Raw genomic sequence first — 57671 nt, 5'->3', positions numbered from 1 at the left:
CCACCTCAATGCGGGTGTTCATCTGGATCGGGTTGTCCGCCGCGCAGGTCTCGCTTAACTGGGCCTGATACCCAACCCCTTTGTGTCCGTCGTAGCTGGCCTCGGGATCGAACGGGCTTTGCAGGTTGTCCGAAGCGATCTCCTTGCCCTCTTTCAGAAGGACGACTTCCTCTTCGATCCGGCACTGCTGGACAGCAACCGTTCCAGCAGGGTGAACTCGGGCAACGCCGCCACCTTGGACTACTCCCGGAACCGCTGCACCAGAAACATCATGTCCTCTGCCGCCGTCTCCAAACGCCGTCTTCCCTCGCTGGATTTGGCGTCGGCAAATCGTCCGGATCGCTCCCCGTAACGTTTGCGGATTTCCTCCGGCAGCGCCGCAAACCGCGCCGGAAACACCTTGGCAACCCGCCCAAAAAGTGCTCCAGCGTCCGGACGAACAGCCCCAGTCGCGTCAGGTTCGTCATGTTGAAACGAAAATGGGTCGAATCATGCCTCTGCTGCCCCGTGTTCAATCCGAGGGCTTCGATGATCCGATCCGTTACCTCTTGGAAGGTCGCCCCCACCGCCTCTGATTTCATTGCCCGCGCCCGGAAATTCTCCAACGTCCGCAACGTGACGCCTGTCTCCTCCATGCTCAGACCAAGTGCGTAGTGAAAACGCAGATCAAACCGGAACGAACCCATCAATGCCTCGTCGGTCAAATCGAACATCTCCTTGAGCACCGACAACGACACAAGAATGGCGACAGGCGTGTTCGGACACCCCACGCTGGCGTGGTACAGCCCGGCAAACGGTTCTCCGGGAGCATTTTCAGCACCTTCGTGCGGAAAATGTGCGGCCAACTCCGCTCCAACTCCTCACGATGCCCATCCGGCATCCAAAAATGCGCTTCAAACAGGCTGAGTTGACCATCCGTCAGGCAAAACATGCACATTCATTCTTATGGTTTCATTGAATAATCCCATAAAGATCATACCATAACCGTCCCTTCCTGGGAGGGGATTATAAACCGCCGCCGCGACTTTTTTCGGGGTCTGCAGCAATGAACCTCCCGAAAAGAGTCCCTTTATCCGGTATTTATGGGAGATGTGATTTGGCAAAATCAACAGGTTGCGAAGTCCGTTTTTTGTTAAAAATGGCTTTTTGCGGAGGACTCATGTATGGGCGGTTTATGAGTGGATTTTATTTCAAAATGATTAATTATATTAATAGATAAGTAAAAGTCAAATATTATAAATCCAACAGGTAATCCTACGGCTTTGCCGGGCAACTCATAAAGCGTTGGAAGTCTCTCTTGAATAGTAAATTTCTATACCCTCAAACCATGCGCGGATATGGCCAGTCAGAACGGCGAGACTGGAATTGAGTGATGGTTTTGATTTTTCACGATTGCGAAAAGGCATCTTTGAGGGGCCAAGCAATCGAAAGCCCCCGGCTCTGCCGGGGGTGTTACTTAAGATAATTGATTAAGGTGTCATTTTTTTAATAACATTAAAGATCAGAGGATGGTTAGCTTAACGTAAGATACCACCAACCAGCACAACAGACGGGTAGAAGTCATGGCAGGGGATTTTTTGACCGTGGCCCTTGCAAAGAAGAGGTTCACGGTCGGGAGGGTGAGGGGAGTTTTTTCCCATCATGATGTCGTTTGATGCAGGAGGTGCTGCGGAGGATGGTGGGCCTAAGTGGAGTTGAACCACTGACCTCACGCTTATCAGGCGTGCGCTCTAACCATCTGAGCTATAGGCCCTCAGCCGGGAAACACTCCCCTTTATAGCGGAGCTTTCAAAGAAGGTCAAGGGGAAAGTGATTTTTTTTTATTTTTTCGCGTAGGGGTGGGTGACGACGCCATTTGCATGGAGGTTGCGACATCCGGGGGGGGCATGAACGGGCACGCTGGCTTTGATTCTGTGCTGGCGGAGCCGGCAGTTTCTGGCGTGCAAGCCGCGCGGGAGCAAGGATTTACGCAACCCGTCGCAAGTTCCCTTCCGTTTTGTTAATCAATCAAGGTATCATGGGATATTCATGCTTCACCATCCCTTCCGGAAAAGGCAAGCCCATGAAATCCTCCTCATCGCTCTCCGTCGTTTCGGCCTACATTGGCCGATTGAGCCTGCCCAAACGGATCGCCACCATCCTGGTCTTGGCGATTCTGAGCCTCGTGGTGACCAGCATGCTGCTTTTGCATGCCAAAAAGGACGGGATGCTGGAAGATCGCCAAACCAGAACCCGCCAGTTGGTGGACACTGCCCACGATGTCCTGAAATTCTTTCATGCCAAGCAGCTCGCCGGCGAGATGAACCAGACCCAGGCCCAAGAGGCCGCCAAGGCGATGATTCGCACCTTCAGCTATGGTGACATCGCGCACGACTACTTCTGGATCAACGACATGACCCCGAGAATGGTCATGCATCCGAACAAAACGGATCTGGAGGGCAAGGATGTTTCGGGTCTCAGGGATCACTACGGCAAAGCCCATTACCTGGAATTCGTGGAGGTGGTCAAGAAACAGGAGTCCGGCTTTGTCTCCTACGATTGGACCGATCCCAAGGATCCTGCCAAGGCGATTCCCAAGATCTCTTATGTGATGGGCTTCAAGCCCTGGGGCTGGATCGTGGGCACCGGCATCTACATCGACGACGTGGATCGGGCGTTTCGTGCCGACCTGATGCTGTTGCTCGAAGAGATCCTCGTCGTGCTGATCGTGCTGGTTGCCTTGTCGCTCGTCATCGCCAAGACCATTCTGTTCCAGGTGGGCGGCGACATCCATCTGGTGGAGGATACGGTTCGGCGTCTGGCGGATGGTGACATGACCATTCGCATCCGCAGCAAGGGTGCCGATCCCACCGGCATTGCACATGCGGTGAACCGGCTGGCCGACCGGTTGGAAAAGATCATGCGCATCATCAACATGCACTCCGGCGGCATCACCGCCTGCGTCGCGGAACTGATCAAGATCCGCGATCAGATCGGTGACGACGCCAGCAGCTCGCAACGGATCGTCGAAGGGGTCTCCGAGAAGAACGACACCCTCTCCCAGGAGGTCAACACCATCACCCTGGCGATCGGACAATCCACCGAGAGCGTCAACGGCATCGCCACCGCCGCCGAGGAGGTGACCCACAACATCGTCACCATCGCCGCCGGGGCCGAGGAGGCGAGCGCCAACATCGCCACCATGGCCGCCGCCGCCGAGGAGATCACCGCCAACATCGACGGCGTGAACAACAACCTCACGCGGGTCGATGAGTCGGTCAAGAATGTCGCCTCCTCCATCGAGAACATCACCTCGGCCCTCGAGGAGATCAACCGTCGTTGCCAGAGCGCCAGCGCCGAATCCGAAACCGCCCACTCCAACGCCCTCGGCGTGCGCGAGGTGATGGATCGCCTCTCCTCCTCGGCCCAGGAGATCGGCGACGTGGTGGACATCATCAACAACATCGCCGAACAGACCAACATGCTCGCCCTGAACGCCTCGATCGAGGCCGCCGGCGCGGGCGACGCGGGCAAGGGGTTCGCGGTGGTGGCCAACGAGGTGAAGGAGCTGGCCCGTCAGACCGGGGATGCCACCCGGATGATCTCCGAGAAGATCAACCGCATCCAGGGCAACACCCGCGAGGCCACCGAGGCCAATTCGAGCGTGGCGGGGAGCATCGACCGCATCAACGAGGCCAACCGCGAGATCACCGAATCGGTGGAGATGCAATCCATGGCCATGGTGACCATTTCGAACGCCATGGATGACGTGGCCAAGGCCGCCGGCGAGGTGACCCGCAGCGCCCTGGAGTTGGGCACCGCCGCCCAGGAGGTGGCGCGCGCCGCCCAGGAGGCCGCCGCCGGCACCGGCGAGGTGGCCAAGTCGGCTTCGACCGTGGCCATGGCCGCCGAGTCGATGGCCGACATGACCCGTCACGCCCAGGTGCTCTCCAACGACATCATGGCCTCCACCCAAACCACGCTGGAGGCCTCCAACGTGGTGCAGCAGAACATGGGCGAGGCCTCCTCCGTGGTGGCGATGACCCGAGGCTCTTCGACCCAGTTCGCCCGCATGGGCGAGGTGTTGCAGGATATGTGCGGCGCGCTCTATGCCGCCCAGGCCGAGGCCGATCTGGGCACGCCGATCTTCGACATGCGCGCCTCCAAGGCCTTCTTCCTTGTCTGGCACAGCCGCATGGAGCAGGCGATCTCCGGACGCATCCACCTCCCGCGCGAACAGTGGCTCAAGCCCGAGGATTCGCCGCTGCACGCCTGGATTCAGGCCACCGCCGGGAGCGATTATGGCAACAGCCTTCGATTCCAGGAGATGAGTCGCCAGCACGGCCAGATCTTCGCCAAGGCGGTCGAGACCCTGGAGCGGATTCTCAAGGTCTCCGAAGAGGGGACGGAACTGGCGGACAAAAGGTTGCTTGAATATCTGGCAATGGTTCGCAAACTTTTCTCGCTGTTGGATATCCTCTATCTGGAGAACGGCAAGGATATCGAGGACGATTCGGTTTTCTTCCCGTGGACCGGCAATCTGGATACCGGTATGGTGGACATCGACAACGACCACAAGAAGCTGGTGGACATGGTGAATCAGATCCACAAGTTGCTCAAGCAGAGCGCGGGCAGGGATCAGGTCATGAAGATCATTGCCGAGCTGGCTGATTACACCCATTTCCATTTCGGGCGCGAGGAGAAGCTGTTCGAGAAGTACCAGTATCCGGAGACTCCCGCCCACAAGGAGAAGCACGTCAAGCTGTTGAACGAGGTCAGTGACCTGATGAAGAAATTCCAGGAAGGCGACTTCGCCGCGCCGATGGATCTGCTGACTCTGGCCAAATCCTGGCTGGTGCAGCACATCCTGCGCACCGACATGCGGTATGTGCAGTATTTCAAGGAGAAGGGCGTGATCTGAGCCCTCTTCGTCGATACGGCAGGGGTCTCTGGTGGGGGGTGGGGCTCTTTCTGTGGCGGGGGGCGGGGAATGGCCCCTGGTGGAGTTCGTGGCGAGGCGCTGAGGTTTTGACCTTGGCGTTGTTTGTTGGTTTGTGACGATTCAGGCCCCCTACTTTGGGCGGGGTCCAGGGGCCATTCATTGGCCCCTGGTGGGATTCAAGGGCAAAGCCCTTGGGACGTATACTGTTCTTGTGCCTTTTTGCGCGTGTAATGATTCAGGTCCCCCTCTATTACGGGGGGCCGGGGGCGATTATCGCCCCCGGTGGGGTTCGGGGCGAAGCCCTGAGGTTTGGTTTTTATGACGTTGACTTGGCCTTTCGCGCGCTTTTACGATAAGCGGTTTTTGCGAAAAATGCGCAAGCGCGCGCCGTCCTTTGTACATTCTCCTGTTGACCGCAGGGAAACGGGGGAATGTGAATTTGCATGAGGGGGTGGTGAATCAGTTACTTGCGCGTTTTGGCTCTGCCTCCGCACGGAGTCCGGGAACCTTGCGGTCTCCGGACTCCTGGCCAAATACGACGACCTTGCCGCCAATACGACGACCTTGCCGCCAATACGACGACCTTGCCGCCAATACGACGACCTTGCCGCCAATACGACGACCTTACCGTTTCTCCGGGATCGGGGCGATGAAATAGAACTTCGAACCGTTCTGTTTCATCACGCCAGCCTGATACTCGATGTTCTCCTCGAATCCAAAGAACAGATCCACCCGACCAGGACCGCGAATCGCCCCCCCGGTGTCCTGATTGACGATGAAACGGGTCTCCGGACGCCAGCCGGTCACGCTTTTGCCGTCCGCGCCCATGATCGGCAGCGTGGTGTACAAAATTCCCGGCGCGCCCTTGGGAAAGAGTCGGTGATCCGTGGCAATGGAACGGTCTTTGGTCAAGGGGACGTTGATGTTGCCCACCGCGTCCACGGCCATCTCCCGGAAAAAGACATACGAGGCATTGGCAAAGAAAATCCGTTGCTGCTCCTTGGGATGGTCCATCAACCACTGACGCAGACGCGGCATGGTCATCTCCTCGTGGGGAATCTTCCCTTCGTCGATCAGAATCTGCCCGATCGCCTTGTAGGAACGGCCATTCGTGCCCGCATACCCCACACGGATCAAGCGTCCATCGTCCATCTGCACCCGACCCGATCCCTGGATGTGCAGAAAGAAGGCGTCGATCACGTTATCCACCCACACCAGTTCCAACCCGCGATTGGCCAGAGGGCCGGCAGGTTTTGACCTGGCCGTTTTTTTCGTCGTCTTGCTCTCCTTCTTGACGTTCTTGGCGTTTTTGGCGTTCTTGGCCGGAGGAGGTGGTGGTGTTTTCTGGGGTTCCGGTTTGGTCAGATAGGGGGCGTCGATCTGTGCGCGGGCTAAATAGGGCGCCGGTTTGCCACGCTCCATCCGACACCCCTTCTTGCGATCCGCGCAGTTGACCAGATCCGGCGGCAGTCGGTAGAGCGGGTAGTGATAGCGCGCCGAGGGCTTGGTGGAGCCGTGCAGCAACGGCTCGTAGTAGCCGGTCACCAGCACATTGCCCTTCGAGTTGCCCCCGATCGATCGGTAGAGCCGATATCGGCTTTTCAACACCTGTTCCAATCCGACCAGATCCCCGGACCTGGCCAGTTCGGCAAGCTCCTGGGTCGCCTGATGCATGCGCGCGGCACTCACCTTGTAGGAGCCGAATTCGAACGTCTGTTCCGGCGGCAGGCGTCGGTAATACTGGGCGCTCTGGGCCAAAGCCTCGCCCCAGGTCTGGATGGCCCCATCCTTGAACAGTTCGTCCGGAATTTCCGACCAGGCGACCGAACGCAGACTGCCTCCATCGGTGGGAGCGTCGGCTTCATCGACCGCCTGTTTTCGAATTCCCTCCACCACCTCTTCCACCGGCTGTCGCTGACATCCGGTCATGAACAATCCCATTGCCAGGACAATCGAAAACAACGGCCATAAACGCTTCACGGCAACACCTGTGATCACGAGAAGAGAACATGCCTGGCGAAAACCGGTCCGTTCGACCCGAATGCCAGATCACGTTTTTGCCATCCGTTGGAGATTGTCGCAAGGTTTGATGTTGCGAATCGTATCTGCCCTGGCGACGAAAACAGGCTTGAGGTCTGGCGTGGAATCAAAAAAGTTCCGACAGGGGAACGAGTTGCGGCTTGGGTGTGTTTTTGAGGTATTCCAACAGCCGTTCCACGCCGCGCGCTTCGTTGCCGTTGCCGTGAATCAACACGATGCCTCCTGGACGGATGCGATCGCCATCGGCCAGGATGGTGTCGCAACCGATGGCGATCAATCCCAGACGGCTCACCGTTTCGAGCAACGCCGGGGAGGAGACCAGTCCCGGAAAGCGGAAATAGGGCGGAGGGGTCACCCCTTGCCGGATCAGCAGCCATTCGAGGGCCAGCACCTCGCAGAGCGGATCGCTGCCCCTGGCCAGGAGAAAATTGTCCGGGTAGGGTCGTCCCGGCGCGTAAAAGTGGGTGTGGGAGTGGTTGATCCAGGTGATGGATAACGCCCCTTCGGCGTGGCGGGCGCCCAGCCAGTGGAACGCTTTTTCGTGTCGGCGGATCCAGCCCCCGGAGACGGCGATGGCCACCGGAACCGGACGGGGCAGGTCGTGGGCGAGGAGTGCCTCGAACAGTCGTTGCTCCATGGGTTTGGGCGCGGGACAGAGATCGATGGTGAGACAAAAACCCGCGACCGGGTGCGTCGCGCGCCGCATGCCGGCGTTGACCAGCGGATGGGGCGGAGCCAGTTGACGCGCCAGGGCGCGGGCGTGGCGGCTGTGGGTTTGATTGTCCGGTGGCGCATCGAGCAACGTCACCGCCTCGCGCGGATGGATGGCGGTGGTGAGGGAGTCCGGATCCAGGGTCAGCACCAGGTGTTCGTCCTTCAAGGTGAACGCCCGCAACAACCGCACCGGATCCGGGGTGCCGGCGAGCTGGCCGAACTGCTCCAGGGGTTGATAATCGGCCTGGAGATGGCAGGCAGGAAGCCGTTCGTCGGCGTGGGTCGGAAAGGCGGACAGCAACGCCCCCAGTGCCCCGGTCCGAGCGGCGCGCAGGAGTTGGCGGCGGGTGAGCGGTCGGGAGGTGAACGGGTGGTGGGGATGATCGTTCATGGCGCGCTGGTCAGGGATTCGGGACGCGTCGGATCCCCGTGGGGCGTTGCCTGTCCGTGCCGGCGGAGATCGTGCGGAGGTCGATGACCGGCTCCGACGGGAGGGGGATTACGGCATGCGCCACTGTTCGTGCCGGCGGAGATCGTGCGGAGGTTGATGACCGGCTCCGACGGGAGGGGGATCATGGCATGCGCCACTGGGGGTTGGCCAGGGTGCCGGAGAGGAGCAGACGCACCGGCTGGCCTCGGGCGAGGAGTTGACCGGCCAGACCGGGCAGATTGGTCTTGACCGGCTGGATCTGGATTTCGCCGTGGAGCGGACCGGCACGGGGATCGGCGGGCAGGAAGCGCGCCGTGATCTTGCCGGAGACGGCCACATCCCCCTTGCCGGCCAGGGCGATCTCCACGAGGTTCGGTTCCTTGACCTTGGTCGAGAGGTTCAGCGGCTCGATTTTGGCCCCGAAGGCCACCACCCCTTGCAACTGGATCTCCCCTTCGCCGCTCTCCAGGGTGTGCGGTTCGTCGGTGGAGGCGTTCATCCAACCCGATCCCAACCCTTTGCCGTGCAGTTCGGCGCCCAGGGGGCCGAGCCACAGACCGGCCAGCTTGCCCAACTCCTCCAGGTGCAACCGCCACTCCAGACGCCCCTGATGACCGTTCCAGCTTCCTTCGCCCTCCAGACGTCCGAACGCCATGCCGATCTCGTAGCCTGCGCCCAGCCGTCCGGAGAAGAGCGGGAGAAACGATGGATGGAAGCGCATCGAATCGATGTCGCGATCCGGGTTGAAGAGCGGCGGGGTGAAACGGACCTTGGAAAAGCGGATGCCATCCCAGCCGAGGGAGAGCTTCTGCCAGCTCATGCGTTCGCCGATCAGGGCCCGTGACCAGCCGGTGAGCCGTTCCGGCGGCATGAAGAGCGCCAGACCCGCCCCGTAGGAGAGGATCAGCACCAGCATCACACCGAGGATCGCCCGTTTGCTCATGCCCGCCCGCCTTGTGATGCCAGCCTTACGTTCATGGGTCCGTTCATGCGCGCCTGCCTCACAAAAGCCCGACTTCCAAGGAGAGCGACACCCCCGGCGCATCCTTTTCGGCGCGTTTGAGATCCCCGCGCACCACCCTCAGGCGCGAATGGGACTCCAGGCGGGTCAAAAGACGAATCGCGGTCTCCATGGAGATCCCTTTGAGCGTCAGATCGGCCTTTTCGCGCAGGGAGGGGGTTTCGTTGGTCTTCACCGGGATCGGCGCGATCTGCTGCATCTTGTCGCCAAGCTGCATGGCGGCGGTCTCTTTTTCCAGCCAGGGAAGCAGGGAGTTGATCGCCTCTTCGTCGGGTTTGGACGGGGCAGGGGTTTTCTCCCGGGGGCCGGAACCGCGTCGCGCCTTGATCTGTCCGGCCAGATTCGCCACCTCGCGTCGCACCGACTCCTGGGCCTTGGCCTTGGCCTCCCAGGTTTGCACGCTCTCGTCGATCCAGCTCATTCCCTGCACGATCATGAGCAGCGTGGAGGCGATCAGGGCCAGGGCCAGCACCAGGCGTTTGTCGGATTCGTTCATGGCAGCACCAGGCGGAAACGGACCGTTTTGCTCTCCGGGACGATGCGCGCTTCGTCCATGCGGGTCTCCTTGCCCTTGGCCAGAGGCTGCAAGGCGGCGCGCAACTTGTCCAGATGGTTGTAGGAAGGGACCTCGCCGTTGAGTTGCACCTCGCCGGGCTCATACCGCAACCGCAGCCACTTGACCTTGGTATCCGCCGGGACCGAGGTTTGGATCAGGCCGATCCAGGCGCCCAGGGTCGGGAAATCCCCCTCCCTGCCTCCTCCGGACATCAGTCCCAACGCCTGTTTCATCTGGGAGAGAGGCTCGACGATCACCGGAATGTTCGGCAGGGCCTCGCGAAAGATCGCCTCGGTTTCGGCCTTGAGCCGGTCGTGACGGCTTTTGGCCTGGTGATGGCGCCACCCCTCCTCGCCGCCCCACGCCATCAGGAACATCAGCGCCAGAATCCCGGCTCCCCGCCAGGGACGCAACCAGCCGTGCCATTGTCGTTCGCCGGCCCCATGCAGAAAATCGAGCAGCCGTTCGTGTTGCCCCCGCGCTGCAGCCAGGGCCAGTCCGGCGGGGCGCAGGAACTCCCACTGTTTCAACCCTTGCCCGAGGGCGTCCAGGGTGGGGATCTCCACCGCGCCCAGGCCGTGGTTCTCCCACAACGGACGCCAGAAGTCGCGGGTGCGACCCAGAAAAATCGCGCGACAGCCGGCGGGATCGTTCAAACGGGTGGTGGTCTCCTCGATGAGCCAGGTCAGCTCCTCCAGGAGCGCCTCCTCGCCGAGGTTTTCGGTGGCCGGGGCCACGAGACGCAGCGCCCGAATCCGGCCATCCTCGACCAGGTAGAGGGCGCACGGCGTGGCCGAGCCGTCCACCACCAGCGTCGGACCGGTGGTGCCGGTCAGATGGGCGACCTCCAGCAGCGGCCAGGCCCCCAGCTCGGCGATCACCACCCCCACCGGCTTGATGGATGATTCACGCAGGCGGTCGAGCAGCCCATCCATCGCGGTCCGCTCGCATACGGCGTGAAACACCCAGGCCCCGGATTCGACCGGTTCCCACTGCATGGCGTGACAGGGCGTCTCGAACCGTCGCACCAGGGAGTCGGCGGACTCCTGGGGGAGCACGGCCCAGATCTGATCCCGGCGCGCAAAGGGGAGTGTGCAGGTGCGCACCGCCATGTCGAGTGCCGAAATCCCGGCCAGAACCCCGCGTTCTCCGCCGGAGATCACCGGCAGGCCGCACTCGAAGCGCGGCGCATCCCGATCGACCAGGCGTGCCCAGAGCGGTTTTTCGGAAGAGGCGGCAGCGACCGCGCCCCATGTGGCGCGCGATTTCATCCGTCCCAACCCATGCGGCTGACGGTGACTTTCGGGCCGGTGCGGATCAGTTGCGCGTTCAGGAGCGCCGCCGAGCCACCCACGCGGGAACGGATGCGCGCGGAAAAGCAGCTCGCGCCGGTGGTCACCAGATTGAGCATCTCCGTCGGAATGGTCACGCCCATGGCGGCCAGGTCATTGACCTGGCTGATCGGGGTTTTCATGCGCTGTTCCACCACACCTTGCCAATTCATCTCCGGAGCCAGCGGTTCGAGCACCTTCAAGCCCGCGGTATTGAGATTCAAGCGGCTATTCTTGCATGTATCGTCCACGCTGACAAAGGGCGCGAGTTTTCCCAACGCTTCCCGGTTCCAATCCGGCAGCAGCAGAAGCTCTTCCAGGTCGTGCAGGGGTTCCGGGGTCAGGCCCGGCGCGGCCCCGCCCGAGGGGGCGGCATCGAACGGCACCAGCCGTTCCACCAGCCGTTCGATCAGATGGGTCGGGATCCCCTCGCGGGAGGCCAGTCGGGTCAGGACCACCCGCAATTCCAGGTTCAGATGACCATCCTCCTTGCGCAGCGCGTTGAGATTCCAGCGTCGCCCCCCATCCTCGACCATGGCTTCGGCCTCGCCGTCCGGGTTGTCCGGCAAGGTGACCGGCATGGCCCACGGTTCGCGCGGGTGATCGATCATGCCGCCCTGCATGCCGTCGAGGGTCAGGATCGCCACCACCCAGGTCAACAGCGACTGGGCGTGGCGATGGGCCGTTTCCAGCTCCAGCTCCCGTTGCACCTGACGCATCTGAAACCGTTGCGAATCCATGCCGGCGTAGACCAGCGGCACCAGAAAGGCGATGGCCGCCAGAGTGACCAGCAGCACCATGCCCCGTTCGCCGGCCCGTTCACGCCGTGGGAGCGGTTGCGCCGCGCCGGCCCGTTCGCGCCGTGGGAGCGGTTGCGCCGCGCCGGCCCGTTCGTCCTGCCGTGCCGCGCCGGCCCGTTCGTCCCGCCGTGCCGCGCCGGCCCGTTCGTCCCGCCGTGCCGCGCCGGCCCGTTCGTCCCGCCGTGCCGCGCCGGCCCGTTCGTCCCGCCGTGCCGCGCCGGCCCGTTCGCGCCGTGGGATCATGGTTGCACCCGTGGTTGAATGACCGGCATGGGGGTGAGATTGACGATCAGGTTCCAGGGACCGATGTCCTTCCAGGTGAAACGCCAGCGGAGCGCCTTCCACGGGGTTTGCGCCCCTTCGCCGAAGGGGCGCCACTCCTGTGGGTCGAGCAGGTCATAGGCCAGCTCGTCGAGATTTTTGTCGATGGTCAGGGTCACCACGGCCTCTTCCCGATTGCGGCCCGCCGGCAGGATCGCCCGTTCCCAGATCATTCCCGTCTCCTCGACCTTGGAACGCCAGCGGTAGAGTACCTCCACCCGCGGTCCCATGCGCCATTCGGGAACCAGGTCGCCACGACAGCGCAGGACCAGAAGCTCCTTGCCCTCGCGGATCAGACGCGCCGGAGGCTCCTTTTCCAGATGTTCGATGTCGCGACGGATCACCCGTTTGAGATGGTTCCACAGATGGACGGTCTCGGCGCGCTCCTCCAGCAGACGTGTCCGCGCCGCTCCGGAGCGTACCGTCTGATAGACCCCGGTCATGATCAGGGCGGCGATGCTCAGGGCGATCAGGGCTTCGATCAGGGTGAAACCGGCGCGCGCGGAACGGGATTCCCGCGCGGTGGGTCCGCCGTCAGGGGGAAGCCCGCCCTGCCTTGCATCGGGTTTCACGATCCCGGCCATTGAAACCGTTCGGCGAACAGGACGGTTTTTTCGCGCGCCACCTCGATGCGCGCGATCTGGCCGCGTCCGTCTTCGGTGCGGCGGATGCGGCGGCTCCAGGTGTACAGGCGTCCGCCCATCTCCTCCTCGCCGGTCAGTTCCTCGGGGGTGACCGGCCAGCCGGCGGCGAAGAAGAGTTCCATCTGGTTGCTGGCGACCTGGGCCGCGCCCAGTCGCTCCTCGAGCCGGTACTGGGTGTCGGTTTGTTTGTTCAGGATCGCGCCGATGGCCACGAACAGACCGCCGATCAGGGCCATGGCGACCAGGATCTCCAACAGGGTGAAACCGCGCGCATGCCGGGAGGCTATTCCCATCGTTTCAGTCCCGCTTCCAGGCGTGGTTGGCTCCATTCGGGACGATAGGAGACGGTGAAGCCGTCCGGTTCCGTGTTGGAGGCGAACTGCACCAGGATCGGCTTGATCGGCCCGAAGCGGGTGAAGGGGATGGCCAGTTCGCTCAAGTCGGCCAGATCGCTTTTGTCCGGGATCCAGATCAGCCGCCCTTCGGCGGAGTTCAGGTGTCCGGGGGTCAGAAGGGGATCGGCGACCGGCAGGAAGCTCTCTCCGTCGCGCACCTCGGGGTGATAGCCCCCCTGGACCAGATCGAGACGCAGGCGGTAGTCGGCCAGGCCCGAGGCGCCCTGATCCCGCAACCAGATCAGCACATGGCGGAAGCGGTTGGCCGAAACGCGCAGCCCCTCCAGTTTGTGCGGCGCCAGGTGGGGGATCACCAGGGAGAGGAGAATCGAAACCAGAAACAGGGTGACCATCACCTCCAGCAACGTGAAGCCGTTGACCGGACGGCGTGGCGTCACGGCTTGATTTCCAGGTTCCAGGAGGTGATGTCCCCGTTCTTGTTCTCGCCGCCGGGCATGCCGTCGGCGCCCAGGGACATCAGGTCATAGGCCCCGTGCAGACCGGGGGAGAGATAGACATAGGGATTGCTCCACGGATCGACCGGCGGTTTGGGCAGATACCCTTCCGAACGCCAGCGCCGGGGGATCGGTTCGCTCTCCGGTTTGGTGACCAGCGCCTGCAAGCCCTGCTCGGTGGTGGGGTAGTTGTTGTTGTCGAGGCGGTAGAGGTCCAACGCCTGGCCGATGGACTGGATGTCGAGCACGGCCTTGGTCTGCCGGGCTTCGTCGGGACGGCTCATCACCTTGGGGATGATCAGGGTGGCGAGGATGCCGAGGATCACCACCACCACCATGATTTCGATCAGGGTGAAGCCGGCTTGGGAGAGGCGGGGTGGCGGAGTGTACACGGTTGATTTCATGCGTTGATCTCACTTTATGCTTTGGGTTGGTTGGCCCGTCACGGTCATTCCAGCCAGAAATCGTTGGCTGCCAGGGGGTCGAGGAGTCGTTGCGTCCCATTCGGGGCCAGGATCCTCGGCGCCCGGTCGATCTCTCCCCGTTCGTGGATCAGTCGGTCGATGGTGAGCATGAGTCCCGTGAGCGCGCCGTGGCGTTCGATGGCCTGTTTGGCGTAATGGGAGCAGTTGGGGTGCGAGGGACACCGATCGCCATCCACGCGACTTATCGTATGGGAATAGAGGCGCAAGGGGAAGAGCAGCCATTGGACGACCGGATCGGACTGGGCCCGTTTGACTGCGGGCAGGGGGTGGTATTCGAGGGGGTTTTCGTTGGCGTGGGCCGGGCTGGTGGCGTGGCAGATGGCCAGAAATGCCAGAATCGCGATTCCGGGGAGAGTCCCGCGAACGGTTTGGGGCGGAAGGGCATGGGGGGGTATCGAAGACATGGCGACGACTCGTTCGGGGTGATTGTCCTGGAACGACCGTTGATGAGGGTGGATCCAGGGCTCCATCATGCAAATTCGTGGCGCGACGTGCAAGATCTCCGTATCCGGAGGAGCGCAACGATCTCAACATCTTGTAACATTTTGTGGGGATTTGAAAAACAATTCCATGTCGCGCGCATTTCGTGTTAGAATGAAAAATGCCGAATTTGATTTGGATAAATGGGTGTTTATCGTGAATCGACCATCTCTTTAGATCTGTCGGGGGTCGCTCGTGGGGGTTGCATCCAACGGGGATCCTGTGACCGCGCTCTCCCTGGGGTTGCGCCCTGGATTGTCGGAGCTGGTCCAGGCCCATCTGCCCGGATTGACGCGCCGGATCATCGGCGAGGAGGTCGAGCGTCTGCGCGCCGAGGCCTTTTCCGTGCCCGTGGAGCCAGCCTTGCTGGCCGAGGCGTTGCGGCAGGCCTTCGAACCTCTGGTGGAGCGGACCGCCCGCGAAACCGCCCGAATCATGTTGCGGGATATTCTTCCCGAGATGGCCGAACGATTGGTCCGCGAAGAGATCGCGCGAATTGGCCAATCGGATTGAGCGTCTTTCGATACTATTGTTCATGAACGCTTCGGAGAAATAGGATCATGGGTATGGTAAATCCCCGCCTGTCTGGAAAGAGCCTTCGCATGGCGCGCGCGTTGGGCGTGCCCAGTCTCTTGGCCCTGGCGTTGTTGCTGACTCCGTGTTCGGTTTTTGCGGCGGATCCCCCGGCCAAGGAGGCTCCGGCCAAGGAGGCTCCGGCCAAGAAGGAAACCGCCAAGGAGGCTCCGGCCAAGGAGGCCCCGGGCAAGAAGGAAACCGCCAAGGAGGCTCCGGCCAAGAAGGAAGCCGCCAAGGAGGCTCCGGCCAAGAAGGAAGCCGCCAAGGAGGCTCCGGCCAAGAAGGAAGCCGCCAAGGAGGCTCCCAAGGATGCGGCGGTCGAGGCGCTGCGTGCGGCCTCCGAGGCCGAGGCCAGGAAGGATCCCAAGGCGGTGGAGCTGTTCGTGAAGGCGGCGGGTCTGTCCGCCGAGGCCGGGCGTCAACCCGAGGTGGCGATGGCCAACGAGGCGATCGTGCGTCTGCGCGAGGCGCTGCCGGCCAAATACGACGAGAAGTTGGCCAGCGTGGCCGGTTTCGCTCCAGAGAAGATGATCGCCGCCCGTGCCTGGTCCGCCTTGAATCAGGAGGCTGCGGCGCTGATGGCGCGCGGCGATGCCAACGGCGCCCTGGAGCGGGCCGGAAAATCGGTGGAGATGGCCAAGAGCGAGTTCGGGGAGAAGCACTATACCGGGCTGGTGGCGTTGCGCGAGCGGGCGCTGTTGTTGTTCCAGATGGGGGTGGCTCCGGATGCCGCCGCCGGACTGGAAGCCGCCCATGCCCTGGGGGTGGAGATCCTGGGCGCCGATCACCCGGAGACCCTCAAGCTGCTCGGCCAGCAGGCCGACCTGCACGAGGCGGTCGGCAACATGGCCAAGGCCCTGGGGATTCGCGCGGCGGTGGTCAAGGGGTGGAGCGAGGCGGTCGGCGCGGATCATCCGGTGACCCTGGACAACGGTTTGGCCCTGGCGCGTCTGCACCTGAATGTCGGGGATGTGGCGTCGGCTCATAAGATTCTGACCGGCGCGTGTCCTTTGTATGAGAAGTCGCTGGGGAGCAACCATCCGCGTCTGGCCGACTGTCTGACCCTGACCGCCGCCACGCTGGCCCGCAAGGGGGATCTCAAGGGGGCCCTGGCGCTCTACGACCAGGCGGCGGGGATCCATCGGGTGGCGCTTCTGCCCACGGCTCCGAGCGCCTTGAGCGCCCGTGTCGAGGCGGCGGAGTTGATTCGCAAGGATGGTCGGTTCGACGAGGCCCGCAAGAGTCTGGAAGAGGTGATCGAGCTGGCGAAACGGGATCCGGCGGGGCAACAGGCGCTGCTCGATGCCCTGGGGGCGTTGGCGTCGGTGCATGAGGACGCCGCGGAGTACGACAAGGCGGAACCGCTGATTCTGGAGGTCTTGAAGGGCGAGGAGGCGCTTCTGGGGGTCGAGCATCCCAATTTGTTGGCCACCCGGAACCGTCTGGCCGGGGTCTACCGCCGCCAGGGGCGGCTGGCCGAGGCCGAACAGCTCTACGCCAAGGTGCTGGACGGCTACCGCAAGATCGTGGGCACCGAGCATCAGGCCTCGATCAACGTGATGAACAATCTTGGCCTGGTGCTCGAGAACGAGGGGCTCTTCGACGAGGCCGAGCCGTTGTTGCGCGCGGCGGTGATGGGGTCGAAGAAGGTCGCGGGGGAGGATCATCCCGAAACCCTGGCCACGCTGAACAATCTGGCCCTTCTGCACGAGAGCCAGGGCAACTTCGAGAAGGCCGAGCCCCTGTATCGCCAGGCGATCGTCTCTTCCGCCAAGACGCTCGGGGAGAAGCATCCGGACAGCGTGGCCTTCGTGAACAACCTGGCCTATCTGATGATGCTGCAACAGAACCACAAGGAGGCCGGACCGCTCTTCGAGAAGGTGCTGGCCCAGTGGAGCGAGCTGTACGGCGAGGGACATCAGAAAACCTTGAAGGCGATGAACAACCTGGCGCGGGTCAAGCACAAGCTCGGCGCCAGGGAGGAGGCGGAAGCGCTTTTCAAGAAGACGCTGGCCAAGCGTCAGGAGTCGCTCGGACCCAGGCACATGGACGTGGTGCGATCCATGCGCGACCTGGGGGCCCTGTATCTGGACATGGGACGCCTCAAGGAGGCCGAGGAGTTGTTGCGCGGCGCGCTGCAACTGGGCGAGGAGGTGCTCGGCAAGCAGCATCCGTACACCTTCGAGGCGCTCAACGCCCTGGCCGACGTGCTGGAAGCCAAGAAGGACGAACCTTCCCTCAAGGAGGCCTTCACGGTGCGGCGCGAGGGATTCGACCGGCGTACCGAGTTTTTGAACCGCATGCTGTGGGCCACGGGGGATAACGCCCGCGAGGGGTACATCCGGCTGCATCGCGAGGAGTTGAACACCTTCCTGAACCTGGTCACCCGTCAGGATGCCAAGGTGGGTGGCAAGGAGTTGATGGACATCGGCATGCAGCGCAAGGGAATGCTGCTCAAGGTGACCGCCGAGATGCGTCAGGTGGTGCAGTTGTCGAAGAATGCCCAGCTCGATGCGATCGGTCGGCGTTTGACCGCGGCGCGCAAGAAGTTGGCCGCCCTGACCCTCTCCGGTCCAACCCCCGAGACCAGGGATAGCCATCTCAAGACCCTCCACGAACTTGAGGATACCGTCGATCGTCTGCAACTCGAGCTGGGACGGGCCAGCAAGCGGTTCCGGCGTTCGGTGGACGCGGTGACGGTGGACAAACTGGTGGCCCATCTGCCCGAGGATGCGGTGCTGGTCGATTTTCTGATCTACGGCGATCAGGGCAAGAGCCGTCTTGTGGCCGGGGTGCTGCGGCGCGAGAAGGAGGGTCCGGTCTTCGACATGATCCCCTACCACAGCGACATGGAGACGATGCAAAAGGCGATCGTCGCCTATCGCACCTCGATCCAGGAGGAGGGCATCGAGGACGAGGAGTTGATCAAGGCCGGTCAGGAGACCTACGATCTGATCTGGGCGCCGCTCAAGAAGGCCCTCGGCGGTCGGGAGAAGGTCTATGTGGTGCCGGACGGGATGTTGAACATTCTCCCCTTCAACGCGCTGGCCGATGAGGATGGGAACTGGCTGGCCAAGACCCTGGATCTGCACATCCTTACCTCGAGCCGGGATCTGATCCCCTCGGAGATTCCGGCGGCCAAGGGCGGGTTGTTGATCCTGGCCGGACCGGATTACAACTCCGACAAGGTGGTGGAACGCGAGGTGATCGCCGAGATTGCCGGCAAGCGTTCGGCTGCCTCCGGCGAGGTCAAGGAGGGGATGCGCGCCTTTTCGAGCGGCATGCGCGGATTGCATTTCGATCCCCTGCCCGGCGCCGAAAAGGAGGGCAAGCTGATCATCAGCCAGGCCAAGGGGGTGGACGAAAAGAGGGAGAGCCGGATCTATCTCCAGAACGACGCCCAGGAGAAGGTGGTTCAGTCGATCGAGGAGCCGCCGGAGATGCTGCATGTGGCCACCCACGGCTTCTTCTTGAAGCCGGACGACAGCCTGCGCAAGCGTCTGCTCAAGATGCAGCGCGGCGGCGAGGTGCCTTTGCCGCCTCCGGGGGACAACCCGCTGCTGCGTTCTGGTCTTGCTTTTGCAGGTATCAACGGAAATGCCACTTATCTGGGTGAGATCGATACCCGAAATGATGGGGTATTGACCGCGCTTGAGGTGTTGGGGCTGGATCTCACCGGCACCCGCCTGACGGTGCTTTCCGCCTGCGAAACCGGTCTGGGCGAGATTCACGAGGGCGAGGGTGTGTATGGTCTGCGTCGCGCTTTCCAGGAGGCGGGTTCCGAAGCGGTGATCGCCTCGTTGTGGGAGGTGAGCGACGCGGGAACCCAGGCGTTGATGACCGGGCTTTACAAGCGCATGTTGCAGGGCATGAGCGCCCATGACGCACTGCGCGAGTCGCGTCTGGAGATGATCAACTCCCAGGAGTGGTCCTATCCGTATGTCTGGTCGGCATTCATGCTGGTGGGGAAATAGGGGCTGACGATCATCGAGTCGCCACGACGCCATCGGCGTCTTGTCGGTGCGTTTTGTCGGTGATTGAACGAGAAATGTCGGGCTGAAGGACCAACCGGGCATTCAATCTGGTGGGTAAACCGTAAGGAGAGAGCAGATCATGGCCAAGCGCATCGAAATGACCCCGTTTCGTCCCCTGGAGATCTTTTCGCACACCCTGCAACGGGCGCAGGAGGGGGTGCGGGTCGATGTTCCGGGCGATGAGATGTTGCTCAGGGCCGAATACATCCGCCATGGTCAGGATCTGCTGTTGCGCGGCACCGGCGAGCATGCCGGACAGACGATCCTGGTTCCTGGATATTTCCTGCTGGCCACCCCGCCGGATCTTTACACCGACGAAGGGGCGCGCATCACCGGCGACCTGGCGGTCCGTCTGGCCGGTCCGGTGGCTCCCGGCGTTTATGCCGAGGCGGCCCCAGGCGCGAGTCAGACCGGCATCGGCACGGTGGATACGGTCTCCGGCGAGGCCTCCATCATGCGCGGTGGGGTGAAGATTCCGGTCACCCAGGGCATGGCCCTGATGGAAGGGGATATCGTCCAGACCGGCGAGAAAGGGGCTGTCGGTCTGATCTACGCGGATAAATCCACCGTCGCCCTGGGCGACAACGGTCGTCTGGTGATCGAAAAGATGGAGTTCGATCCCGCCGCCGGAACCGGTAAATCCTCGACCAACGTGGTGCAGGGCGTCTTCAGCTTCACCAGTGGCGCGGTCGCCAAGATGGGACCGAACAACATGGTCTTCAAGACCCCGGTGGCCGAAATCGGCATCCGGGGCACCACGGTGGCCGGTCAGGCCCAGGCCGAGGGCAAGGAGAACACCATCACCCTGTTGCAGGATGCCGATGGTGGCGTGGGTCAGATCTCGGTCACCAACGCGGCGGGTACCCAACTGCTCAATCAAATCAATCAGACCACCGCGATCAAGAGCTTCAACGTGGCGCCGCCCCAGCCGTTCATCATGCCCGCCAATCAGATCGCGCAACGGTACGGTTCGGCCACCAAGGCACTGCCGCCGCCACAGCAGATCCCGACCTTCAAGGGCGATCCGCGTCACGCCCAGGATGCCAAGAAGGAGGGCGAGAAGAAGGAAGGCGAGAAGAAGGAAGGTGAAAAGAAGGAAGGCGAGGGCGAGAAGAAGGAAGGCGAGAAGAAGGAAGGCGAGGGCGAGAAGAAGGAAGGCGAGAAGAAGGAAGGCGAGGGCAAGGAGAAAGAAGGCGAGAAGAAAGAAGGCGAGAAGAAGGAAGGCGAGAAAAAAGAGGGCGAGGCCGAGAAGAAGGATGCCGAGAAAAAGGATGTCGAAGCCAAGGTCGCCGCCGACAGCAAGGAGAGCGAACCCAAGACGAGCGCCGAGGCTGCCCAGGATGTCAAGGCTGCCCAGGATGTCAAGTCTGCCCAGGTGATCGCCCAGATCTTCGGTGCGCAAAAGGATACCACGCTGGTCGGCAACTCCATGCCTCTGGTCAACTCCGAGGTGAGTTCCTCCGCGCTGCAAAAGGATCTCGCGGACAAGGGGATCGCCTCTTCCAGTGGCAAGAGCATCGAGTTGCTCGTCAGCCAGACTGCCAAGGATGGAAGCGAGATCCTCTCGAACAGCGTCACCAATATGCTGACGGACAGCACCAAGGCGATTCTGAACTCCAGTGACCTCACCCAGGTCGTCAGCCAGGGTACCAAGTCGCTGACAAGTTCCTCTCAGACCGAGATTCTCAAGACGGTCTCGCAAACGCAAACGGTGGTTGTCGAAACCAATACCACCACAACCACGACTCCGGTCGTGACGGCTCGCTCTTTCAAGGTCGCGGACGATTACCTGGTCGGCGCGCGGGTCTATGTGGACGCCAATGGGGACGGCGTGGCCCAGACCGGCGAATTCGTCGGTCTGACCGGCGCGGGTGGCGCGATCAACTTTACCAGCACGTTGCAGGGAGACCTCATCGTCGAGGGTGGCACGGAGGAGAAGACCGGCGTTGCCAACACCATGATCCTCAAGGCGCCCGTCGGCGCACTGATCGTCAATCCGCTCACCACGCTGGTGCAGGAGTATCTGGAGCGGCATGAAAATGCCACTTTGGCGGATGCCAAGTCGATGATCCGAAACACCTTCGGGCTGTCGGACGTCGATCTGTCCACCTTCGATCCCCTGGCCAACCCGACCAGCAGCGCCGCTCTCGCCATGCAGAAGGTGATCACCCAGATCGGCACGATCATGCACTATGTCAAGCCCGGCAAGTTCGCGGACGCCATGGGTGCGTTGATGGGGAACATTGAGGCGCACGGCTCGGGTCATTTGGATCTCGGGGACAGCGCGACCCTGGCGAATCTGTTGAACTCCGGGGGGTTGATCGATCCCAACGACCTGACCAAGATCGTCGCGATCAACGACAAGATCAAGTCTTCCGCCTCCATGGACGGGTTGGGCAACGAGGCTCCGACCGGCCTAGTGACGATTGCCGGCAGCGCCATGGAGGATGCGACCCTCACCGTTTCCAACACCTTGAGCGATGCCGACGGCATCGCGGGCGACATTTCCTATCAATGGCTGGCCGATGGGGTGGTCATTTCGGGCGCGACCACGAATCAGTTCATCCTGACCCAGGCGCAGGTGGGCAAGGCGATCACGGTCAAGGCGAGCTACACCGACGATCGCGGCAAGGTCGAAACCAAGGTCAGTGCCGCCACCGAGAAGGTGGACAATGTCAACGACCCGTCCATGGGCACGGTCTATTTGAAGGATTACGCCACCCAGGGGACCATCGGCAACCAGACCGTCGTCAAGGAGGGTCAGACGTTGCAGGCCGCGGTTTCCGTCCTGGCCGACGAGGACGGGGTGGGAACGCTGCACTACCAGTGGTTCTCCGATGGCCATGCGATCGCCAACGCCACGGGCTCCGCCTTCACCTTGCGCGAGGCCGACGTGGGCCGGAAGATCTCGGTGCAGGTGAGCTTCCACGATGGGTACAACCATGAGGAGATCTTGCCGGTTTCCGCCGAAACGCGCACCGTGGCCTCCTTGAATCCGAATCTCAACGGCAAGGTGTCGATCGTTCAGACCACGCCGCAGTATGCCTCGGATGTCGATGTTGTCAGTTCCGAGTGGTCGATCAGCCTCTGGTCCGCGAAGCAGGCCCTGGGCGCGCCGGATACCACCGCCTATGGCGACTTCTCCACCGCCTGGGCGCCGGGTCACATGAACTCCCAGGATGAAGATTCCCTTTCGGTGCTCTTCGACACCCCGGTGCATGCCAACGGCGTGACCATTCACGAAACCTGGGGCAATGGCTTCGTCACGGCCATCGACCTGTTGGATCTCCAGGGGGAGTGGCATCAGGTCTGGACCGGCATGGACACCAGCCAACCGGGTGAGGTGGCTGAGTTCGATGTGGCGTGGCAGACCACCGAGTATGCGGTGAACGGCTTGCGGGTGCATGTCGATACCGAACACGACATGGCGACCTACGAGGCCATCGACGCGATCCAACTGCATGGCGGCGTGACCACCTTCCAGACCCTGACCGCGCACATCGACGACGCGGACGAGGTTTACGGCAACGTCAGCTATCAATGGTATGCCGACGGCAGCGCGATCGCGGGGGCCACGGGTCAGAGTTTCACCGTGCGCCAGGCCGATCTGGGCAAGGCAATCACGGTGCGCGCCAGCTATCTGGATGGGGAGAACAACGCCGAAAATCCGCTCAGCGCGTCCACGTCGGTGGTGGTTTCCGGAGAGAACCAGAGCCCGGTGATCACCAACTCCTCGTATGTCACGGTCAACGAGAACGCTTCGAGTTATGTGTTGACCGCCCAGGGCACGGATCCGGAAGGGGGAACGCTTACTTGGTCGTTGTCGGGCGTGGATGCGGGGCTGTTTGATCTGAACACCTCGGGTGTGCTGTCTTTCAAGGTGGTGCCGGACTATGAGCATCCGGCTGATGGCGACCGCAACAACACCTATCAGATCACCCTGACCGCCACGGATCATCAGGGTGCGGAGAGCGCCCGGTCGATCAACGTGTATGTGGCCAACCTCAGCGACACCCCCAACAGCACCCTGACCATTCTCGAACTCACCCAGCATGCCAGCGCGGTGGAAGGGCAAAGCAGCGAGTATCATGCCACCGGGAGTTGGTCCGCCGAGCAGGTGTTGGGCCTGCCTGATACTTTTGATTATGGGGACATCAGCACCTCCTGGGCCCCTGCTGGCATGAACGGCAACGACGAGTACCTGTGGGTGTCGTTCGATACCCCCGTGCATGCCACCGGGGCCACGATCCGCGAGACATGGGGGAACGGATTCGTCACCGGGATCGATTTGCAGGATACGGATGGCATCTGGCATTACGATGTCTGGACCGGCACGGATCCGAGTCTGTCGGGCAGCCCGGTCGATTTCACCGTGCATTGGGATGCCACCGGGTATCTGGTTCAGGCGCTCAACGTGCATGTGGATACCGACCATGATCCGTCTGCCTGGGAGGAGATCGATGCGATCCAGTTGCACTCCGCGCCGCTCGTGGGGCAGACCCTGACGACGCAGTTGCACGACGCGAATGGCACGCCGAGCGGCGTTCAATACCAGTGGTATGCGGATGGCGTGGCCATCGCCGGGGCCAATGGCGCGACTTTCGAGCTGGCCTCGGCCCAGGCGGGCAAGGCGATCACGGTCCAGGCGACCTATACCGAGAGTGGCGGGATCCATTCGGTTGCGACCAGCGTGGGCACCTCGCCGGTGACGAACGTCACCGGTACGTTCACGGCCAACAATCTCAATCTGGCTGAGAGCTTCACCGAGGATGACGAATCGGTGGCCTTGAACGACATCGTGATCACCGATGCCGATCCGCTCGCGACCTTCACCGCCACCCTGACCCTCTCCGACTCGCGCGTCGGGTCGTTGGGCACTGGCACGATCCACGGTGTCACCTCGCATTTCAACGGTCTGACCTGGATGGTCACCGGCGATGCGGCGACGGTGAATGCCCATCTGGCCGAGGTCGAATATCTGCCGGCGAACAACTGGAATCAAAATTTTTCCATTCTGACCTCGGTTTCCAACAATCTTGGTTTTCTGGCGACCGGTTCCAAGGCGATTGCCGGAACCGCGCTCGATGATCTGCCTGTCGTCACCAATCTCGGCGCCTCGGTGGGCCTGGGATCGAATGCGACGCAGTTCGATCTGCCGAATCTGTTCATCACCGATCTCGACAGCACCAGCGTGACGGTGACCTTGACCCTGCCGGGCAGCGTGACCGGCACCTTCTCCACAGCCACCGCCGGAACCGGGACGACCGCCGTCACTTCGACCTTTGCGGATGGTGTCTGGCACGCGAGCGGCGACATCGCCCATGTCAACACCCTGTTGGCCGGGGTCGCCCTCACCCTGAGCAGCGCGCCCAACAGCGACACCACGCTTCCCATCGCCGTGTCGGTGAACGATGGCCAGGTCACGGGATCGCTCTATCTGCGCGGCGCGATCATCGGCACCTATCACAACGATCTGCTGGAAGCCCCGGATGGCACGGGGTGGGTGTTGCGTGGCATGGACGGGAACGACACCCTGCTCGGCGCCAGCGGCAACGATACCCTGGAGGGCAGCTACGGCAACGATATCCTGGATGGTGGCGCCGGGACGGATATCTTGCAGGGTGGGTACTCCACCTCGACCTCTTCCAGTTCCGATTATGGTCGCGATCTGTTCGTGATCGGGCCAAGCAGCGAGGGTGCGGATCTGGCCAAGGCTGACACGATCCAGGATTTCCACCACACCGATTCCTGGATCGAATGGTCGAGCGTCGGCTGGAATGGTGGCGACCGGATCGGTCTGAAGGGAACTCTGAACTTCAACGACATCGGTTGGGAGCAGGGTTCCGGCATTTACGCGCAAGATACGATCATCCGTCTCACGGCCAACCACGATCCGCTGGCGATTCTCAAGGGCGTGTCGGCATCCAACCTGACCGCGCAACATTTCGTCCACATGAGCGCCACCGAGCGGACCCTGACCGGCACGGCGGGCAACGACGGACTGGTGGGCGGCATGGGGAACGATACCATCAGCAGCATCGGAGGCAGCGACACCATTCAGGGCGGCGGCGGAAACGACCGGATCGTGGTCTCCGGCAAGAGCGGCGCGTTCGTGGATCGCATCGACGGTGGCGACGGACAGGATACGCTTGCCATCCAATATGGTGCGATTCAGGGTCTCGACGCTTTCGTCACCCGTGGTTTCACCAACGGTACCCATACCTGGACCGATGCCAGTGGCGGCCAACTGGTTTTCAGGGATATCGAAACCGTTGAATTCGCGGATGCCAGCTACCATCTGGTGATGAGCAACCCGAATGATGATGTGAGCTATCTGTCTGGCGGGTACTATTTTTACTCGACCGACACGATGGAGGTGCGTTTGTTCGAGGGGCCGGACAACGGCTACGACAACAACGTCGTGGATGCCTCCGTGCTCTTCGAGGGGGTATCGGGTGGGGTCACGATCACCGGAACCGGTACGACCAACGATCTGATCGCAGGCACGACATTCGCGGATCGCATCGAAAGCGGCAGCGGCGATGATTTCGTCCGCTCCGGTGGTGGCGCCGATACCGTGCTGCTGGGCGCGGGTCGGGATGTGCTCTATCTGGAGGGTGCGGCGCGTCACGAAACCTTGCTTGATGGTGGCGATGGCAACGACTGGCTCCACTTCGGGTTCAAGGACCAGATGATCCCGCAAACCTTCTCCTTGGCCCAGGCCAAGCTGAGCGGGCTGGTGGTGAATTTCGAGAATCTTTTCGGCGGGGATGGCATCGATCATCTGAGTGGCGACGAGGGGGCCAATGAGATCCGTGGCGGTGGGAGCTCCGATCATCTGTACGGCGGGGCCGGAGACGATACCCTCTACGGCGATCAAGGACCGACCAGTTCGGGATCGAACTATCTGGATTATTACAACCTCTCCTATTGGGGTGCCGGCAGCGGCGACGATACCCTCGAGGGTGGTTTGGGCAACGATACCCTGACAGGCGGTTACGGGGCGGATACCTTCGTTGTCGGTTCGGACGTGATCCAGATCGTCAACGGCGTCACCACCATCGGCGGTATGGACACGATCAGCGATTTCGATGCCACGCAGGATGTCATCGACGTGCGTGGTCTGTTGACCGGACTCGGTTACACCGGCGCGCATCCGATCACCGATGGCTGGTTGCAACTGGTGCAGTCGGGATCGAACGTCCTGGTGCAGGTGGATGTGAATGGCGCGACCCTGGGCGCATTCGACGCCCCCAGCACCTACACCCTGTTCACGGTCAACAATGTCCAGACCACGGCGCTGGATGGTCGCATTCTCCCCGGTGTGGGCAATCAGACCCTGACCGGCGATTCCGCCAACAATACCCTTACCGGTGGCATCGGCAACGACCGGCTGGAGGGGCTGGATGGATACGACCAGCTCACGGGTGGGTATGGGGATGATATCCTGATCGGTGGCGACGGATACGATCACAGCTCCTACGGCGGCGGATTGTACGGTGGACCGGGCAACGATCAACTGTATGGCGGAAACGGCACGGATTCGTTGTCTGGCGGTTCCGGCGACGATCTTTTGGATGGGGGTCAGGACGGTTCGTCGGATTACCTGAATGGCGATGAAGGGAACGACACCCTGGTCGGCAAGGGGACGCTCACCGGTGGCGACGGGGATGATTATCTCCGTGGCAGTGGTTCGTTGTATGGTCAGAACGGCAATGACGAGCTGTATGGTTTGGCCACCAACGATGTCTTGTACGGCGGTGCGGGGTCGGACCTGTTGCATGGGGGCGCGGGCAACGATACCTTCGTGATCGACGGTTCGGAGATCCGATACGATTATTATTACGATGTCCAGGGCAACAGTCACACGCGTTATGTGCTGTTGGGCAGCGATCGGATCGTGGATTTCAATCCAGCCGAGGATACCCTGAATCTCGTCAATCTGTTGTTTTACACCCTCTCCTATTCCGGCAGCGATCCGTTTGGTGATGATTGGCTTCTGGCCGAGCAGGTGGGTGACGATACCGTGATCCGGATCGATCTGACCCAGACTGGCCATGTAAACGCCTCCTCCCAGATTCTCGTGACCCTGGAGGGGGTACAGGTCGATGCGTTGATCAACGGGGTCCAACCGGCTGGAATCGTCATGGATCGGACGATCCAGGGAACCTCCGCCAATGAAACCTTGAATGGCGGCGCGGGGCTTGATCATCTTCATGGTTCAAGCGGGGACGATACCTTGAATGGCAAGGCCGGTGATGACCATCTGGCGGGCGATTCCGGGAACGATACCCTGTTGGGTGAGGATGGCAACGATACGCTGTCGGGTGGTTTTGGACGCGACTCCCTGTATGGCGGCAACGGCAACGATGCGCTGGATGGCGGCGGTCTGGACCTGGATGGCGATTATTATGACTTTGGAGGGTATTATTATTATGATCGTTTGCATGGCGACGCCGGCGATGACACCCTCACCGGTTTTGGCGAGATGTATGGCGGGGAAGGCAACGATCATCTGACCGGGATGGGGCAGATGTGGGGTGGCGAGGGGAACGATGTCATCTCCGGCAATGGATACCTGTATGGCGAGGCGGGAATCGATACCCTGACCGGTGGGTCTGGAGACGATTATTTGAGCGGTGGAGCCCGTTCCGACACCCTGACCGGTGGCGCGGGATCGGATCTGTTCCTGTTCGACAACCAAACCATCACCAGGGTCTGGAACCAAGATCTCAACAAATACGAGTTCCTGTCGGGAGATGCGGATCTCATCACCGACTTTTCCGCCGAGGACCACCTGGATTTCTCCGGCATGCTCGGCGAGGTCGGTTATTCAGGCAGCTATTACAACTATTACTACAGCATGGGGAATTACTATTACGGTTATTATTCCAGCGGCTACAGCGGCAATCCGTTTGGGGACGGCTGGCTGAAAGCCGAACAGGTCGGCAATGACGTGGTGATCCGGCTGGATACCACCGGGATGGGGAATTTCGGTGCCGGATCCATCGAGGTGGTCACGTTGCAGGGTATCACGGTGGCGATGCTGAACGACAACATCTTCCCCGGTGGTCCGGAGGTGGCGTTGGCGCTCGATGGCACGAACGGGAACGACACCCTGTTGGGCAACACCGGTGACGATACCCTGAATGGCTTCTCGGGCAACGACACCCTGGTGGGTGGTTTCGGAGACGATCACCTCTTCGGTGGCGCGAATCAGGATACCATCTACGGCGGTCCGGGCGATGATGAGCTTGCCGGCGGCCTGGACGATGGCAGCACGAATTACCTGTACGGCGAGGCGGGCAACGATGCCCTGTCCGGTCGCGGCATGTTGTACGGTGGCCTGGGCACCGACACGATTACCGGTGCGGGCACGCTCTACGGAGACGATGGTAACGGGGGAGGCGGTGCCGAGGATTGGGATATGATCACCGGCAGCGGCACTCTGTATGGTGAGGGCGGGGATGACATCCTGACCGGTCTGGGCGGGGATGATCAGTTGTATGGCGGGAACGGTCTCGACACCCTGGTGGGTGGCGCAGGCAACGATCGGCTCAATGGGGGCGCCGGCGCGGACAACCTGACCGGTGGCACGGGTGCCGACACGTTCGTGTTCGACTCCAGCGGACTCGTCAGTTCCAATGGCGTGAAGGTTTCCAATGGCACGGATACGATCACCGATTTCGCCCTGGGCGACAAGCTCGATTTCACCTATGCGTTGTCTTATGCCGGATATTCCGGTTCCAATCCGTTCGGCGACGGCTGGCTGGTGGCCACCGATGTGGCTGGCGATGTGGTGATCAACATGAAGGGCGGGGCAGGCTCCACCGAGTTTTCCACCCTGGTCATCCTGGAGAATGCCACCCTGGATCTGCTGTGGAACGCGGTCACGCCCGGCGGTCCGTCGGTCGCCCTTTCCATCGAGGGGAACGGGCTTGCCAACACTCTGTACGGCGGATCCTGGGACGATACCCTGTTCGGTCTGGCGGGGGGCGATACCCTGTTCGGCTATGCGGGCAACGACACCCTGCATGGCGGATCGGGCATGGACTACCTGTATGGGGATGTGGGTGACGATGTTCTGTATACCGGATCGTCGATAGCCGATGTTTTTTGGTATCAGGATTATGCTTACGGAGAGGGCGGCAACGACACCCTGTATGGGTGGGGTCTGGATGGGACCATCGGCAGTGTGCAGGTTGGGTTGTATGGTGGTGACGGCAACGATGGTCTCTGGGGGATCGGTTCTCTCAACGGGGAGGGCGGGAACGACACCCTGATCGGCTCTTCCGGCGCGTATGGCAGCTTTGACGGCGGCGATGGCAACGATCAGATTTCCGGTACGGGGGTTTTGCGGGGTGGACGGGGGGACGATACCCTCATCGGCCAGAACGGCGATGATGCGCTCTATTTTGGGGCCGGTACCGACATCCTGACGGGTGGAGCCGGCGCGGATACCTTTATTCTGGGTGAGAATCCGTTTACCGGATCCGGCGCGTCGAGCGTGGTGGATGGCATCGACACCATCACCGATTTTGGGGTGGGCGATTCGATTGAGGTGTCGAACGCCCTGTATTCGGCTTGGTATTACGGCTCGGATCCGATTGCGGACGGGTGGTTGTATGCGGTTGAGGACGGCTCGAACACCCTGGTCTTGATCGATGTGGATGGGGGTGGCAACTCCTGGCAGACGCTGTTGAACCTGCAGGGGGTTCGGTTCGCGGATCTGGATGTTTCGGCGATCCAATCCCGTGTGTTGAAGCATGCGGCTGGGGACGGCACGGAGCTTAACAACGTTCTGACCGGCACGACCGGTGACGATACGGCGCATGGGGGGGCGCGCAACGATACCCTGTCCGGTGGCGATGGCAACGACACCCTGTATGGGGATTCCGGAAGCGATACGCTCAACGGCCAGATCGGCATGGATACGCTGTATGGCGGCTATGGCGCGGATACCCTTGATGGCGGGGATGGCCATGACCGGCTCGTCGGTTTCACCGACTTCACCACCTCCGACATCGGTCTGGCGATCGGGGATGGCAGCCGGGATACCCTGCGTGGTCAGGGTGGGGATGACGAGATGGTGGGTCTGGGCGACCTGTATGGCGGGGCCGGGAATGATGTCATCTTCGGTGGCGGCTACCTGAATGGTGACGAGGGCGACGATCAGATCACCGGCCTTGGCACCCTTGTCGGCGGCGCCGGAAACGATACCCTGACCGGCCTGAATGGGGATGATTTGCTCTCGGGTGGCGCCGGTTCGGACAACCTGACCGGCGGCGCGGGCGCGGATCTTTTCAAGCTCGATTTCGACAGCGTGATCACGGTCAATGGCGTCAAGAGCGTGGATGGCAGCGACATGATCCACGACTTTTCACGCGCGGATGGGGATCGTCTGGAGATTTCGGGTGTTTTGTCGGCCTTGGGGTATGCCGGCTTCGATCCCGTGGGGGACGGCTGGATTCAACTTGCCGAGCAGGAGGTTGCGGGCTTTTCGGGACCGACGCGCACCGATTTGCAGATCCGTTTGGATGGCAATGGGGGCGGCGATGATTTCTCCACGGTGTTGGTGACCTTGAAGGGGGTGACGCTCTCCACCTTCACCGGCTATGCCGGGACGAGCGGGGATGACGAGTTGCACGGGACCTTCGCCAATGATTCCATGGCCGGTAACGAGGGGACGGATTATCTGTATGGCGGTGGCGGTGGCGATCAGGTGAGCGGTGGCGCCGGCAACGATTCGCTGTATGGTGAAGCCGGCGACGACAACCTCGAGGGCGGCTTCGGCAACGACTACCTGGTGGGTGGCGCGGGGAATGATCGCTTGTCCGGCGGGGTCTACACCAACGACGATACGTTGTATGGCGAGGATGGGGACGACTATCTGACCGGACACGGTTACCTGAACGGCGGCAATGGGAATGATCAACTCTCCGGCATCGGTCAATTGCACGGCGATGCCGGCAACGACACGCTGGTCGGGACCGGCACCCTGCATGGCGATGCGGGAGACGATCACCTCACGGGTCTGGAAGGGAACGATCTTTTGTATGGCGATCGGGGATCGGACATCCTGACCGGCGGTGCGGGGGATGACACGTTCATCATCGACTATGATGTCCGATATTGGGATACCGCGTATCGTGTGGATGGCACGGATACCATTACCGATTTCTCTGCCGGGGACAAGTTGGATATTTCCGGGTTGTTGGGGTATTACGGCTATGGTTATTCTGGTCAGGATCCGATCGCCGAGGGTTGGATCCAGGTGACCCGCGACGAGACCACCCAGGATGTGACGGTGAAATTGGATACGACCGGATCGGGTGATTTCACCAACGCCATCACCCTGGTGGTTCTGCTCGACGCCAATCTCATCGATCTGGCCTCCGGCATGTTGCCAATCGGTCCGGCGATTGCCCAGACGATCACGGGTGACGACGGCATGGATCGTTTGAACGGCGGCAGCGGCAACGACACGATTCACGGCATGGGTGGAATCGATACCCTGTATGGCGGTGCCGGTGACGATATCATCCATGGCGGGTCGAACATCTACTACAGCTACTCCTATTATGAGAGCGAGAAACTCTACGGCGATGCCGGCAACGACACGCTGTATGGCGAGGAGGGGCAGGACGAACTGCGGGGTGGGACCGGCAACGACCATCTGTTTGGCGGCAACGACGGCAGTTGGGACTATCTGTATGGCGAGGCTGGCAACGACGAACTGGTGGGTCGCGGATCGCTTTATGGCGGCGAGGGTGACGACATCCTGAGCGGGTCCGGCTACCTGGAAGGTGGCAATGGGCATGATACGATCAGCGGCAGTGGTCGTCTGGAAGGTTCCGCAGGCAACGATATCCTGACCGGTCTGGAAGGCGACGACGTGTTTTATGGTGGCGTCGGGGATGATGTGATGACCGGTGGCGCGGGCGCGGATCGTTTCGTGTTTGACAGCGCGATCCTGGAATATACGGGATATGCCAACGGTCGTTATCTCTATGCATTGGCCGGCGCCAATCAAGTCGGGTATCAGGGGGATCGCATCCTTGATTTCCAGGCTGGTGACACGTTGGATTTTTCCAATATCCTGCATTATATGGGCTACAGCTATTATGCCACCAATCCCTTTGGCGATGGTTGGTTGCAAGCTGTGCAGAATGGCATGGATGTCGAGATCCATCTGGGTCCGATGGCCAAAGAGGGTGTATCCGGCTTTGGCGATCTGATCGTCACGCTGGAGGATGCCACGCTGGATCTGCTGATCGACGGCGTTCTGCCTGGCGGTTTGCAGATGACCTTCAGTCAAACCGCATTGAATAACGATTTTGAGGGTAACCAGTTCAACACCATCTACCATTGGGATCAGTCGGACGGCACCTTCGGCGGCATGGATGCGATTCGGGATGCCGGCGGGCAGGATCAACTGCTTTTTGGCAACCTGCATGACGTGGCGATTCGCGTGGCCCAGGCTTCCACCGATACCACCGGCGCCGATCCCTTGTCGGTGGATATCGATCATGGCGTGGTGGACACTCAAACCGGTGGGCTGGATCTGACCTTCGATACCTTGGAGTCTCACATTGCGCTGGCACGCGATATCGAGACGGTCGCGGCCACCGACGGGGCTTTGACCTCCACCTCCTCCACGACGCCAGCGGTGGATCTGCACCCCGTGCTGGAAGGGACGGACGCGGAGAACATCGATGCCACCCATGCGGCCTATATTGTGGCCGGCAATGCCTTGAACAACGTGATCGACCTGAGTGGTTTGAGCGACGCCACGCGGACTTTGGTGTTCGGTGGCGATGGAAACGACAGCATCGTGGGTGCGAGCGGTTCGGATGCGCTGGTGGGTGGCAAGGGGAACGACATCCTGACCGGTGGCGCGGGCCAGGATATCCTGACCGGTGGCGATGGGGCGGATGGCTTCGTGTATGCCAATGCGGGTGAGGGTTCCCTGACGTTTGCCAAGGCGGACATCATCACCGACTTCACGCCGTTGCAGGACAAGATCCTGCTTGGTGGCGGATTCAATCCCCAGGCCGGCTATGTGGAGCTTTCCTTCGAGGCCAATTCGTTGGCCGGTCTCCAGACCGCCATGGAGGGTGGCGTTCTGGATGCCCTGGCCAGGGATGCCGGTATTGCGGATGGAACAAACTATTTTGCTTTCCTGAGCTTTACCGATAAGGATGGTGGAACCGAGAGTGGTAACTATCTGGTGTATGACACCGACGCCGCCACGAGCGGAAACATGACGGTGCTGGCGGAACTCGAGCATGTGAACGCCAACCATTTCGGACACGCGGATCTGGTGCACCCGGTCTGATTCGTTGAATGACCTCTTGTCCGGCCAGGCGTTTTTTTTCTGGCCGGGCCAGGGGTGCGAAATCGATGCTTTTTCGTGAATTTCGGTTACATTTGGTTGACGAAGTGCTGGTATTGCCGGTATAAATCTTGCTGAATGTTGGATTGGGACGAATGGTATTGCGTGGAACTCCCGTTGGGGAGGTTCACGTTCGGGGGGTGAGTGGGTTCTCCCCCCATTAGGTAGTTTTGTGATCCTGACCCGGTTTTAAGGAGTCATTCCCATGAAGGTAGGTCGTATCGGCGGTATCGGATTGTTGGCCTTGCTGGCTTTTATGAGCCCGGATGGGCAGGCGGGCGCGGAGACGCTGCGCGGTGCCGTGGAAGGGGTCTTGCAGCGCCATGACCGTGTGCTGGCCGCCAAGGCCGATGTCACTGCGGGTGAGGAGCGTGTCTCCGAGACCTTCAAATCCGGCTTTCTGCCCACCTTGACCTTGAGCGGTCAATACGGGCATGAGCGTCGCTTGCAGAAGGCACCGGGCACCGATACCGAACTGGAGCCGCGTGAATTCGACGTGCGGCTGAGTCAGTTGTTGTTCGACTTCGGCAAGGCCTATGCGGCGGTGGACGTGGCGCGTTTGAACAAGGATCAGCTGCTCGCCGATCTGGAGACCGCGCAGCAAAATCTGATCCTGGATTCGGCCACGGCCTACTATCAGATGCGCAAGACCAACGAGGTCTTGAAATACTCCAGGCAGTCGGTGGAGAGCATCAAGCGTCAGGGCGAGGTGGAAGATGTGCGCGTGGCCCTGGGACGCGGTTATTCGTCGGACGTGCTGCAAGTCAAGATGCAACTGGCCGGGGCTCGGGCTCGTGAGGTGCAGGCCACGGGTGCCGTGGCGCAGGCCCAGGAGCGCGTGCGCACGGTTTTTTTGCAGGAGCCCGCCGAAGTCCTGAAATATTCGCCTCCGGACGAGAATTTTCTGAAAAATCTCCCCAAGAGCGTGGACGATGCGGTGGCGGTGAGCGTGCAGAAGAACCCGCAGCTCAACAAGCGGCGTCTGACCGCCGACATGCGCGAGGCCCAGAAGCGGGGCGCGTTGCGCAACAACTTCTTCCCCACCTTCCAGGCGATCATCGAGCGCAAGTTCAAGGACAAGATCAGCGGCGTGGATGAGTTCGAGGACGAGACCTACGGTCGCGTGGAGATGAGTTATCCGTTGAATCTGGGTCTGTCCGGGTTGAACTCCGTGGCTGCTGCCGGCCAGGATCTGGAGTCGGCCAAGCGGCAATACGAGGATACCCGGCGTCTGATCGAGGAGCAGGCCCGCGTGGCCTGGCACAACCTCAACACGGCGCGCGCCAATGCCGAACTGCTGCACAACCAGGCCAACATTGCCCAGAAATTCCTGGAATTGGCCCGCGAGGAGCGCAAGCTCGACAAGCGGTCGCTTCTGGAGGTTCTGACTGCCGAGACGGCGTTGATCAACGCCCGTGCGGATGCCACTGCTGCGGAGACCGATGTGATCATCGCCGGTTATACGTTGTTGCAGGCCATGGGTGCTCTGGATACCGCCGCTCTCGACAGTGGCAACGGTCCGCCGAAGCGGATGACGGATGGTCCGGCGGTGCCGCCTCCGGCCTCCGAGCCGGCCAAGTCCGCCAAGCCTGCCGCCGACAAGAAGACGGATGCGCCCAAGTCGGACAAGAAAGCCGATGCCGCCAAGAAGGGCGCCAAGGCAGAGAGCAAGAAGTAACCAAGACAGGCGTAAAAACCGTAACCGTTGCAGGGGTCCGGGGACCGAAGGTCCCCGGCGGAGGTCCGGAGGCAGAGCCTCCGGGACTTTAGGTCTTTGACTTTAGCGCGCTCTGCAAAAAAGCGTTTTTTCGCGTTTTTTGCGAAAAAACGCTGCGCGCCGCCTTGGTTCCTTGTGACGTTTTGCGCCTTTGCAAAACGTCACAAGGAACCATTGCCCGGGACTTTAGGTCTTTGACTTTAGCGCGCTCTGCAAAAAAGCGTTTTTTCGCGTTTTTTGCGAAAAAACGCTGCGCGCCGCCTTGGTTCCTTGTGACGTTTTGCGCCTTTGCAAAACGTCACAAAGAACAATCGCCAGAACGGACCCGTCGCGTCGCAGAACGGACCCGTCGGAGAACAGTCCGCGAAGGCGGTTTGTCAAACCCCCTGTGCGTATCGACCGTTTCCCCGTCGCGGCTCATCCCATCACCTCCCACGCATGAATCAACCAATCTCATGACGGTCCTGCTCAGGCAGTTGTTTTCCCGCCCCCTTTTCGCGGTTGAGTTGTTGGCTGTCTCCCTGTGCATCCACATCCTGGGACTGGCCTCCTCCCTCTACGTCATGCAGGTGCTGAATCGCTATGTGTCGCATGGGCTCGATTCCACCCTGTTCACCCTGACCACCGGGGCGGTTCTGGCGATCGTCCTGGAGTACGGATTTCGACAGGCCCGCCTGAAACTGACCCATGGGGTGACGGTGAAGCCGGATTATCATCTCGGCATCGGCATCTTCGACCGCATCACCACCACCAGCGCGGCCAGCCTTGATCGACTGACCCCCGCCGCGCAACGGGAGATCGTCGCGGCGCCCGGAGTGCTCGGCAGAGCCCATGCGCCGGCCAATCTCGTGGCCCTGATCGACCTTCCCTTTGCCTTGATGTTCGTGGGGGTGTTGTTTTTGATTCAACCCTCGGTGGGTTGGGTGGCGTTCTTTTTTCTGATCTTGACCTTCATTGTTTCGATGTCGGGGCATCCCCTGTTGCGCGGACTGCTCAAGGAGCAGACCCAGACCGCATCCGAGGTGACCGCCCTGAGTGGCGCGACCCTGCGTGCCGTGGACGCGGTGCGCGTTTTCAATGGCGCGGAGTTGTTGAAGAGCCGCTTTCGCACCCGTCAGGCCGAGGGGTCGCGTCTGCAACGGCTGGTGGAGACGCGCCGGGAGTTGATCCAGACCGCGGCCCAGAGCCTTGGGGCTTTGATGAGTGTTTTTGTCATCGCCGAGGGGGCCAGACTGGCCGTGGCCGGACAGATGGACGTGGGATTGCTGGTGTCGGCCAACATTCTGGCCTCTCGGGCCATGGCGCCGATCTTGCGGTTTGCGCAGTTGGGCGCGGTGCTGGGTGAGGCGCGGCGCGCCATGGAGACCTTGGGCGCGTTCACCCGCCTGCCTGTGGAACGCCCCGCCGGCGCGCAGTTGAAAAGCTTCAACGGTCGCCTGGAGTTGAAGGATCTCGCTTTTGCCCATCCGGAATCCGATCCGCTTTTCGAATCCCTCAACCTGGTCCTGACCGCCGGCGCCTCGCTGGTGGTGGCCGGGGCCAACGGCTCCGGAAAGACCACCCTGGCACGCATTCTGGTGGGGTTGTTGGATGCGACCCGTGGCCAGATCCTCATTGATGGGGTGAATCTCGATCAGTTGTCGCTGGCCTGGTGGCGGCGTCAGGTGGTCTATCTGCCTCAGGAACCCACCTTCGTCGAGGGGACGATTCGGGATAATCTTCTGATCATGAACCCCGATTGGAGCGAGGAGGGGATGAACGCCGCCATCGCCGAGGCCGGTTTGGCCAAATTCCTCCACGACAGTCCGAAAGGGTTGAATACCCCGCTGGTCAACGGCGGCGCGCAGCTGGCCATGGGGATCCGCAAGCGTCTGGCCCTGGCCCGCGCCCTCGGGGGAGAGTGTCGTCTGGTGATCTTCGACGAACCGTTGGAAGGGATGGATCTGCCCGGTCGCGAAGCGGTCACCGGGGTGATCGCCCGTCTGGCCAGGCAGGGGCGCGGGGTGATCGTCTTTTCCCACGACGCGGGGTTGATCCGGGGGGCGGATTTCGTGCTGAATCTGGATCGCAAGCCGGTGCCCGAGGTGCGCGTCAAGGCGGTGCAACCGGCGGAGTCGGGATCATGAGCGGCATGCCGGTTGTTCCGATGTCGGGCGACGAGATCGACGACGGGGTGGGGCGCGGTCACCATCTGGTGGTGTCGCTGTTTGTCGGGCTGTTCGTGGGCATGATGATCTGGGGCTCTTACGGCATGCTCGACGTGGTGAGTTACGCCCAGGGCGAGGTGACCCCCTCGACCATGCTCAAGCAGGTGCAGCATCTGGAAGGGGGCGTGATCCGGCGGATTCTGGTCAAGGAGGGGGAGACGGTCCGCAAGGGACAACCCCTGGTCGAGCTGGAGAGCGTGGCCAGCGACTCCGACGTGGGGGAGTTGACCGCCCGCATCGCCTCGCTGGAGGTGGACAACGCCCGTTTGCAGGCCGAGGCCGGCGGGGCCGAAAAGATCATCTTTTCCGCCACCATGAAGAAAAACCATCCGGATCTGGTCGCGCGCGCCGAGGAGTTGTTCGCCAGCAACCGCGCCAAGCGTCACGAGAAGCTCGCCAGTTTGCGCGAGAGCGTGGCCGGCCAGAAACAGGCGATCCAGGAGGTGCAGTCGCGCATTCGCGGCAACAAAAAGCGTCTGAGCCTGGTGGAAGAGCAGGTGAAGATCAGCGGTGAGTTGTTGAAAAAGGATATCACCAACCGCTACTCCCATCTGGACCTGCTCAAGGAGCAACATCAGATCTCCGGGGCCATCGAGACCGATGCCCAGACCCTGTTGCGCACCGAGGCGGCCTACAAGGAGGCCCAGGCCAATCTGGCGGCGGTGGGTCACGAGTTCGAGGAGGCGGCGCGGGAGAAATTGGCCGAGAACCGCCGCCAGATGACCGAACTGTCGGTACGGTTGCAGAAGTTCGAGAACAACCAGTCCCGTACCGTGTTGACCGCGCCGGTCGATGGGGTGGTGAAGAATCTCTATGTGGTGACCGAGGGCGGGGTGATCCCGCCGGGCGGAACGGCACTGGATCTGGTGCCGGGGGAGGATCGCCTGGTGGTCGAGGCGAAACTGCCGATTCAGGATATCGGCTATGTGAGCGTCGGTCAGACGGCCTTCATCACTTTGACCTCGGCGGATGCCTCCCGATTCGGCAAGCTGGCCGGCACCGTGGTGTTGATCAGTCCCGATGCCCAGGCCACCAAGGAGGGGAACCACTATTACAAGGTGCGCGTGGAGACCGACCGGGCCTATTTCGAGAAGGGGCGCATGCGCTATCAGCTCTTTCCAGGCATGATCGTGCGCTGCGCGATCCACACCGGTCAACGTTCGGTGATCGAGTATCTCTTCTATCCGGTCATGAGTTTCATGGATCCGGCCCTGACCGAGCGTTAGACAGCGACGGGCGCGGGATCATTCGGTGATCGTCTGGCGCGGGATCATTCGGTGATCGTCTGGCGCGGGATCATTCGGTGATCGGCAGGATGGTGTCGTGACACCAGTTGGCGTCATCCTTGTCGGGATAGTCGGTGGTGTAGTGGAGGCCGCGACTCTCCTTGCGATGGATGGCGGAACGGATGATCAGCGAGGCCACCACGGCGATGTTGCGCAGTTCCAGCAGATCGCGGGAGATGCGGCAGTTCCAATAGTGTTCGTTGATCTCGCGTTGCACCAGTTCGATGCGGCGTCGGGCGCTGTGCAGACGGCGATTGGAGCGCACGATGCCCACGTAGTTGCCCATGAAACGGCGGATTTCGTCCCAGTTGTGGGAGATCAGCACCGCTTCCTGGCAGGCATGGGAGTCGAAGCTGTCCCAGAGCGGGATGTCCGGATGGGCGAAACGGGGGTGCTCGCGCATGATGTTGAGCATGGCGTTGCCGGCGGCCTCGGCGAAGACCAGGCACTCCAGCAGGCTGTTGGAGGCGAGCCGGTTGGCCCCGTGCAGACCGGTATGGCTTACCTCGCCGATGGCGAAGAGGCCATCGATGTCGGTGTGTCCGTGCAGGTCGGTGACCACGCCGCCACAGGTGTAGTGGGCGGCTGGGACGACCGGGAGTGGCTCGGAGGTCATGTCGATGCCCAACTCCAGACATTTTTTGTGAATGTTCGGGAAGTGATCCTCGATGAAGCTTTTGCCCTTGGCGGTGATGTCCAGGTAGACGCAGGGATCGCCGGAGCGTTTCATTTCGTAGTCGATGGCCCGTGCCACGATGTCACGCGGGGCCAGGTCGGCGCGCGGGTGGTGACGTTGCATGAAGGGTTCGCCGTTTTTCATCACCAGGATGCCGCCTTCGCCGCGCACCGCCTCGGAGATCAGGAACGATTTGGCCTTGGGGTGGTACAGGCAGGTGGGGTGAAACTGGATGAACTCCATGTTGGCGACGCGGCAACCGGCCCGATAGGCCATGGCGATGCCATCCCCGGTGGCGATGTCCGGGTTGGAGGTGTAGCGGTAGACCTTGCCCGCGCCACCCGAGGCCAGGATCGTGAAGCGGGCCTGGAGGGTCGCGACCCGACCGGTCAGGATCTCCAGGGCGTAGCAGCCGAAGCAGCGGTTGGGTTGCCCGGGCGCGAAGATGCCGAGTTTGCGGGCCGTGACCAGATCGATGGCCATGTGGTCGGCGAGGATGCGGATGCGCGGATGTTGTTTGACCCGTTCCAGGAGCAGTTCCATGACCGCCCGTCCGGTGGCGTCGGCGGTATGGATGACCCGGCGGGTGGAGTGCCCCCCTTCCTTGGTGAGATGAAACCCGCCCTGGGTCTCGTCGCGGGTGAAGGGGGCGCCGAGATCAAGGAGGCGACGGATGGAGCGGGGTCCGTTTTCCACCACCTGCCGGACCGTATTTTCGTGGCAGAGTCCGGCGCCGGCGATCAGGGTGTCGGCGATGTGGGAGTTCAGGTCATCGGCGGGGTCGAGCACCGCGGCGATGCCGCCCTGGGCGTAGTAGCTGTTGGATTCCCCCTCCGCAGCCTTGGTGAGCACGAGCACGTCGCCGTGTCCGGCCATGCGCAGGGCCAGATCCAGACCAGCGACGCCAGCGCCGATGATCAGGAAATCGGCGGTAAGCGGACGAGATGAGAGCAAGGTGGACATGGGATCCCTATTTTGGCCTTGTTGTGGCGTCTGTCAAGATCTGATGATGGGAATGGTTTGATATGTCGAGGATGTTCGTCCGATTCCGGATTGCATTCGTGGATGTGTCGTGGTTACCATGATTACCATGGAACTCCCGAAGGGAGCTTCATGGCAAGGGGGGTGAGGGGTTCTCCCCCATTATGCAAGTTACCTGAATATCCTTTTTGATCCGGCCAGGGACGCATGGAATGTGGGGGAGAGAGGTCTCTCCTTCGAGCGTGCGGTTGATTTTTGTGCTGCCCGAGATTCTGGGTGAGAGCCTGTCCAAGGTGTTTTTGTCACGCCAGAAGTCCAAGGGTTTCGCCTGGTCCGCCACGCCAGTCACCGAGACGACGGTGCCGGTGTTGACCCGCCTTTGCGCGTTTCTTTTGCGCGGGTCCGATTCGGATCATTGAGGGAAGCCTTGCGCATGCGTTATCATTCCCGAAGCGTGACCCGTGTCGGCATGACATGATTGTGGCAAAAAATAATGGGGTAGGGTTGAATTTTTGCAACGAACCGGTGTTTAATCTTGTCAAAGCCTCAGATGGAGCCGATGTGGAGTCCGAGCGTTTGAGCGAAGTCGAAGCAGACCAGATCGGGTCGAACCAGACCGAAACGGATGCGATCGGGTCGAACCAGACCGAAACGGATGCGATCGGGTCGAACCAGACCGAAACGGACGCGATCGGGTCGGAACGGATCGGATCGCTCCAGACCGAACCGCCCCAAACCGGGGGCGATGACGCCGATCGATTGTTGGTGTCGCACGCCCAGAAGGGGGATCAGAAGGCCTTCGAGGTGCTGGTGCGACGCTATCAGGGCAGGGTGGCCTCCACCATCGGGCGGATCGTCTCGGATCCGGACAAGGTGCTGGATCTGACCCAGGAGACCTTCATCAAGGCCTATCGCGCCTTGGAGAAGTTCCGGGGCGAATCGGCGTTTTATACCTGGCTCTATCGGATCGCCGTGAATACGGGCAAGAACCACCTCTTGTCCAGGGAACGCGGGTTGTCGATGTCCGACGAGGAGCTGGAAGACTCGGAGCGGATGGCTCCGCAGTTGCGCAACCACGAAACACCGGAACGCCTGATGCTGCGCCAGGAGATGATGACCAACTTGCGTCAGGCCATCGACGCCTTGCCGGAACAGATGCGTCGCGCCATCCAGATGCGCGACGTGGAGGGACACTCCTACGAGGAGATCGCCAAGGCATTGCATTGTCCCATCGGGACGGTGCGTTCACGCATTTACCGCAGTCGTCAGGAGATCATGGATCGGATGCAGGCCTATTTGCAGGATAGAAATCCATACGGTATGGGCACGGGACATCATCATGCGAGGGGGCACGGGCGATGAGTCAGTCGGGCGGTTGTGATCCGGAACTGGTTTCCGCGTTTCTGGACAGCGAGTTGGATCGTATCATCGTCGGCCATGTGGCGCGACATCTCATTCATTGCGACCACTGCTGCCGCACCATGGGGCGGCTGGCGCAGATTCGCGAACTCATGGCTGGCGAGGCCCCCTGGTTCGAAACCGAGGCCTTCACCGAAGCGGTGATGCTGGCCATCCGCAACGAAAAGAGCACCACGCCGCGGGATGTGCGCCGCGATTCGCTCCGGGATCGTCTGTTGCGTTTCGGCATTCCGGTGCTCGTGGTGGGAACGATTCTCGCCGAGGCCCTGCCGGTCGGGGCCGACTCATCGGACACGCTGGAGTCGCCGGAAATCCATGCCTGAACCCAGAAGAATCGAAAAACCGAAAATGATCCGCGAAGAGGGACTTGTCGTGGCCCTGGAAGGGGCCTATGCGGTGGTGAGCGGCCAACGTCAAAAGATGTGCGGCTCGTGCCACAATTCACAATCCTGCACTGTCCTTTCTGGAGAGCTGGGACAGCGATCCATCAAGATCCGTGCCCTCAACGCCTGTCATGCCCAGGTCGGAGAGCGGGTCTCCATCGAAATCTCCGAACGAACCTTTCTCAGGGCCTCGTTTCTGGTCTATATTCTCCCCCTGGTGGTTCTGTTCGCCATGGTGGCATGGGCACGCTACCTGATTCAGACCTTCGGCTGGTCCGTGGATATCGAAGCCTGGTCCGCGGTGGTCGGATTCGTCTCCCTGGCCGCGACCTTCTTCTGGTTGCACCGCCGCTCCCATCGTTCGGATCGGGATGGCGGTCCCGTGGTCGTGGAAGTGCTCTCCACCGATTGGTGTCATGGTCAACCGCCTGGTTTTCTCTCCTGATCCTATCTCACCAAGGGAATCGTCCATGTCGAAGCTGACCGGTCGGCTGCTTGTCGTTTGTGGGCTGTTGTGGATGTGCCTGGGGCTGATCGCCTCCGCCGAGGCCAACAACCTGCCCGATCTGGTCCCCCTGGTGAAGAAACTCCAGCCGGTGGTGGTGAATATCAGCACCTCCCAGAAGGTTCATGCGTCCGCTCCCCGGCAGGGCGGAAAACTCCCCCGTCGCGGTCAGCCGCAAGGGGAGTCGCCCCTGGATGAGCTGTTTCGGCGCTTTTTCGAGGATGGGCCGAACGATCCCCCTTCGATGCAGTCGCGCAGTCTGGGTTCCGGGGTGATCATCGACGACGCGGGCCATATCCTCACCAACCATCATGTGGTGGACGAGGCGGACGAGATTCTGGTGCGTCTGTCCGACGAACGGGAACTGGTCGCCACGGTGGTGGGTCGCGATGCCAAGAGCGATCTGGCCCTGATCCGCATCAAGAGCGATGGGAAATTGCCGGTGGCCACCCTGGGCAACTCCGATCAGGCCGAGGTCGGCTCGTGGGTGGTGGCGATCGGCAATCCGTTCGGATTGGAAGCCTCGGTGACCATGGGGATCATCTCCGCGCGCGGTCGCAGCATCGGCAGCGGTCCCTATGACAATTTCCTGCAAACCGACGCAGCCATCAATCCGGGTAATTCCGGCGGCCCGTTGTTCAATCTGCAAGGCGAGGTGATCGGCATCAACACCGCGATCTTCTCCCGTTCCGGCGGCAACATGGGAATCGGTTTCGCGATTCCGATCAACATGGCCAAATCCATCGTCGCGCAGTTGCGCGAGTCGGGGAAGGTGACCCGTGGTTGGCTCGGGGTACGTATCCAGACCGTGACCAAGGAGTTGGCCGAGGCGTTGGGTCTGGGTGACCAGAGGGGCGCGCTGGTGGCGAGCGTGGAGCCGAAGAGTCCGGCGGAAGCGGCGGGGGTGCGCTCCGGGGATGTGATCGTGCGGTTCGATGGTCATGAGGTAGGGCGGATGAAGGAGTTGCCGGCCATCGTCGCCGAGACGCCGGTGAACAAGAAGGTCACCATGGAGGTGGTGCGCGCGGGCGAATCCCGAAAGATGGAGGTGGTGATCGCCGCGATGCGCGATGACGAACCGGCGGAGGACGAGGATGAGGAGCGCGATGCCGGTTCGGGAAAACAGGAGAAGACGATTCTGGGCGTGGTGCCTCAGGCGCTGACGTCGGAGTGGCGCGAGCGTCTGGAACTGCCTGCCGGGATCGAGGGCGTGGTGGTGGCGAACGTGGAGAGCGGTTCTCCGGCGGATCAAGCCGGCATGCGTCCCGGCGATCTGATCCAGGAACTCAACCGCAAGCCGATCAAGAGCGTGGAGGATCTGCGCGCCGTGCTCGGCAAGGCGAATCCGGGGCAGACGCTGTTGGTGCTGATGCGTCGTGGCAGCGATCCGTTGTTCCTGGCCGTGCCCCTGCCGGCCAAAAAGCCGTGAAGCGCGACATGCCTTTCACCTGACCTGGTGAATCAGGATCTGCTTACCCATTGTCTCCCTCCCGTCATTCGATGAGAGCCGTTCTTTAACATGGACGCAACCCGTTGGACTGGATTGTCAACCGCTCCCCATGGGGCCATCCTGTCACGGATCGCGGAGATGATCCGTGAGGTTCATCTGGACGCAAGGTTGCGTCCAGAGCATCCCCAGGCCTGGATGGAGATGGAAACGCGGTTTTCCTACCTTCCGGTTTCCTGTTCGGGCAGCATGATCGATTATCAAATGGCCTATGGGCGATGTGGCGGGGCCGTCATGATCGATATCTCCCTGATCTTGAATCATGATCGCAATCCTTGTGGACTCTGGCCGCTCTCGTTGACGCTCCTTGAAAACGGTGACATACGTATCAGCAGTCAAGGCGGATGCATCGCTCCCCCCCTGTTTCGGGCTGAACTGGCCGGAAAATCGGTTCATGACATTGTGACGAGATGCCTGAATTTCCTGAAACTGCTTGGGAATTGGACGCGTCATCGTGAACTGGTGTTGATGGAGGGCTTTTCCGGACTCCATGCAATCGGCCATTGGCATGATCAACTGATGCGGTTGGGCGCCGTGGTGACGTTGCGTCACGAACTGTTCGTGGATCTCTCCCTGTCGTTGGCGGAGATCAAGAGCTGCATGCGCAAGAGTTTTCGTTCGTTGATCACCTCGGGCAGCAAGATCTGGCAGATCGAATCGATCACCTCAGCCAATCCGGAGGTATGGGCGGAGTTCAAGCGATTGCATTTCCAGGTTGCGGGACGATCAACCCGTTCCGATGAGACCTGGCAGATTCAATACGATACCGTGGTCAGTCAGCAGGGGTTTCTGATCGGTCTGCGTGACGCGCATCAACGTCTGGTGGGGGGCGGTTACTTTCATGTCACCAGGCAGGAAGGGTGTTATGCGGTTGCGGCTTATGACCGCGCGTTGTTCGACAAACCGCTCGGGCACGTCGTCCAGTTTCTGGCCATTCAGGAGATGCAGCGTCGTGGATTGCGATGGTACAAGATCGGTCGGCGCCACTATCCCGCGGATACGCCGTCGCCCACGGAAAAGGAGCTCTCCATCTCCTGTTTCAAGCAGGGATTCGCGACCCATATCCTGCCGAGTTACGAATTCAGCCTCACCATATCTCCCTCTTGATTCCGCATCTCCTCCTTGATTCCAGGCAGTTCCCCGAGCCGATGATTGTGACGAGGGGGCTTTCCCTCGTTCACTTCAATACATCGGATGGTAGGCCCTCGATGACTTAAAATACCCCGCCCGAAGGGTGGAAGTTGGGCCCGCGGACACACGGGTTTCGACATTAAATTCTGAAGGCGCGTGTCTTGTTTTTATTGACACATGCTGCGGATAATACTTCCATATGCCGACTCGACCTGCATGTGCAGGAAATTCAACTGATCTGGAAAAGAATGGCAGATCTCCCCAAGGATGCCAGGAGGCTTGACATGATGCGGGTCGCCTGCCGCATCGCCATGGGTGGATTTGGAACGCTGAATTATCCGGCGGACAGGGTGGGTTGCGCCCACAGAAGCTATTATGCATAATGATGTTGGTGAGAACAACCGAACCCGCTGCAAGGTCGAGGACGGACCCACCCCATGACATGCCTGAGAATTTCAGTTGTTTCGTTTTTTTTTGGAACGTGCATGCTTAAGAAAAATGGGCGATGACAGCAGCAATCCAAATAATCTGCGCGTACCTGCCCCTCCCCGATGCAGCCGCAGCCAGCCATTCAGCATCCTGAGACAGGTTTGATGACGACATTGGAACGCCAAATCGAGCAAGACCTCATTGATAAACTAAGCGAGCTTAAATACACCGCTCGCCCCGACATCCGCGACCGCGCCGCGCTGGAGGCCAACTTCCGCGTCAAGTTCGAGGCTCTCAACCGGGTCAAGCTCACCGAAAACGAATGCGCGCGCCTCCTGGACAGCATCACCACGCCCGACGTTTTCAAGGCCGCTCTGGTGCTGCGCAGCATCAACGCCTTCGAACGGGACGATGGCACCCCGCTCAATTATACGCTCGTCAACATTAAGGATTGGTGCAAGAACGACTTCGAGGTGGTCAACCAGCTTCGCATCAACAACCACAGCAGCCACCACCGCTATGACGTGGTGCTACTCATCAATGGCGTGCCGGTGGTGCAGATCGAGATGAAATCCCTCTCGGTCAGCCCGCGCCGCGCCATGCAGCAGATCGTCGATTACAAGAACGACCCAGGCAACGGCTATGGCAACACGCTGCTGTGCTTCATCCAGATCTTCATCGTCAGCAACCGCACCGATACCTGGTACTTCGCCAACAACAACATACGACACTTCAGCTTCAACGCCGACGAGCGCTTTTTGCCCGTTTACCAGTTCGCGGACCCAGACAACAAGAAGATCATCCATCTCGATGCCTTTGCCGAGAAGTTCCTTACCAAATGCACCCTGGGCGAGATGGTCAGCCGCTACATGGTGCTGGTGGCCAGCGAGCAGAAGCTGGTGATGATGCGGCCCTATCAGATCTATGCCGTGCGCGCCATCGTGGATTGCATCCACCAGAACTGCGGAAATGGTTACATCTGGCACACCACCGGCAGCGGCAAGACGCTTACCTCGTTCAAGGCCTCCACGCTGCTCAAGGACAATCCGGACATCGACAAATGCCTGTTCGTGGTGGATCGTAAAGACCTCGATCGCCAGACCCGCGAGGAGTTCAATCGCTTCCAGGCAGGGTGCGTCGAAGAGAACACCAATACCGAGGCACTGGTGCGCCGCTTGCTATCGGATGACTATGCCGACAAGGTCATTGTCACCACCATCCAGAAGCTGGGCCTGGCACTCGATGGCACGAACAGGCGCAACTATGTGGAGCGTCTGAAGCCGCTTCGCGAGCAACGCATGGTCTTCATTTTCGATGAATGCCATCGCTCCCAGTTTGGCGAGAACCACAAGGCCATCAAGGAGTTTTTTCCCAACGCCCAACTCTTCGGTTTCACTGGCACCCCCATCTTTGAGGCCAACGCGAGCTATCAGCAGATTGAAGGCCAGGAGGCCAGCTACCGCACCACGGATGACCTGTTCCAGCGTTGCCTGCACCAGTACACCATCACCCACGCCATCGACGACAGAAACGTCCTGCGCTTTCATATCGATTACTACAAGCCAGATGGCAACAACCCGTCTATGCCCAGTGAGGCACTGGCTAAAGAAAAGGTGATCGAAACCATCCTCGCCAAACACGACGCCGCCACCAGTGGCCGCAAATTCAACGCCGTGCTGGCCACCGCCAACATCAACGACGCTATCGCCTATTTCGATGCGTTCCAACGGATGCAGGCCGACAGACGGACCGCAGACCCGGAATTCAAACCGTTGCACATCGCCTGCGTCTTTTCGCCGCCCGCCGAAGGCAACAAGGACGTAGCGCAAATTCAGGAAGATCTGCCGCAGGAAAAAATCGATAACGAACAGGATCCAGAGGGCAAAAAGGCCGCGCTCATCCGCATCATCGCGGAATACAACGCCCACTACGGCACCAACCACCGACTGGCCGATTTCGATCTCTACTACCAGGATGTGCAAAAGCGCATCAAAGACCAGCAATACCCCAATGCCGACCTGCCTCACGAGCAGAAGATCGATTTGACCCTGGTCGTGGACATGCTGCTCACCGGTTTTGATTCCCAGTACCTCAACACCCTGTATGTGGACAAAAATCTCAAGCACCACGGCTTGATTCAAGCCTTCTCGCGCACCAACCGCGTACTTAACGACAGCAAGCCCTACGGCAACATCCTCGATTTTCGTCAGCAGCAAAAGCCGGTCGAAGAGGCCATAGCCCTCTTTTCGGGCGAAAAAATCGACAACCCGCGCGAAATCTGGCTGGTGGACCCCGCCCCCAAGGTCATCGACAAGCTTGGGGCCGCCACGCAGCAACTGGAAGATTTTTTGCGCTCGCAGGGCCTGGAGGCCAAGCCCGAAGAAGTGGCCAACCTCAGGGGCGATGCGGCGCGCAGCCAGTTTGTCAACCTGTTCAAAGAGGTGCAGCGCCTGACCACCCAGCTCGACCAGTACACCGATCTTTCCGAGGAACAGAAAAAACAGATCGATACCATCGCCCCACCCGATACCCTGCAAAGCTTCCGCGCCCAGTACCTGGAAACCGCCCGCCAGCTCAGGAAAAAGCAGGACAAGGGCGACACCGCCCCCGAGGTACAGCAGCTTGATTTCGAGTTCGTCCTTTTTGCCAGTGCTGTCATCGATTACGATTATATCATGGCTCTCATCGCCCGTTTGACGCTGCCCGGCAAACGCACCATGAGCCGTGAGGAGTTGATCGGCCTCATTCAGTCGGAAGCCAAGTTGCTGGACGAGCGCGACGACATCGCCGAGTATATTCGCAGCCTGCCGGTGGATCAGCCGTTGGACGAAAAAGCCATCCGTGAAGGTTTCGAGCGCTTCAAGGCCGAGAAAAAAATGCAGGCCATTACCGAACTGGCCGCCCGCCACGGGCTGGAGGCGCAAGCCCTGCAAGATTTTGTCGAGGCGGTGCTGCGCCGCCACATCTTCGACGGCGAACTTCTTTCCGACCTCTTCGCCCCTCTGGGGTTGGACTGGAAAGCCCGCACCAAGGCGGAACTGAAACTGATGGACGAACTCGCCCCCCTGCTGCACAAGCTCGCCCAGGGGCGGGAGATTGCCGGGCTGGCCGCTTATGAAGAGGAGCGCGCATGAGCGGGAACAACAAACGCCCCTTGGTGCCACGGTTGCGGTTTCCGGAATTTCGGGAGGGGGGGGAGTGGGAAAGTGCGCAACTTGATCAGTTAATATCAACAATTACGCCGCCCAAGAAGATTCAAACCACAGACTACCTGCGGGAAGGTCAGTTTCCAATCATCGACCAAGGGCAAAGCGATATTGCGGGATGGACAAACGATGCAGAGTCCTTAATTGATAATCATCAAGTATTAATTGTTTTTGGTGATCATACGTGTTCACTTAAGTTATTGAGACGTGCCTTTGCACAAGGTGCCGATGGCATCAAGATACTTAAGGGGAATGCCCTCGTCAGCACTGATTATCTGTACCAATTTCTTCACTTTCGCCCTGTCATCCAGGAAGAGTACAAGAGGCACTTTGCCATTTTTAAAGCCAAGGTAGTTGCCTACCCAGAGAGACAGAGTGGCGAACAACAAAAAATCGCCGACTGCCTCACCTCCCTCGACGACCTCATCACCGCACACTCCCAGAAGCTCGACAAGCTCAAAGCCCACAAAAAGGGGCTGATGCAGCAGCTTTTCCCCGCCGAGGGTGAAACCGTGCCACGACTGAGGTTTGCGGAGTTCGACGGGGAGTTATCGAGTTCTCCACTCGGGTCCGTTGCTTATTTCGTGTGCGCTAAAATCAGCATCGATGAAATTACTGCGGATCGGTATGTAAGCACGGAAAACCTGCTACCTGATTTCGGTGGTATGAGCCCATCATTTAAACTGCCATCGGTTTCATCCGTAACCTGCTTCCAGCCGGAAGACATCCTTATTTCTAATATTCGCCCATACTTGAAGAAAGTTTGGAAAGCCGACATACGAGGTGGTGTGTCAAACGATGTGCTTGTTGTTCGATCAAAAGGGCAAATTGGTGCTGGTTACTTAGCCGCAATACTACGAAGCGATTTCTTTATCGACTACGTGATGCGAGGTGCCAAAGGCGTCAAGATGCCGCGTGGCGAGATTCCGATGATTCGTGAGTTCCCGGTACCTTGTTCTTGCCATGCCGAGCAACAAAAAATTGCCGATTGCCTTTCCTCCCTCGACGACCTTATCACCGCCCAAAACCAAAAGCTCGAAGCGCTCAAAGCCCACAAAAAAGGGCTGATGCAGCAGCTTTTTCCAGTCATGGATGAAGGGGCGGCATGACGCAGCTCATTCTTTACACCAGTGAGGACGGCCAGGCCCAGGTGCAACTGCGGGCCGACCTGGGCACGGTCTGGCTCACCCAACTGGAAATGGCGGAACTGTTTAACGCCAGCAAGCAGAATATTTCACTGCACTTAAAGAACATTTATCAAGACGGTGAACTGGACCCCGCCGCAACTGTCAAGGAATCCTTGACAGTTCAAACCGAGGGCGCCCGCGAAGTGCGCCGCCCGGTCACGCTCTACAACCTGGATGCCATTCTGGCGGTGGGCTACCGCGTGAGATCAAAGCGTGGGGTGCAATTCCGCCGCTGGGCCAGCACGGTACTGGTGGAATACCTGCGCAAAGGCTTTGTGATGGACGACGAGCGGCTCAAGAATCCCGATGGGCGGCCGGACTATTTTGACGAAATGCTGGCGCGCATCCGGGACATTCGCGCCTCGGAAAAGCGGTTTTATCAAAAAGTGCGCGATCTGTTCGCCCTGGCGACCGACTACGACAAGAGCGACCAAGCCACCCAGCAATTTTTTGCCACGGTGCAAAACCTGCTTTTGTATGCCGTCACGCAACAAACCGCCGCCGAGATTGTCCTGACCCGCGCCAACCCGGCGGATGCACATTTTGGCTTGCTGGCCTGGAAGGGCGCACGGGTACGCAAGCAGGATATCCTGATCGCCAAAAACTATCTGACGGAAGATGAAATCGACACCCTCAACCGGCTGGTGGTGATCTTTCTGGAAACCGCCGAACTGCGTGCCAAGCGGCAAACCATCACCAGCATGGATTTCTGGCGGCAAAACGTGGGACAAATCATCACCGCCAACGGTTTTCCTCTGCTTGCCGGGGCTGGTTCGGTGAGCCATGCCCGCATGGAGCAGCAGGTTGCCACGCTCTTTCTGGATTATGACCAGCGACGCAAAATCGAAGAGGCGCAAGCAGCCGACGTGCAGGACGAGGCCGAACTCAAGGCGTTGGAAAACCGGCTCAAGCACCGTAAGGAGAGAGCGGAATGAGTAATAATACGCCAAAAAACTTTGCCGACCTGCCCAAACTGGCCGCACATCTGCGGCAGGTGTTGGTAGACAAGAAGACCGTCCTACTCTATGCCTACAACGGCACAGGAAAGACCCGTCTTTCGATGGATTTCAAGGATATTGGTAAGCAAGGCGATGCAAGAGATACGCTCTACTTCAACGCCTTCACCGAAGACCTGTTCCACTGGGACAACGATTTGGACGGGGATAGCGAGCGGGTGTTGACAATCAATTCCGCCTCACACTTTTTCGCCGGGCTGGAATCGTTGGAGATGGAAAGCCGCATCCGTCCCTTTTTGCACCGTTATACCGATTTCGATTTCAGCATCGACTACGAGAAATGGACAATCAACTTCTCCCGAGAAGTCCAGGGCGAAACCGTTGACCATATCAAGGTGTCACGCGGCGAGGAAAATATTTTCATTTGGTGCTTTTTCCTCGCCATCGTGCAACTCGCCATGGATGGGGCGGAAGCCTATCAATGGGTTCAATACATCTATATCGACGACCCCGTCTCGTCGCTGGACGAGCACAACGCCATTGGTGTGGCGAACCACCTCGCACAACTTCTCAAGCGGCCAGACAGCAGGCTCAAGACCGTCATCTCAACGCACCACACGCTGTTCTTCAATGTGTTGAGCAACGAACTGAGCCGTGCGCGCAAGTACTTTGTCAACAGACCGGCAAGCCGCAGCGGCTACACCCTGCAGGAGGAAAAGGGCGACACGCCATTCTTCCACCATGTTGCTGCCTTGGCCGAGTTGTATCAGGCCGCGCGGGAAGACCGCTTGTTCACCCACCACTTCAATATGCTGCGCACCATTCTGGAAAAGACGGCAAGCTTCCATGGATACAAAGACTTTTCAGTTTGTATCAAGCAGCGGGAAGACGACCTGGACGGCATCCTGCACACCCGCCTGATTAACATCCTGAGCCACGGCAAATATTCGCTCTTCGAGCCTCAACAAATGCTGGAGGAGAACAAAGAGTATTTCAGGAAGATCCTGCACGACTTCCTGAACCGCTACCCCTTCAATCCCGATTTGTTCCCTCAGGCACCTGAGACAGTAGGCACACCATGACCGAAACCGACAAACAAAAACTGGGCAAGACCCTTTGGGCCATCGCCGACCAATTGCGCGGGGCGATGAATGCGGACGATTTCCGCGATTACATGCTGGCTTTTCTGTTCCTGCGCTACCTGTCCGACAACTTTGAATCGGCGGTGCAGAAGGAGCTTGGGCCTGACTATCCCACCCTGCCCGCAAGCGACCGCCGGACGCCTCTGGCGGTGTGGTATGCGCAAAATCCGGACGATACGGGACAATTGGAAAAACAACTGCGCCGCAAGGTGCATTATGTGATCCGCCCGGAATATCTGTGGACGAGCCTGGCTGAGATGGCGCGCACGCAGAGCGCGGAACTGTTGACCACGCTGCAAAAAGGTTTCGACTACATCGAGAGCGAATCCTTCACCAGCACCTTTCGAGGGCTGTTTTCGGAGATCAATCTGGCCTCGGACAAGTTGGGCAGAACCTATGCCGAGCGCAATGCACAGCTGTGCAAGATCATCAACGAGATCGCCAAGGGGCTTGCCGATTTTTCCACCAACAGCGATACCTTGGGCGATGCGTATGAGTACTTGATCGGCCAGTTTGCGGCTGGCAGCGGCAAGAAAGCGGGCGAGTTCTACACCCCGCAGCGCATTTCAGACATCCTGTCGGCCATTGTCACGCTGGATTCTCAGGCCCCGAAAACGGGTCAGCGCGTGCATCTGGACAGCGTGCTGGACTTTGCTTGCGGCTCGGGTTCATTACTCTTGAATGTGCGCCACCGCATGGGGCCGCACGGCATCGGCAAGATCGCCGGGCAGGAGAAGAACATCACCACCTACAACCTGGCACGCATGAATATGCTGCTGCACGGGGTGAAGGATTCGGAGTTCGACATCTTCCACGGCGACACGTTGACCAACGATTGGGAGTGGCTGCGCGAGACCAACCCGGCCAAGACGCCGAAGTTTGACGCCGTGGTGGCCAATCCGCCGTTCAGCTATCGCTGGGAGCCCACGGACGCACTCGCCGAGGATGTGCGCTTCAAGAACCATGGTCTCGCACCGAAGTCGGCGGCGGATTTTGCCTTCCTGTTGCACGGTTTTCACTATTTGAAACAGGACGGGGTGATGGCTATCATCCTGCCGCACGGCGTGCTGTTCCGGGGTGGAGCCGAGGCACGCATCCGTACCAAGCTGCTGAAAGACGGCCACATCGACACGGTGATCGGCCTGCCGGCCAACCTGTTCTTCTCCACCGGCATTCCGGTGTGCATCCTGGTGCTGAAGAAATGCAAAAAGCCGGATGATGTGCTGTTCATCAACGCAGCCGAGCACTACGAGAAAGGCAAGCGGCAAAACCAGCTCTTGCCCAAGCACATCGAAAAGATCATCGACACCTATCAGCACCGCAAGGAAGAAATCCGTTACTCGCGGCGCGTGTCATTGGAGATCATCGAGAAGGAACATGATTTTAATTTGAATATCTCGCGCTATGTGAGTACAGCCGAGGCGGAGGAAGGAATCGATCTTGGCGTGGTGCATAGGGAACTGGTGACTTTAGAAGAGAAAATAGAGGCAGATACAAGAAAGCACAATGAATTCCTGAAGGAGCTAGGCTTGCCACCTTTGCCTTGATTCTAAACTTTGCTGAGATGTTGCTGAAAAAAACTCCGAAGACTGGGAAAATTCCCGTGTCTGGAGGCGGAAACAGGTTCATTACGCGCCGAAACGCTCTATAACCCGCTCAAGTTTCTCCTGTGGCGATCATGAACGATAAATCGGCTTGCGTAGCACACGAGCTCTTTTCGGGAATTTATCAGGTTGTATTGCTTCTCTTGGATATGGAGATTTGCTAAGTATTGCGTTAGCTCCAATGCGGATCGCCTTGCAGGGAGACATACGGAAATTGAGGAGACCAAAGCAGAAATTGGAGGCGGCGCGAGTGAGCAGAAAACAACGTCGCAACTTGGCTGGGACAGGATCCGCGCAAGTACTGGAAGTGCCGGCGGAATGTGGGGTGACGATTGAATTGAGAAAAGGAAAGGATGAAAAAAGAAGAAAAAAATTTAGCGAAAACAATAGAGAAAGCGAGATTGATTGTCAAAAGAAGCGTCAAAAAATGTTGGGGGATTTTGGGGATTTCTGATCGATTTGCGCTTGTTTTGATAATTTTTCAAAATAAAGAAAACGACATGAAATGGTTTAAAAGTATGATATTTAAATTAAATTTCAAAATGATGCGCTTGTGTTGGGTGGAAAGAAACGGAACGGAAACGGAACTAAAAAAGGGGCCTTGCGGCCCCTTGTTGAATTGCTATTTTTGCTGCTTCCATGTCCAATAATCGGTGACCGATTCAAAAGCCATGTAGCCTCCATCCGCCTTGGCGATAATGGCGGCCCAAGGAGCCAGTTTTTTGGCCATGTAACGGGTGCTTACTTCCAAAAATTCCTTGCGCATTTTTTTTCTCCTGCCCCTGATTCCCGAGGCGCGGTCAGAGCACCTTTGCCCTGTTGGATCTATTTATACTGTATTTGGATACAGTATGCAACGGAAAAATGCAACCTGGTCACTTTTTTTCGAGTCGCTCTTTGAGAAGAGCCAGCATGCCAGGCGGTATGGGAGAGTGTCGTCTTGACCATGGATCACATGTCCATCCGTCTACTGTCCCTGTCCTGATATCCAGCATCTCGCCAATCTCACGATTGGTGATCTGGTGATCATCTCGGATCTTAAGCAACTCATCCCGCTCTGGAGATGAGTATCTGATCCACTCCATCCCGATCTCTGGAGGCACTCCTAGGGCCGCCAGTACCTTGCCAGGGGCATCGGTCTCGATCCGTCCACCAGCTGCATGGATGGCTTGCATTGTGATGCCATCCAATACCTCACCGGAGTGGCGGCGCTTGATGACTCCGATCCCGTAGGATCCGGCGGTCTTGTCTAGACGGTATTTCTGTCCGCTTATCGTGATTTTCATTCACCCTCCCAAAAATTACTTGGTCTGCGCCTGGACCCACATGCCGAGCTTGATGGAGGTCTCAAGATTGGTCCGGATATCAATCCACCGAGAGGCACTCGTCTCGGCGATGAGGGAATCCAGCAAGCCCACACCCTTATTGGTCTGCTCGACCATGTGGGCAGGCACCTTCCCGGCGGCCAGCATGGCCTTGACGTGGTTGCTGCTGCTGGTGATGATCTGCATCGCGTTGGCCCGGATGGTCTCTGCCCATGCGACCTGCTTGTCACTACCGACCAGGGCCGGCAATCCAGACTCTTTGGCGTCGATAGCGGCCTTGGCGCTCTCTGCCGCCCGCTCGGCTTGCAGGCAAGCATTGCAGGCACCTTGCCGACCCATCCAATCAGCGCGTCCTTGGCGAGCAGCAACCGGCCCGCAAATGTCTGCAACGCTGGTGTGACCGCAGGTGTGGGTGATCGTGTATTTGGCCATGGTTTGTCTCCTGCCCCTGATTCCCCGAGGCGCGGTCAGAGCACCCTTGCTCTGTTGGATCTATTTATACTGTATTTGGATACAGTACGCAACGGAAAAAAATGCAACCAGGCGCATTTTTTTATAGAGGGAAACAAAGCAAAAAAAAGCCCAGCGCAGACGATGAATCTGGCTGGGCTGGCCACCTATCCGGCGGCTTAAGTGCTGGAGTAGCGCTTGTTTCGCTTCCGCTTTGAGCTACTTCTCCTTAGAAATTTCTTATGAGCACCTCTTTTGCCGGGATGTTTTGGCTGGCGAGGCACGAGTAGCGGGTGGTGACGGGATCGATGCGGAATCGTTCGAAGATTTGGCGCACTTCCGGAACGTCGTTCAGACTGAGGGTGAATCGTCCGCGCAGACCGGCGAGCAGCTCGGCGAGGGTGGTGAAATCGGCGCGGGAGAAGATGCCTTTGCCGTAGTAGTTCTCGCAATTCCAGTAGGGAGGGTCGATATAGAAGAAGGTTTCCGGGCGGTCGTAGCGCGGGATTAGGTCGATGTAGGGCAGGTTTTCGATGGTCACGCGCGCCAGGCGGGTGTGGGCCAGGGAGATTTCGCGGCGGATCGCGAGTGGGTTGAGGCGCGCCGGCTCGGTGGCCGAGGTGCCGAAGGTTCGGCGGCCTGTCATGCGACCGCCGAACGAGAGCTTGTGAAGGTAGTAGAATCGGGCGGCGCGCTGGATATCGGTCAGGCTGGATGCTGGGGTGTCGAGGAGTCTGATGAACTCCTCGCGACTTGAGAGCGACCAGCGCAGGGCGTCCGCGAAAGACGCCCAGTGGTGCTGGACGACGCGATAGAGGTTGATCACATCGCCGTTGATGTCGTTGAGCACTTCGCTTGCCGATGGCGGTTTGCGGAACAGTACCCAGGCGGCGCCGGCGAACGGCTCGACGTAGCAGCGGTGGGCGGGGATTTGTGAGACGATGGTTTTGGAGAGCAGGTACTTACCGCCCATCCAGCCGGCGAGCGGCGGTTTGATCAGGTTGGACATGTTGAGATTCCGGGGTCGCTCGCGGGCGGTCGGATTGGCGAGACTCGCGGTCTCTTAAGTGATTGATGGTTTTGCAGCGTGGGCATTTGATTTCAAGGTGCCCGCTCCCCTTGGCCAATAATTTATGGCACTGGCCACAACGTATTTCCAACAGCACAGAAAATCCCCTATACTCACCCCGCCGCGCGTGCGGTGCGGGACGGCCAAAACTGGCCAAGTTGGTCTGTGCAGAGTTGGTTTCTGCGGCTTGGGGTGCTCGCAACACCCCAGGCCCCCGCTTATCGAGGCCGCAAAGCTTTTCCTTTCTTGTGCTCTCCCGGCTGTCGCCTTATCATTCATGACAGCGTTCATGCGCAGATTATAAGAAGTCACAATAAGCCACAACAGGAAGCGCTTCACGAAGCTTGATGTTGCGGTGCCTTTTCACATCTTGTCGATCATGGAGAACCGCATGAAGATCAGTCCATTGATTGTAGCTTTGTCTGTTTTCTTTGTGCCAGATGTCAGCTGGTCTACCCCGCAATACCCGGAGAGCGCGGCATCTTACACGACTCTAGATCGTGAGGTTGGGTGCAAGAGTCAATACAGCAGTGATAAAAAAGACAATATTTTCAAGAGTCAATATTACAACCACTGGATGACATGGACGGGGACGGTTGAATTGTCTTCGGCAAACAGCGCCAGCCTTAATATTGACAGGATGGGTACGGCAGATTTGCGCGTTGAATTTGCTGATGATCGGGCGGGATATGATTTACTGAAGGGGAGTATTATCACGGTTCGGTTTTTGATGAAGAGCGAGGGCGGGTGTTTTCTTCCGTTTTCTGGGACAAACGCGGTGATCGTCACGCCGCAGCGCAGCACGTCCGGGTATGGACAATCTGCTCCAGCGGCCATGGGATATTCTCAACCAGCCTACACCCCGCCAACGCCAACCTATACATTCAAATGCC

Annotated in this window: 40 protein-coding genes and 1 tRNA gene (2 of these 41 only partly in view); 20 read left to right on the top strand and 21 right to left on the bottom strand. The window is 59.9% G+C overall.

What is annotated here, in order from left to right:
* The 3 genes from ACOY6C_RS09255 to ACOY6C_RS09245 form a co-directional block, all read right to left on the bottom strand.
* Positions 1–22 carry the start of a transposase gene (locus ACOY6C_RS09255; RefSeq protein ID WP_420905186.1) on the bottom strand. 650 nt of this gene lie to the left of the window's left edge, so the window shows 22 of its 672 coding nt (coding positions 1–22); it begins with the start codon at positions 20–22; its stop codon lies off the left edge, out of view.
* A 247-nt stretch (positions 23–269) separates the two neighbouring features.
* The gene (locus ACOY6C_RS09250; RefSeq protein WP_420905185.1) at positions 270–845 is read right to left on the bottom strand and encodes a transposase; all 576 of its coding nucleotides are present in this window, start codon (positions 843–845) and stop codon (positions 270–272) included.
* Between the two features lie 831 nt (positions 846–1676).
* A tRNA-Ile gene (locus ACOY6C_RS09245) sits at positions 1677–1753 on the bottom strand.
* Positions 1754–2062: 309 nt separating this feature from the next.
* Between ACOY6C_RS09245 and ACOY6C_RS09240 the strand changes: the two genes are divergently transcribed.
* On the top strand, positions 2063–4900 hold the full coding sequence (locus tag ACOY6C_RS09240; protein WP_420905184.1) for a bacteriohemerythrin: 2838 nt from the start codon (positions 2063–2065) through the stop codon (positions 4898–4900).
* 645 nt (positions 4901–5545) lie between these two features.
* Here the strand turns inward: ACOY6C_RS09240 and mltA are convergent.
* The 11 genes from mltA to yidD form a co-directional block, all read right to left on the bottom strand.
* Positions 5546–6850, bottom strand: coding sequence for a murein transglycosylase A (gene mltA / locus ACOY6C_RS09235; protein ID WP_420905183.1), 1305 nt, complete (start codon positions 6848–6850; stop codon positions 5546–5548).
* Between the two features lie 217 nt (positions 6851–7067).
* Positions 7068–8066, bottom strand: coding sequence for a polysaccharide deacetylase family protein (locus ACOY6C_RS09230; RefSeq protein ID WP_420905182.1), 999 nt, complete (start codon positions 8064–8066; stop codon positions 7068–7070).
* Positions 8067–8247: 181 nt separating this feature from the next.
* The gene (locus ACOY6C_RS09225) at positions 8248–9048 is read right to left on the bottom strand and encodes a hypothetical protein (protein WP_420905181.1); all 801 of its coding nucleotides are present in this window, start codon (positions 9046–9048) and stop codon (positions 8248–8250) included.
* A 58-nt stretch (positions 9049–9106) separates the two neighbouring features.
* A complete protein-coding gene (locus ACOY6C_RS09220) occupies positions 9107–9622 on the bottom strand; it encodes a hypothetical protein (RefSeq protein ID WP_420905180.1) in 516 nt (171 codons plus the stop codon).
* A complete protein-coding gene (gspL, locus tag ACOY6C_RS09215) occupies positions 9619–10953 on the bottom strand; it encodes a type II secretion system protein GspL (protein ID WP_420905179.1) in 1335 nt (444 codons plus the stop codon). The genes ACOY6C_RS09220 and gspL overlap by 4 nt, the downstream gene beginning before the upstream one ends.
* Positions 10950–12056, bottom strand: coding sequence for a type II secretion system minor pseudopilin (locus ACOY6C_RS09210; protein WP_420905178.1), 1107 nt, complete (start codon positions 12054–12056; stop codon positions 10950–10952). The genes gspL and ACOY6C_RS09210 overlap by 4 nt, the downstream gene beginning before the upstream one ends.
* The gene (locus ACOY6C_RS09205; RefSeq protein ID WP_420905177.1) at positions 12053–12706 is read right to left on the bottom strand and encodes a PulJ/GspJ family protein; all 654 of its coding nucleotides are present in this window, start codon (positions 12704–12706) and stop codon (positions 12053–12055) included. Before ACOY6C_RS09205 ends, ACOY6C_RS09210 begins: the two co-directional genes overlap by 4 nt.
* A complete protein-coding gene (gene gspI, locus ACOY6C_RS09200; protein WP_420905176.1) occupies positions 12703–13071 on the bottom strand; it encodes a type II secretion system minor pseudopilin GspI in 369 nt (122 codons plus the stop codon). The genes ACOY6C_RS09205 and gspI overlap by 4 nt, the downstream gene beginning before the upstream one ends.
* Complete coding sequence (locus ACOY6C_RS09195) at positions 13062–13571, bottom strand: pilus assembly FimT family protein (RefSeq protein ID WP_420905175.1); 510 nt, start codon at positions 13569–13571, stop codon at positions 13062–13064. Before ACOY6C_RS09195 ends, gspI begins: the two co-directional genes overlap by 10 nt.
* Positions 13568–14032, bottom strand: a complete 465-nt coding sequence (gene gspG / locus ACOY6C_RS09190) for a type II secretion system major pseudopilin GspG (protein ID WP_420905174.1) — start codon at positions 14030–14032, stop codon at positions 13568–13570. The genes ACOY6C_RS09195 and gspG overlap by 4 nt, the downstream gene beginning before the upstream one ends.
* 44 nt (positions 14033–14076) lie before the next feature.
* Entirely contained in the window at positions 14077–14517 is a 441-nt protein-coding gene (gene yidD / locus ACOY6C_RS09185; RefSeq protein ID WP_420905173.1) for a membrane protein insertion efficiency factor YidD, read from the bottom strand.
* Between the two features lie 298 nt (positions 14518–14815).
* On the opposite strand from yidD, the gene ACOY6C_RS09180 reads away from it, so the two are divergent.
* The 6 genes from ACOY6C_RS09180 (at position 14816) to ACOY6C_RS09155 (ending at position 38748) form a co-directional block, all read left to right on the top strand.
* Positions 14816–15106, top strand: coding sequence for a hypothetical protein (locus tag ACOY6C_RS09180; RefSeq protein ID WP_420905172.1), 291 nt, complete (start codon positions 14816–14818; stop codon positions 15104–15106).
* Positions 15107–15195: 89 nt separating this feature from the next.
* Positions 15196–19143 carry a CHAT domain-containing tetratricopeptide repeat protein gene (locus ACOY6C_RS09175; RefSeq protein WP_420905171.1) on the top strand — a complete coding sequence of 1316 codons (3948 nt, stop codon included), beginning with the start codon at positions 15196–15198 and terminating at the stop codon, positions 19141–19143.
* 139 nt (positions 19144–19282) lie between these two features.
* Positions 19283–33541 (top strand): type I secretion C-terminal target domain-containing protein, encoded by a 14259-nt coding sequence (locus tag ACOY6C_RS09170; protein WP_420905170.1) that lies wholly within the window; start codon positions 19283–19285, stop codon positions 33539–33541.
* Between the two features lie 262 nt (positions 33542–33803).
* Positions 33804–35276: a TolC family protein gene (locus ACOY6C_RS09165; RefSeq protein ID WP_420905169.1), complete on the top strand. Its 1473-nt coding sequence runs from the start codon at positions 33804–33806 to the stop codon at positions 35274–35276.
* Between the two features lie 494 nt (positions 35277–35770).
* Positions 35771–37441 carry an ATP-binding cassette domain-containing protein gene (locus ACOY6C_RS09160; RefSeq protein WP_420905168.1) on the top strand — a complete coding sequence of 557 codons (1671 nt, stop codon included), beginning with the start codon at positions 35771–35773 and terminating at the stop codon, positions 37439–37441.
* A complete protein-coding gene (locus ACOY6C_RS09155) occupies positions 37438–38748 on the top strand; it encodes an HlyD family type I secretion periplasmic adaptor subunit (protein ID WP_420905167.1) in 1311 nt (436 codons plus the stop codon). Before ACOY6C_RS09160 ends, ACOY6C_RS09155 begins: the two co-directional genes overlap by 4 nt.
* A 70-nt stretch (positions 38749–38818) precedes the next feature.
* Here ACOY6C_RS09155 and nadB read toward each other — a convergent pair whose 3' ends face one another.
* Positions 38819–40447 carry an L-aspartate oxidase gene (nadB, locus tag ACOY6C_RS09150; RefSeq protein WP_420905166.1) on the bottom strand — a complete coding sequence of 543 codons (1629 nt, stop codon included), beginning with the start codon at positions 40445–40447 and terminating at the stop codon, positions 38819–38821.
* Positions 40448–40707: 260 nt separating this feature from the next.
* On the opposite strand from nadB, the gene ACOY6C_RS09145 reads away from it, so the two are divergent.
* A complete protein-coding gene (locus tag ACOY6C_RS09145; RefSeq protein ID WP_420905165.1) occupies positions 40708–40884 on the top strand; it encodes a hypothetical protein in 177 nt (58 codons plus the stop codon).
* 127 nt (positions 40885–41011) lie between these two features.
* On the opposite strand, the gene ACOY6C_RS09140 is transcribed toward ACOY6C_RS09145, so the two are convergent.
* The gene (locus tag ACOY6C_RS09140; RefSeq protein WP_420905164.1) at positions 41012–41239 is read right to left on the bottom strand and encodes a hypothetical protein; all 228 of its coding nucleotides are present in this window, start codon (positions 41237–41239) and stop codon (positions 41012–41014) included.
* Between ACOY6C_RS09140 and ACOY6C_RS09135 the strand changes: the two genes are divergently transcribed.
* From ACOY6C_RS09135 to ACOY6C_RS09085, 11 genes are all read left to right on the top strand, one after another.
* Positions 41231–41827, top strand: a complete 597-nt coding sequence (locus ACOY6C_RS09135) for a sigma-70 family RNA polymerase sigma factor (RefSeq protein WP_420905163.1) — start codon at positions 41231–41233, stop codon at positions 41825–41827. The two genes, ACOY6C_RS09140 and ACOY6C_RS09135, sit on opposite strands and share 9 nt — an antisense overlap.
* Positions 41824–42207 carry a hypothetical protein gene (locus ACOY6C_RS09130; RefSeq protein WP_420905162.1) on the top strand — a complete coding sequence of 128 codons (384 nt, stop codon included), beginning with the start codon at positions 41824–41826 and terminating at the stop codon, positions 42205–42207. The genes ACOY6C_RS09135 and ACOY6C_RS09130 overlap by 4 nt, the downstream gene beginning before the upstream one ends.
* On the top strand, positions 42200–42712 hold the full coding sequence (locus tag ACOY6C_RS09125) for a SoxR reducing system RseC family protein (RefSeq protein ID WP_420905161.1): 513 nt from the start codon (positions 42200–42202) through the stop codon (positions 42710–42712). Before ACOY6C_RS09130 ends, ACOY6C_RS09125 begins: the two co-directional genes overlap by 8 nt.
* A gap of 25 nt (positions 42713–42737) precedes the next feature.
* On the top strand, positions 42738–44201 hold the full coding sequence (locus ACOY6C_RS09120; RefSeq protein ID WP_420905160.1) for a DegQ family serine endoprotease: 1464 nt from the start codon (positions 42738–42740) through the stop codon (positions 44199–44201).
* A gap of 90 nt (positions 44202–44291) precedes the next feature.
* Positions 44292–45386, top strand: coding sequence for a FemAB family protein (locus tag ACOY6C_RS09115; protein ID WP_420905159.1), 1095 nt, complete (start codon positions 44292–44294; stop codon positions 45384–45386).
* Positions 45387–46003: 617 nt separating this feature from the next.
* The gene (locus tag ACOY6C_RS09110; RefSeq protein WP_420905158.1) at positions 46004–48973 is read left to right on the top strand and encodes a type I restriction endonuclease subunit R; all 2970 of its coding nucleotides are present in this window, start codon (positions 46004–46006) and stop codon (positions 48971–48973) included.
* Entirely contained in the window at positions 48970–50154 is a 1185-nt protein-coding gene (locus ACOY6C_RS09105) for a restriction endonuclease subunit S domain-containing protein (protein WP_420905157.1), read from the top strand. Before ACOY6C_RS09110 ends, ACOY6C_RS09105 begins: the two co-directional genes overlap by 4 nt.
* On the top strand, positions 50151–51167 hold the full coding sequence (locus ACOY6C_RS09100) for a virulence RhuM family protein (protein WP_420905156.1): 1017 nt from the start codon (positions 50151–50153) through the stop codon (positions 51165–51167). The genes ACOY6C_RS09105 and ACOY6C_RS09100 overlap by 4 nt, the downstream gene beginning before the upstream one ends.
* Entirely contained in the window at positions 51164–52270 is a 1107-nt protein-coding gene (locus ACOY6C_RS09095; RefSeq protein ID WP_420905155.1) for an AAA family ATPase, read from the top strand. Before ACOY6C_RS09100 ends, ACOY6C_RS09095 begins: the two co-directional genes overlap by 4 nt.
* Positions 52267–53877 (top strand): type I restriction-modification system subunit M, encoded by a 1611-nt coding sequence (locus tag ACOY6C_RS09090; protein ID WP_420905154.1) that lies wholly within the window; start codon positions 52267–52269, stop codon positions 53875–53877. The genes ACOY6C_RS09095 and ACOY6C_RS09090 overlap by 4 nt, the downstream gene beginning before the upstream one ends.
* A 148-nt stretch (positions 53878–54025) precedes the next feature.
* Positions 54026–54388: a hypothetical protein gene (locus tag ACOY6C_RS09085; protein WP_420905153.1), complete on the top strand. Its 363-nt coding sequence runs from the start codon at positions 54026–54028 to the stop codon at positions 54386–54388.
* 168 nt (positions 54389–54556) lie between these two features.
* On the opposite strand, the gene ACOY6C_RS09080 is transcribed toward ACOY6C_RS09085, so the two are convergent.
* From ACOY6C_RS09080 to ACOY6C_RS09060, 5 genes are all read right to left on the bottom strand, one after another.
* The gene (locus ACOY6C_RS09080; RefSeq protein ID WP_420905152.1) at positions 54557–54700 is read right to left on the bottom strand and encodes a hypothetical protein; all 144 of its coding nucleotides are present in this window, start codon (positions 54698–54700) and stop codon (positions 54557–54559) included.
* Between the two features lie 109 nt (positions 54701–54809).
* Positions 54810–55220: a hypothetical protein gene (locus ACOY6C_RS09075; RefSeq protein ID WP_420905151.1), complete on the bottom strand. Its 411-nt coding sequence runs from the start codon at positions 55218–55220 to the stop codon at positions 54810–54812.
* Positions 55221–55235: 15 nt separating this feature from the next.
* Positions 55236–55691 carry a hypothetical protein gene (locus ACOY6C_RS09070; protein ID WP_420905150.1) on the bottom strand — a complete coding sequence of 152 codons (456 nt, stop codon included), beginning with the start codon at positions 55689–55691 and terminating at the stop codon, positions 55236–55238.
* 247 nt (positions 55692–55938) lie between these two features.
* On the bottom strand, positions 55939–56718 hold the full coding sequence (locus tag ACOY6C_RS09065; RefSeq protein WP_420905149.1) for a DNA adenine methylase: 780 nt from the start codon (positions 56716–56718) through the stop codon (positions 55939–55941).
* Positions 56672–56875, bottom strand: coding sequence for a zinc finger domain-containing protein (locus tag ACOY6C_RS09060; RefSeq protein ID WP_420905148.1), 204 nt, complete (start codon positions 56873–56875; stop codon positions 56672–56674). The genes ACOY6C_RS09065 and ACOY6C_RS09060 overlap by 47 nt, the downstream gene beginning before the upstream one ends.
* 294 nt (positions 56876–57169) lie before the next feature.
* On the opposite strand from ACOY6C_RS09060, the gene ACOY6C_RS09055 reads away from it, so the two are divergent.
* On the top strand, positions 57170–57671 hold the 5' portion of the coding sequence (locus ACOY6C_RS09055; protein WP_420905147.1) for a hypothetical protein. The gene runs 38 nt beyond the window's last position; only the first 502 of its 540 coding nucleotides appear in the window; the start codon lies at positions 57170–57172; the stop codon falls past the right edge of the window.

It is taken from the genome of Candidatus Magnetaquiglobus chichijimensis (genome assembly GCF_045865675.1).
GTDB lineage: Bacteria > Pseudomonadota > Magnetococcia > Magnetococcales > Magnetaquicoccaceae > Magnetaquiglobus > Magnetaquiglobus chichijimensis.
The sequence above is the reverse complement of the archived record's forward strand: the minus strand, read 5'-3'. Positions and strand labels throughout refer to the sequence as shown.

Coding starts and splice junctions, on each gene's coding strand:
- ACOY6C_RS09240 (WP_420905184.1), top strand. CDS start 2,063: ATGAAATCCTCCTCATCGCTCTCCGTCGTTTCGGCCTACATTGGCCGA.
- mltA (WP_420905183.1), bottom strand. CDS start 6,850: ATGACCGGATGTCAGCGACAGCCGGTGGAAGAGGTGGTGGAGGGAATT.
- ACOY6C_RS09230 (WP_420905182.1), bottom strand. CDS start 8,066: ATGAACGATCATCCCCACCACCCGTTCACCTCCCGACCGCTCACCCGC.
- ACOY6C_RS09225 (WP_420905181.1), bottom strand. CDS start 9,048: ATGAGCAAACGGGCGATCCTCGGTGTGATGCTGGTGCTGATCCTCTCC.
- ACOY6C_RS09220 (WP_420905180.1), bottom strand. CDS start 9,622: ATGAACGAATCCGACAAACGCCTGGTGCTGGCCCTGGCCCTGATCGCC.
- gspL (WP_420905179.1), bottom strand. CDS start 10,953: ATGAAATCGCGCGCCACATGGGGCGCGGTCGCTGCCGCCTCTTCCGAA.
- ACOY6C_RS09210 (WP_420905178.1), bottom strand. CDS start 12,056: ATGATCCCACGGCGCGAACGGGCCGGCGCGGCACGGCGGGACGAACGG.
- gspI (WP_420905176.1), bottom strand. CDS start 13,071: ATGGGAATAGCCTCCCGGCATGCGCGCGGTTTCACCCTGTTGGAGATC.
- gspG (WP_420905174.1), bottom strand. CDS start 14,032: ATGAAATCAACCGTGTACACTCCGCCACCCCGCCTCTCCCAAGCCGGC.
- yidD (WP_420905173.1), bottom strand. CDS start 14,517: ATGTCTTCGATACCCCCCCATGCCCTTCCGCCCCAAACCGTTCGCGGG.
- ACOY6C_RS09175 (WP_420905171.1), top strand. CDS start 15,196: ATGGCGCGCGCGTTGGGCGTGCCCAGTCTCTTGGCCCTGGCGTTGTTG.
- ACOY6C_RS09170 (WP_420905170.1), top strand. CDS start 19,283: ATGGCCAAGCGCATCGAAATGACCCCGTTTCGTCCCCTGGAGATCTTT.
- ACOY6C_RS09165 (WP_420905169.1), top strand. CDS start 33,804: ATGAAGGTAGGTCGTATCGGCGGTATCGGATTGTTGGCCTTGCTGGCT.
- ACOY6C_RS09160 (WP_420905168.1), top strand. CDS start 35,771: ATGACGGTCCTGCTCAGGCAGTTGTTTTCCCGCCCCCTTTTCGCGGTT.
- ACOY6C_RS09155 (WP_420905167.1), top strand. CDS start 37,438: ATGAGCGGCATGCCGGTTGTTCCGATGTCGGGCGACGAGATCGACGAC.
- nadB (WP_420905166.1), bottom strand. CDS start 40,447: ATGTCCACCTTGCTCTCATCTCGTCCGCTTACCGCCGATTTCCTGATC.
- ACOY6C_RS09130 (WP_420905162.1), top strand. CDS start 41,824: ATGAGTCAGTCGGGCGGTTGTGATCCGGAACTGGTTTCCGCGTTTCTG.
- ACOY6C_RS09125 (WP_420905161.1), top strand. CDS start 42,200: ATGCCTGAACCCAGAAGAATCGAAAAACCGAAAATGATCCGCGAAGAG.
- ACOY6C_RS09120 (WP_420905160.1), top strand. CDS start 42,738: ATGTCGAAGCTGACCGGTCGGCTGCTTGTCGTTTGTGGGCTGTTGTGG.
- ACOY6C_RS09115 (WP_420905159.1), top strand. CDS start 44,292: ATGGACGCAACCCGTTGGACTGGATTGTCAACCGCTCCCCATGGGGCC.
- ACOY6C_RS09110 (WP_420905158.1), top strand. CDS start 46,004: ATGACGACATTGGAACGCCAAATCGAGCAAGACCTCATTGATAAACTA.
- ACOY6C_RS09105 (WP_420905157.1), top strand. CDS start 48,970: ATGAGCGGGAACAACAAACGCCCCTTGGTGCCACGGTTGCGGTTTCCG.
- ACOY6C_RS09100 (WP_420905156.1), top strand. CDS start 50,151: ATGACGCAGCTCATTCTTTACACCAGTGAGGACGGCCAGGCCCAGGTG.
- ACOY6C_RS09095 (WP_420905155.1), top strand. CDS start 51,164: ATGAGTAATAATACGCCAAAAAACTTTGCCGACCTGCCCAAACTGGCC.
- ACOY6C_RS09090 (WP_420905154.1), top strand. CDS start 52,267: ATGACCGAAACCGACAAACAAAAACTGGGCAAGACCCTTTGGGCCATC.
- ACOY6C_RS09080 (WP_420905152.1), bottom strand. CDS start 54,700: ATGCGCAAGGAATTTTTGGAAGTAAGCACCCGTTACATGGCCAAAAAA.
- ACOY6C_RS09075 (WP_420905151.1), bottom strand. CDS start 55,220: ATGAAAATCACGATAAGCGGACAGAAATACCGTCTAGACAAGACCGCC.
- ACOY6C_RS09070 (WP_420905150.1), bottom strand. CDS start 55,691: ATGGCCAAATACACGATCACCCACACCTGCGGTCACACCAGCGTTGCA.
- ACOY6C_RS09065 (WP_420905149.1), bottom strand. CDS start 56,718: ATGTCCAACCTGATCAAACCGCCGCTCGCCGGCTGGATGGGCGGTAAG.